This is a genomic window from Segatella oulorum F0390 (assembly GCF_000224615.1).
Classification (GTDB): Bacteria; Bacteroidota; Bacteroidia; order Bacteroidales; family Bacteroidaceae; genus Prevotella; species Prevotella oulorum.
Window position 1 is genome coordinate 176,570 of sequence record NZ_JH114216.1, and the last position, 57,671, is coordinate 234,240.

General features: G+C 45.8%; 40 protein-coding genes (2 of these 40 running past the window's edge). 24 read left to right on the forward strand and 16 right to left on the reverse strand.

Features of this window, described 5'->3' with window-relative positions:
* The 5 genes from HMPREF9431_RS07190 to topA form a co-directional block, all read right to left on the reverse strand.
* Positions 1–111, reverse strand: the 5' end (the start) of a protein-coding gene (locus tag HMPREF9431_RS07190; protein ID WP_004380543.1) for a hypothetical protein. Its footprint begins 372 nt before the window's first position; 111 of the gene's 483 nt are visible here — the first part of the coding sequence; its start codon is at positions 109–111; its stop codon lies off the left edge, out of view.
* Positions 101–613, reverse strand: coding sequence for an RNA polymerase sigma factor (locus tag HMPREF9431_RS07195; protein WP_004380544.1), 513 nt, complete (start codon positions 611–613; stop codon positions 101–103). Before HMPREF9431_RS07195 ends, HMPREF9431_RS07190 begins: the two co-directional genes overlap by 11 nt.
* Positions 614–848: 235 nt before the next feature.
* The gene (gene speA, locus HMPREF9431_RS07200) at positions 849–2,741 is read right to left on the reverse strand and encodes a biosynthetic arginine decarboxylase (RefSeq protein WP_004380545.1); all 1,893 of its coding nucleotides are present in this window, start codon (positions 2,739–2,741) and stop codon (positions 849–851) included.
* 27 nt (positions 2,742–2,768) lie between these two features.
* Entirely contained in the window at positions 2,769–3,326 is a 558-nt protein-coding gene (locus HMPREF9431_RS07205; RefSeq protein ID WP_004380547.1) for a shikimate kinase, read from the reverse strand.
* Positions 3,323–5,653: a type I DNA topoisomerase gene (gene topA / locus HMPREF9431_RS07210; protein ID WP_004380549.1), complete on the reverse strand. Its 2,331-nt coding sequence runs from the start codon at positions 5,651–5,653 to the stop codon at positions 3,323–3,325. Before topA ends, HMPREF9431_RS07205 begins: the two co-directional genes overlap by 4 nt.
* Positions 5,654–5,936: 283 nt before the next feature.
* On the opposite strand from topA, the gene HMPREF9431_RS07215 reads away from it, so the two are divergent.
* The gene (locus HMPREF9431_RS07215) at positions 5,937–6,527 is read left to right on the forward strand and encodes a DUF417 family protein (protein WP_004380552.1); all 591 of its coding nucleotides are present in this window, start codon (positions 5,937–5,939) and stop codon (positions 6,525–6,527) included.
* Between the two features lie 93 nt (positions 6,528–6,620).
* On the opposite strand, the gene HMPREF9431_RS07220 is transcribed toward HMPREF9431_RS07215, so the two are convergent.
* On the reverse strand, positions 6,621–8,060 hold the full coding sequence (locus HMPREF9431_RS07220; RefSeq protein ID WP_004380553.1) for a sialate O-acetylesterase: 1,440 nt from the start codon (positions 8,058–8,060) through the stop codon (positions 6,621–6,623).
* Positions 8,061–8,627: 567 nt separating this feature from the next.
* Between HMPREF9431_RS07220 and HMPREF9431_RS07225 the strand changes: the two genes are divergently transcribed.
* From HMPREF9431_RS07225 to HMPREF9431_RS07235, 3 genes are all read left to right on the forward strand, one after another.
* Positions 8,628–9,986 (forward strand): TlpA family protein disulfide reductase, encoded by a 1,359-nt coding sequence (locus tag HMPREF9431_RS07225; RefSeq protein WP_040561315.1) that lies wholly within the window; start codon positions 8,628–8,630, stop codon positions 9,984–9,986.
* Between the two features lie 251 nt (positions 9,987–10,237).
* Complete coding sequence (locus tag HMPREF9431_RS07230) at positions 10,238–12,124, forward strand: DEAD/DEAH box helicase (RefSeq protein ID WP_040561318.1); 1,887 nt, start codon at positions 10,238–10,240, stop codon at positions 12,122–12,124.
* Between the two features lie 198 nt (positions 12,125–12,322).
* Positions 12,323–13,447: a TlpA disulfide reductase family protein gene (locus HMPREF9431_RS07235; RefSeq protein WP_040561320.1), complete on the forward strand. Its 1,125-nt coding sequence runs from the start codon at positions 12,323–12,325 to the stop codon at positions 13,445–13,447.
* A gap of 101 nt (positions 13,448–13,548) precedes the next feature.
* Here HMPREF9431_RS07235 and dusB read toward each other — a convergent pair whose 3' ends face one another.
* From dusB to HMPREF9431_RS07255, 4 genes are all read right to left on the reverse strand, one after another.
* Complete coding sequence (gene dusB / locus HMPREF9431_RS07240; protein ID WP_004380557.1) at positions 13,549–14,550, reverse strand: tRNA dihydrouridine synthase DusB; 1,002 nt, start codon at positions 14,548–14,550, stop codon at positions 13,549–13,551.
* Positions 14,551–14,618: 68 nt separating this feature from the next.
* Complete coding sequence (dprA, locus tag HMPREF9431_RS07245; protein ID WP_004380558.1) at positions 14,619–15,752, reverse strand: DNA-processing protein DprA; 1,134 nt, start codon at positions 15,750–15,752, stop codon at positions 14,619–14,621.
* 4 nt (positions 15,753–15,756) lie between these two features.
* Positions 15,757–16,176, reverse strand: coding sequence for an acyl-CoA thioesterase (locus tag HMPREF9431_RS07250; RefSeq protein ID WP_004380559.1), 420 nt, complete (start codon positions 16,174–16,176; stop codon positions 15,757–15,759).
* A complete protein-coding gene (locus HMPREF9431_RS07255; RefSeq protein ID WP_004380560.1) occupies positions 16,173–17,528 on the reverse strand; it encodes a DUF2851 family protein in 1,356 nt (451 codons plus the stop codon). The genes HMPREF9431_RS07250 and HMPREF9431_RS07255 overlap by 4 nt, the downstream gene beginning before the upstream one ends.
* Positions 17,529–17,691: 163 nt before the next feature.
* Between HMPREF9431_RS07255 and dapB the strand changes: the two genes are divergently transcribed.
* The 15 genes from dapB to HMPREF9431_RS07325 all read left to right on the forward strand — a co-directional run bounded on the left by dapB (position 17,692) and on the right by HMPREF9431_RS07325 (position 38,406).
* Complete coding sequence (gene dapB, locus HMPREF9431_RS07260) at positions 17,692–18,447, forward strand: 4-hydroxy-tetrahydrodipicolinate reductase (RefSeq protein WP_004380561.1); 756 nt, start codon at positions 17,692–17,694, stop codon at positions 18,445–18,447.
* A 6-nt stretch (positions 18,448–18,453) separates the two neighbouring features.
* Complete coding sequence (lepB, locus tag HMPREF9431_RS07265) at positions 18,454–19,902, forward strand: signal peptidase I (RefSeq protein WP_004380562.1); 1,449 nt, start codon at positions 18,454–18,456, stop codon at positions 19,900–19,902.
* A gap of 56 nt (positions 19,903–19,958) precedes the next feature.
* A complete protein-coding gene (locus HMPREF9431_RS07270; RefSeq protein ID WP_004380563.1) occupies positions 19,959–20,378 on the forward strand; it encodes a S26 family signal peptidase in 420 nt (139 codons plus the stop codon).
* Positions 20,379–20,412: 34 nt separating this feature from the next.
* Positions 20,413–21,075, forward strand: a complete 663-nt coding sequence (locus tag HMPREF9431_RS07275; RefSeq protein ID WP_004380564.1) for a WbqC family protein — start codon at positions 20,413–20,415, stop codon at positions 21,073–21,075.
* Between the two features lie 100 nt (positions 21,076–21,175).
* Positions 21,176–21,310 carry a hypothetical protein gene (locus tag HMPREF9431_RS12955; protein WP_004380565.1) on the forward strand — a complete coding sequence of 45 codons (135 nt, stop codon included), beginning with the start codon at positions 21,176–21,178 and terminating at the stop codon, positions 21,308–21,310.
* Between the two features lie 49 nt (positions 21,311–21,359).
* Complete coding sequence (locus HMPREF9431_RS07280; protein ID WP_004380566.1) at positions 21,360–21,620, forward strand: DUF5053 domain-containing protein; 261 nt, start codon at positions 21,360–21,362, stop codon at positions 21,618–21,620.
* 197 nt (positions 21,621–21,817) lie between these two features.
* Positions 21,818–22,852, forward strand: a complete 1,035-nt coding sequence (ruvB, locus tag HMPREF9431_RS07285; protein WP_040561427.1) for a Holliday junction branch migration DNA helicase RuvB — start codon at positions 21,818–21,820, stop codon at positions 22,850–22,852.
* A 609-nt stretch (positions 22,853–23,461) separates the two neighbouring features.
* Positions 23,462–26,503, forward strand: coding sequence for a SusC/RagA family TonB-linked outer membrane protein (locus HMPREF9431_RS07290; RefSeq protein ID WP_004380569.1), 3,042 nt, complete (start codon positions 23,462–23,464; stop codon positions 26,501–26,503).
* Between the two features lie 12 nt (positions 26,504–26,515).
* Entirely contained in the window at positions 26,516–28,045 is a 1,530-nt protein-coding gene (locus tag HMPREF9431_RS07295; protein ID WP_004380570.1) for a RagB/SusD family nutrient uptake outer membrane protein, read from the forward strand.
* A 198-nt stretch (positions 28,046–28,243) separates the two neighbouring features.
* Positions 28,244–29,785 carry an alpha-L-fucosidase gene (locus tag HMPREF9431_RS07300; protein WP_004380571.1) on the forward strand — a complete coding sequence of 514 codons (1,542 nt, stop codon included), beginning with the start codon at positions 28,244–28,246 and terminating at the stop codon, positions 29,783–29,785.
* Between the two features lie 256 nt (positions 29,786–30,041).
* The gene (locus HMPREF9431_RS07305; protein ID WP_004380572.1) at positions 30,042–33,158 is read left to right on the forward strand and encodes a SusC/RagA family TonB-linked outer membrane protein; all 3,117 of its coding nucleotides are present in this window, start codon (positions 30,042–30,044) and stop codon (positions 33,156–33,158) included.
* A gap of 12 nt (positions 33,159–33,170) precedes the next feature.
* Positions 33,171–34,769: a SusD/RagB family nutrient-binding outer membrane lipoprotein gene (locus HMPREF9431_RS07310; RefSeq protein WP_004380573.1), complete on the forward strand. Its 1,599-nt coding sequence runs from the start codon at positions 33,171–33,173 to the stop codon at positions 34,767–34,769.
* Positions 34,770–34,787: 18 nt separating this feature from the next.
* Positions 34,788–35,891, forward strand: coding sequence for a glycoside hydrolase family 18 (locus tag HMPREF9431_RS07315; protein WP_004380574.1), 1,104 nt, complete (start codon positions 34,788–34,790; stop codon positions 35,889–35,891).
* A 14-nt stretch (positions 35,892–35,905) separates the two neighbouring features.
* Positions 35,906–37,027, forward strand: coding sequence for a DUF1735 and LamG domain-containing protein (locus tag HMPREF9431_RS07320; RefSeq protein ID WP_004380575.1), 1,122 nt, complete (start codon positions 35,906–35,908; stop codon positions 37,025–37,027).
* Positions 37,028–37,050: 23 nt separating this feature from the next.
* The gene (locus HMPREF9431_RS07325) at positions 37,051–38,406 is read left to right on the forward strand and encodes a discoidin domain-containing protein (RefSeq protein ID WP_004380576.1); all 1,356 of its coding nucleotides are present in this window, start codon (positions 37,051–37,053) and stop codon (positions 38,404–38,406) included.
* A gap of 269 nt (positions 38,407–38,675) precedes the next feature.
* On the opposite strand, the gene HMPREF9431_RS07330 is transcribed toward HMPREF9431_RS07325, so the two are convergent.
* The 6 genes from HMPREF9431_RS07330 to HMPREF9431_RS07355 all read right to left on the reverse strand — a co-directional run bounded on the left by HMPREF9431_RS07330 (position 38,676) and on the right by HMPREF9431_RS07355 (position 50,356).
* On the reverse strand, positions 38,676–41,180 hold the full coding sequence (locus HMPREF9431_RS07330) for a glycoside hydrolase family 95 protein (RefSeq protein WP_004380577.1): 2,505 nt from the start codon (positions 41,178–41,180) through the stop codon (positions 38,676–38,678).
* Between the two features lie 111 nt (positions 41,181–41,291).
* Positions 41,292–42,704 carry a Gfo/Idh/MocA family protein gene (locus HMPREF9431_RS07335; protein ID WP_004380578.1) on the reverse strand — a complete coding sequence of 471 codons (1,413 nt, stop codon included), beginning with the start codon at positions 42,702–42,704 and terminating at the stop codon, positions 41,292–41,294.
* A 150-nt stretch (positions 42,705–42,854) separates the two neighbouring features.
* Positions 42,855–44,663, reverse strand: a complete 1,809-nt coding sequence (locus HMPREF9431_RS07340) for a right-handed parallel beta-helix repeat-containing protein (RefSeq protein ID WP_004380579.1) — start codon at positions 44,661–44,663, stop codon at positions 42,855–42,857.
* A gap of 165 nt (positions 44,664–44,828) precedes the next feature.
* The gene (locus tag HMPREF9431_RS07345) at positions 44,829–45,305 is read right to left on the reverse strand and encodes a DUF5018-related domain-containing protein (protein WP_004380580.1); all 477 of its coding nucleotides are present in this window, start codon (positions 45,303–45,305) and stop codon (positions 44,829–44,831) included.
* Between the two features lie 24 nt (positions 45,306–45,329).
* Entirely contained in the window at positions 45,330–47,192 is a 1,863-nt protein-coding gene (locus HMPREF9431_RS07350; protein ID WP_004380581.1) for a RagB/SusD family nutrient uptake outer membrane protein, read from the reverse strand.
* A gap of 29 nt (positions 47,193–47,221) precedes the next feature.
* Entirely contained in the window at positions 47,222–50,356 is a 3,135-nt protein-coding gene (locus HMPREF9431_RS07355) for a SusC/RagA family TonB-linked outer membrane protein (protein ID WP_004380582.1), read from the reverse strand.
* Positions 50,357–50,757: 401 nt separating this feature from the next.
* Here HMPREF9431_RS07355 and ribF point away from each other — a divergent pair, with 401 nt between their 5' ends.
* The 5 genes from ribF to HMPREF9431_RS07380 form a co-directional block, all read left to right on the forward strand.
* Positions 50,758–51,711, forward strand: coding sequence for a riboflavin biosynthesis protein RibF (gene ribF, locus HMPREF9431_RS07360; RefSeq protein WP_004380583.1), 954 nt, complete (start codon positions 50,758–50,760; stop codon positions 51,709–51,711).
* Positions 51,698–52,513, forward strand: coding sequence for a CPBP family intramembrane glutamic endopeptidase (locus tag HMPREF9431_RS07365; RefSeq protein WP_004380584.1), 816 nt, complete (start codon positions 51,698–51,700; stop codon positions 52,511–52,513). Before ribF ends, HMPREF9431_RS07365 begins: the two co-directional genes overlap by 14 nt.
* Before the next feature lie 686 nt (positions 52,514–53,199).
* A complete protein-coding gene (locus HMPREF9431_RS07370; protein ID WP_004380587.1) occupies positions 53,200–54,426 on the forward strand; it encodes a nucleoside recognition domain-containing protein in 1,227 nt (408 codons plus the stop codon).
* A 39-nt stretch (positions 54,427–54,465) separates the two neighbouring features.
* Positions 54,466–55,965: an oligosaccharide flippase family protein gene (locus tag HMPREF9431_RS07375; protein ID WP_004380588.1), complete on the forward strand. Its 1,500-nt coding sequence runs from the start codon at positions 54,466–54,468 to the stop codon at positions 55,963–55,965.
* Between the two features lie 101 nt (positions 55,966–56,066).
* On the forward strand, positions 56,067–57,671 hold the 5' portion of the coding sequence (locus HMPREF9431_RS07380; RefSeq protein ID WP_004380589.1) for a S46 family peptidase. Its footprint extends 507 nt past the window's final position; only the first 1,605 of its 2,112 coding nucleotides appear in the window; the start codon lies at positions 56,067–56,069; the stop codon falls past the right edge of the window.

Here is a 57,671-nt window from a genome sequence, read left to right on the forward strand (position 1 = left end):
AGCGGGAACATTATCCTGTCGGAAGAAAGCCTTCAGGATTTCCTCTTCTTCAAGGGTGGTTTCCGCATTCCAATAGCGTTCCAAAAGTTGTGATATGTATTTATAGTCCATAATTTTCGAGTTCTAAAAATCGTTGTTTCACTGCTTGTCTTGCCCTGTAGATGTTTATTTTTACTTGTTCTTCTGTCAGTTCAAGCAACAGCGATATGTCTTTATATGTCTTGCCTTCGAAGTCACGTAGCTGCATACAACTGCGTTGTTTCTCGGGCAGTTCGTTTACGATTTGCTTCACAAGGTCTAAACGATTTTTGTGAATAATGTCATCGTAAGGGTTGTAATGCTGCGGTGAGGGCACTTGCGTTTGCTCCTCAAGCGGCACATCATGCGCGCTATGTTTCTTAATGCTGTCTAAAGCTTTGTTGCGGCATATCGTGAAACAGAAGGCCTCCATTGACGCGATTTCATCCCATTGTTCACGTTTATTCCACACTTTTATCAGCGTCTCTTGCACAATATCTTCTGCTTCCGCACGATTTGTTGTAATGCGAAGTGCAAGGCGGAAGAGCTGATTCTTCAGCGGAAGAATATCGTTTTTAAAACTGATATGTTTCATCTGCGCGCTATAAAGATGACGATTGGCGGATAAAGATGTTACAATCTGAACTCGCTTTTAACACTAATTAAGGGCTAAAAGCGTTGTAAGGAGCTTTGAAAAGACGGAAAAGGGAGGGGGAATAAAGGGACAAAACACCACGGGGAGCGCCGCCATCAGTCCCTAAGAGTTACTGTTTTAAGGGTGCACACGTGGTGCATCCTTAAAACAGGTGATAGGGATGGCTCCCCATTCCCTATTCAAGATAGGTGTAACCATAGAGCCCCGAACGATAGTTATTGAGGAATTCCTTGCCCTCTTCAAGCGAGATTTTTCCTTGTTTGACGCTCTTGGTCACCCATTGTTCTAATTGTCTGACGAGCTTTTTGGGGTTATATTGCACATAATCGAGCACCTCTTCAACCGTTTCGCCATCGAAAATTTGGTCGATATGATATTTCCCATCCTTCACAGAGATATGTGCTGCGTTGGTATCGCCAAAGAGATTGTGCATATCTCCTAAGATTTCTTGATAAGCACCCACTAAGAAAACACCTAAATAATAAGGTTCGTTTTTCTTCAAAGCATGTAGGGGAAGCACATGACTGACATGGCCATCGGTGACGAAATTGGCAATCTTTCCATCGCTGTCACACGTGATATCTTGCAGCGTTGCTTGTCGGTTGGGGCGTTCTGCAAGCCGTTGTATGGGCATAATCGGGAAAAGTTGGTCGATAGCCCAGCTGTCAGGAAGACTTTGGAAGAGCGAAAAGTTGCAGAAATATTTATCGGCTAAAGTCTTATCTAAGTTGCGAAGCTCCTCGGGAACGTGCTTGATGGTTTTGCAAAGCATGTTCACCTCGTGGCAAACGCTCCAATACATGGCTTCGATTTCGGCACGGGTCTTGAGGTCGACAATGCCATGTGAGAAGAGTTCTAACGCCTCATCGCGTATCTGTTCGGCATCATGCCAGTTCTCAAGCATCGTGCGTGAGTTGAGATTGTCCCATATATCGTAGAGGTCTTTCACCAACTGATGGTCGGTTTCTTTAGGCTCAAACTCTTCTTTCATTTCGGGAAGGCTGGCCGTTTCGAGCACATCTATCACCAAAACAGAATGGTGTGCAGCCAGGCTTCGACCGCTTTCGGTGATGATATTGGGATGTTGTATGCCGTTTTTGTCCGCAGCATCAACAAACGTATACACGCAATCGTTGACATATTCTTGTATGGTATAGTTGACCGAACTCTCGCTGTTTGAGGAGCGTGTTCCGTCATAATCCACGCCCAAACCACCGCCACAATCCACAAATCGCACATCATAACCCATCTTGTGGAGGTTGATATAGAATTGAGCTGCTTCGCGAAGCGCTGTTTGAATGCGGCGGATTTTGGTGATTTGGCTACCAATATGGAAGTGAATGAGCTGCAGACAATTGTGCATTCCCATATCGTCGAGCTTTTGAAGTGCCTCTAACAATTCGGCACTGGTGAGGCCAAATTTCGAAGCATCGCCGCCACTTTCTTCCCATTTTCCTGACCCTGAAGAGGCCAATTTGATGCGCATTCCAAGATTAGGTTTCACCTTTAGCTTCTTAGCGGCTTTGGCAATAACCTCTAATTCATTGAGTTTTTCAACAACAATAAAGATTCTTTTACCCATCTTTTGTGCCAACAAGGCCAACTCTATATAGCTGTCATCCTTATAACCATTGCAGATAATGAGCGAATCGCTTTGGCATTGCACGGCAATAACCGCATGGAGTTCGGGCTTAGAGCCTGCTTCTAACCCTAAATTAAACTTGCGACCGTGTGAGATAATCTCTTCAACAACGGGCTGCATTTGGTTGACTTTGATGGGGTAGATGATGAAGTTCTCGCCCTGGAAGTTATATTCTTTCCGGGCTTTTTGGAAGCAACTGAAGGTCTTTTCAATGCGGTTGTCCAAGATATCAGGAAAGCGTAACAGCACGGGTGATGTGACATCGCGCAGCGATAGCTCATCCATAATGTCGCGAAGATCAATCTGTGTGTTGTCTTTACAAGGAGAAACGTAGACATCTCCCTTGTCGTTAATTCCAAAATACGAGGTACCCCAACCCTTGATGTTGTAGAGTTCCTCAGAGTCTTCAATAGTCCATTTTTTCATTTTCTATCCAAAAAAGTTAATGGGGTGTTATTTATTCTGCCTGTCAATCGGTGATGATTGCAAGTTGAGCAATGCACTTAACTGTGCAACCGAAGCATTTATTTTCTCAAAATTATCTAAAAGATTTACTGAAAGTGTGTGCTTTGCTTGTCGATAATAGGGCTCACGCTCTTGCAAATGTGCTTGGATGGTGGCCAAAACAGCTGCGGGTTCTCTCTGTTTTAACAGTGGACGCTCCTTCTTTCCCATTTGCAAATGGGCATAAAGCACATCGGGTGAAGCCTTTAAGTAAATGGTTTCACCCTGTTGATTCATATAAGTTATGTTGTCGAAATAGCAGGGAGTGCCTCCTCCACAGCTAAGAATTACCCGGTCGAACTCGGCCACTTCGTGGAGCATATTGTACTCCATGCGACGGAAACCCTCTTCGCCTTGCTCGGCAAAGATTTGCGGAATCGTCTTTCGCATGCGCGACTCTATATACCAATCTAAATCATAGAACGGTATGTTGTGGGCTTTAGCTAAAGCTCTTCCGAGTGTGGTTTTGCCGGCACCCATATAGCCAAGGAGGATAATTCGCGTCATGCTTTGCGACGTCTGCTTTTAGGTTCGGGAGCTTGTTTCACAATTTCCATACATTGTTCGTAGGATAATTCGCCCGCTTTCTCATGCAAGTTCTTGGGCAACCGATAGTTCTTGCCATCATAAGCGATATAAGGTCCGTAACGACCATTGAGCACTTCGAGCTTTGTATCTTCCTCAAAGCTTTTCAGATGACGCTGTTTTTCCTGTTCACGCTTGGCGGAAATCAGTTCAATCGCCCGCTCAAGCCCTATCGTTAAGGGGTCTTCTGACTTGGGTAATGACACAAATTTCTTGTTGTGCATAATGTAAGGACCAAACTTTCCGGCACCAATCACCACATCACTATCCTCAAAAGTGCCAATGGTGCGTGGCAGTTTAAAGAGCTCTAAGGCCTCTTCTAACGATAAAGTCTCCATGCTTTTTTGGGCAGGGAGTTGTGCAAACTGTGGCTTTTCGTTGTCATCTGCGGTACCAACCTGCACAACCGGACCGAATCTTCCTATCTTTACGAAGACCGGTTTACCCGTTTTGGGGTCGTTTCCTAAGAGGCGTTCACCCGCTTTATGCTCTGAACGAGCATTCATTACCTTGTCAACGGTAGGTTCAAAATGCTTGTCAAAGTCCTTCATCATCATGCTCCAGCCTTCTTTTCCTTCTGCAATTTGGTCGAATTGCTGCTCCACCCGTGCCGTGAAGTTATAGTCCATGATGTCGGGGAAGTTCTCCATTAAGAAGTCGTTTACCACGATACCGATGTCTGTGGGTAAGAGTTTACCTTTCTCATTACCCGTCATTTCAGTACGTTCGGTGTGTGAAACTTCCTTATTTTGTAGGATATCGACAGCATATTTACGCTCTTCTCCTTTCTTATCTCCTTTTTGTACGTATTGTCTTTGTTGGATAGTAGAGATGGTTGGCGCATAAGTTGATGGGCGTCCGATGCCCAACTCTTCTAACTTATGCACCAAACTGGCCTCCGTATAGCGGGTAGGACCCATGCTAAAGCGCTCTGTTGACGTGATTTCTTGCCGCAAAAGTGGAGCTCCTACAGGCAAAACGGGCAACTGATGCGCGCTTTCTTCGTTGCGATTTTCCTCATCATCGGTCGATTCCCGATACACTTTCAAGAAGCCATCAAAAGTAACTACCTCGCCTGTTGCAACAAATTGTGCGTCAACGGCACTGATATGAATGTTTACAGTGGTCTTGTCAATCTGCGCATCTGCCATTTGTGAAGCAATCGTTCGTTTCCAAATCAGGTCATAAAGCCGCTTCTCTTGTGCCGTTCCTTCTATCTCTTGCACACTCATATAGGTGGGACGAATGGCTTCATGCGCCTCTTGTGCCCCCTTAGCATGGGTGTGATAGTTGCGGGTTTTGCTGTATTTCTCACCCCACAGCTTTGTGATTTCCTCCTTACTCGTGCCTAAAGCCAGCTGAGAAAGGTTGACAGAGTCGGTACGCATGTAGGTGATTCGACCATTTTCATACAAGTGTTGCGCCACCATCATCGTCTGACTCACCGTAAATCCCAATTTCCTTGCCGCCTCTTGTTGCAGGGTTGAAGTGGTGAAAGGTGGGGCAGGCGTGCGCTTTAAAGGTTTTTTGGTGACCTCAGCCACCGTGAATTGAGCCTCTTTACATTGGTTTAAGAAAGCCAAAGCCTCTTCGTGTGTGGCAAAACGGCGGTCGAGTTCGGCTTTAAACGCATTCTTATTGCTTTGCGCATTGTCGACACTAAATGTGGCCGTTACACGGTAATAGGGTTCCGAAACAAAAGCCTGTATCTCGCGTTCGCGTTCAACAATGAGTCTAACTGCTACGCTTTGCACACGTCCTGCACTAAGCGCTGGCTTCACTTTTCGCCACAAAACGGGCGAGAGTTTAAAGCCTACTAAGCGATCAAGTACACGACGTGCTTGTTGTGCATTGACCAAATTCATATCCAAATGACGCGGATGTTGGATGGCATCCAGGATTGCTGACTGCGTAATTTCGTGGAAAACGATGCGGTTAGTCTTTGTTTCGTCCAAGCCAAGAACCTCACAAAGATGCCAAGAGATGGCCTCTCCTTCGCGGTCTTCATCGGAAGCCAACCAAATCTTCTTTGCTTTTTTGGCGTTAGCCTTTAATTCATTGACCAACTTTTTCTTTTCTTCGGGTATCTCATAAGTCGGTTCTAAGGTGGTAGCGTCAATGCTTATCTCTTTCTTTTTGAGGTCTCTTATGTGGCCATAGGATGACATTACCTTGTAATCCTTACCCAGAAATTTCTCTATTGTTTTTGCTTTTGCGGGACTTTCTACAATAACTAAGTTCTCTTGCATGTTGCTTTCCTCTTGTTGTTATCTAAGGGCGCAAAAGTAATGAAAACTTTTTCTCTCACCTTATTATAAAGAAATATTTTCTACTTTTTTAAGATATAGCCCTTAATCCATTGTCTATGACGGGAAAAGAAGTTTAGAAAAGATGTGAATAAAAGTGTTTTTTACATATTTTATTTTCATTTTTGATAATGAGATATTACTTTTGCAACCGCGCATTTCGCCCGTTATCAGGCAATGTTTGCGCATAAAATATCATTATCATAAGATTTAAAAAGAAAAGTTTATGGAGACAATCTCATCACGTTTGCAAGCTGGTTTGCAATTTATCGTGTCCACCAATCAATGGGGTGTACATGCCATTCGTATTGCCATCTTTATTATTTTTATATGGATTGGCGGTTTAAAGTTTTGGAACTATGAAGCAGAAGGCATCGTTCCTTTTGTGGCAAATAGTCCGTTTATGAACTTTTTCTACGAGAAAAAGGCACCCGAATATAAGGATTATAAGTTGAAAGAGGGAGAATTTGATGCCAAGAAGAAGGCTTGGCACACCGAAAACAACACCTATACTTTCTCCCATGGGTTGGGTTTACTCATCATGTCGTTTGGCATTTTGACGCTCTTGGGCATTTGGTTCCCACGTGTTGGCTTTGTAGGAGCAACCTTTGTCATCCTCATGACCATAGGAACACTCTCCTTCTTAATCACAACCCCCGAGTGTTGGGTGCCCGATTTAGGGAGTGGCGAACACGGTTTTCCGCTGCTATCCGGTGCAGGACGCTTAGTAATTAAAGACACTGCCATTCTCGCAGGAGCCTGGATTGTGTTGGTTGATTGCGCAAGACGCGTCTTGAAGCAGCTGCAAAAGGCATAACGCCACTACAAGTTTAGTCAACAAAGCAACATAAAAGGAGCGAAAAGGCAGCATGCCTCTTCGCTCCTTTCTTGATCAATCAAGATGAAAAACCTATTCCCAGTTGTCGGTTCTAAATGGGAATAATGGCAAGAACGCACTGTTTTTCACATTGCCATAGCCCCAGTTTTTGAAAGCATAGCGCACAGCAACGGGCGCTTTCACTTCCTCAGAGATAACCAAAATCGTCTCCTTTCCTTTCTTTCTTGCACTCATGGCCACGGCTGGATGAAACACTTTGTCTGCACCGGCCACTTCAAATCCTTGAAAATCGGTCATGCTGCTAAGCCCCGTATAGACGTTATTGAGCCGAATGAAGCACGAGTCGCCTTTGATTTCCATATCGCGGAAGGATGGACTCTCGCACCAAAGGTTCTCCCTTCCGTAGGTCTTGTGCAGGGCTTGTAAAGCCAATCGCTCACCGATGGCCTGTTTTTGGGCAGGATGAATCTGTTTCTTTTCGTAAGAATACACCAAATCATCCGTGCAAACCAAGCCGCTATGGGGGATGAGTTGCTGCGCGTTGAACTGTTGTTCACGCAACTTTGCACCAGACGTTCCCTGCACATTGTTGTACCAAAAAGGAGTGATTTGCACATAATAGAAAGGCAAATTGGGTTGGCGGAAGCCTTCTCGCCATTGTTTTGCTAAGGCTGCGAGCCGTGTTGCATATTGATTGTCGGGATCGCCCACGTTGGAACATCCCTGATAGTACAACACTCCCTTGACCGTGTAATTAAGGATGGGGGCGAAAGTGCCATATCCCCAAAGCATGGGATAGTAGAATTCAACCCTGAATTTGCTTGCAAAAGTCGCCGAATCCAAAGGCTCTTGCGTGTGCGCAGCAAGATATTCGCGGTTTAACCAGCTCTCAACACGCGAGCCACCTTTATTGGATAGGATGAGCCCTACAGGGACATGGAGCGCTTTTTGCAAGGGCTTTGCAAAGAAATAGCCCACCGCTGAAACATCAGGGAGGCCGTCACGGTTGGCCATTTTCCACTGGCATACAGCATCTTTCAGTGGTTTTGTGCTCATGACGCTGGGAATTTTCACAAAGCGGATGGCACTCATCGTGTCGGCAGCCATCATCTCTTGCATAAAGTTTTCTGTGGGACAGCGGTCAAATCCGCGCATTGGCATCTCCATATTGCTTTGTCCTGCACACACCCACGCTTCGCCAATGGCCACATTTTTAACCTTCACCATCTCGCCATCATCAAACGACAATGTGTAGGTTTGATAGCTTCCGCGCGGCGTTTCCACCTCCACTTCCCATTCTCCTTGCGCATTGGTGCGGGTCGTGTAGCGCTTTTTGTTCCACGAAGGCACAACGACAACTTGCTTTCCCGGCTTATCCCATCCCCATAGCCTGACTTTTTGCTGTTGTTGCAACAGCATATTGTCGCTGATAAGATGGGGTAGTTTCACCTTTGCCCACATCGAAGTCGACACCATACCTAATAAAAGGCATATCAAATAGCGTTTCATCATATCGTTTATTGTTTTAGTTTGTCGTTGCAATATTACTCTTTTTCTGTGAAAACAGCAACTAAAAGGGATAGGAAAATGAAACCTATCCCTCAAAATGCACTTCTCTTTGAAAGATTTCCCCCGCGCCTTTCACCCCATGTTGGTACATCGCATTCATCAACGTGAGGCTATCGGAAACGCAACGCGTGCCGAGTTGCCACCTCATCTCTCCTTGACTCTCTTGCTACTCGGCCAACATCACAAAACAAGGTGATGGAGGTTGCCATCTCATCTCTCTCCTATCATCCTGCCACTTGGGCGGTATCATGCGACAATAGGATGAGGATTGCCGTACTATTTTTCTCTGATGGTTTTACTACTCGGTTGGTATGATGAAACAATGTGTTAGAGATTGTCGCACAATATGGTGTAGATTAGGGCACAATAAGGTGCAGATTACAACACAAAACAGTGCAGATTAGCGGGGCTTCTGTCACACGTTCTGTTTTCATCGGCCGCGTCCTCGTGCAGACTGTGTTTGCTTATGTCATAGGGATTGCGTAATTTTGCACAACGATTATTTTCACAATGAGACAATTTATCATGGCAGCTTTGTTGCTGCTTTCCCTATCTGCAGCCGCGCAGCAGCTTGTTATCGACTGCCCCGACACCCTTTTGCTGCATCAACACCGATTGATGGATGCAACAGGTCGCACAACCAAGTTGTTACTTACACGCGAAGGTTTGGCTTTTTACAATGTGCCACAGTTGAAACAACGCACACCTCTCACCCTACAACTGTCTTCGGGACAGACACTTTGCATGGTGATTGAGCCGGGAAAGATGCAGCAAGTGAAACTCACCCGCGACAAAGCGCAACGCGTGCGGGCTGTTTATAAAGGTGATAATGTGGCGTTAGCCGAACTGCTCACCGCTCAAAATGCTTTCGAAACGGCTACCAATCCACGTTATGGGCTCATCAACGACAAAGAGGCTCGTCATCACTTAGAGCATCAATACATGGCATTAAAGAAGATGATTGAGAAGCAAACCGACTTTTTGCCGAATGAACCCTCGCGGCAGCAACGCTTGATCAGCAACCAACAACGCTACCTCAATGCGGCATTGGCCAGCATTATTGCCGAAGCCTATCAACAACATAAGAACCCATCGCGCAACAGTCTTTATCAAACATTGATTGCACAGGTTGACTTAAACGACACAACGCTGCAAAACAGGCCGCTCATTGACTACTATGTGCGGGGGAAAATGCAGGCCGAAGCAGGTAAAGATACGCCCGTAAGCAACTATGCCGTGGCCTATTTGCAGACCGTAAACAGCCACCTTAAGAACGAAAAGCTGCGACAGGTGCTCACAGATTCCATCCTCAACCGAATGGTAAACGAAAGCACCGAAACACAGTTAGACTCGTTTTGGACGGCTGCCCAACCTCTTGTTGCGCCGCAACTGTTAAAGCGTTATCAAGAAAAAGTGAACACAAAGAAGCTCATGATGAACGGCATTGCTTGTCCCGACCTCACGTTTAGCGACCTAAAAGGCACATTGCACCATCTCAAAACTTTCTTTGGCAGCTATATATTGTTAGAATTATGGACCACATGGAGCGAGCAAAGCATGCGCGAACGCCCCTATATGGCACAGCAAGTGGCACGCTATCAAAACCAACCTCGACTGAAATGTATCAGCATCAGTTTAGATGAAAATCGGCGTGCATGGGAGCAACAGATTGCTCTTGAGAACCCTGCTTGGCCTCAATTTTATGCCGATAAGCAGCAAAACGATGTCATTTCAGATGGTTTGTCGGTGGAAGATGTCCCTCGGTTTGTGCTCGTTCAACCCGATGGAACGATTTATGATGCCAACATGTTGCGACCTTCCGACCCGCTTTTCAGTCGCAAATTAGACCATATTCTATCTACACCATAATCCAATCAAACGCTTGTACTACTGGATGTAAAGGCGTTTGATGATTGATTTATCACAATTTTGTGGTAAATAAAAGACATTTTTAGGGTGAAAACATAGGCCATATCGATGAAAAAGCCGTACCTTTGCCGCCAGCTTTAAGGAAGTTTGAGTGAGTATAAAGATAAATAAACTTCCATCACACCGAAGGATTATCGCCCTATGTTATGGTTAGGAGGGGCGCAAGAACCTTCAACATAACATACAACAATTTGAAAACATTTGAAGAATTGGGCGTGAACGAAAACATTCGACGCGCCATTGAAGAATTAGGTTTCGAACATCCGATGCCTGTTCAGGAAGAAGTCATCCCCTATTTGTTGGGCAACAAGAACGATGTCATTGCTTTAGCGCAAACGGGAACCGGCAAAACAGCAGCCTTTGGCTTACCCGTGTTGCAAAAGATTGACGCTGAAAATAAGGCTATCCAGGCCATCATCCTGAGTCCCACGCGTGAGCTTTGCGTGCAGATTGCCGACGATTTAAAAGATTTCAGCAAGTACATCAATGCACTTCATGTGGTAGCCGTGTATGGAGGCGCCGACATTCGCCCACAGATGAAGGCCATTAAGCATGGTGCACAGATCATTGTTGCTACGCCAGGGCGCTTGGTTGACTTGATTAATCGTGGCGTAATGGTGCTTGATGAAGTGAACAATGTGGTGCTCGACGAGGCCGATGAGATGCTTAACATGGGCTTTTCGGATAGTATCAACGCCATTTTTGAGCAGCTCCCCGACAACCGCAACACGTTGCTTTTCTCTGCAACGATGAGCCGCGACGTAGAGAAAGTGGCGAAAAGCTATTTGCATGACTATAAAGAAATTGTGGTAGGGAGCCGCAATGAAGGAGCCGAACACGTCAATCACATCTATTATTTGGTGCATTCGAAGGACAAATACTTAGCCCTCAAGCGCATTGTTGATTTCTATCCCCGCATTTTCGCCATCATTTTTTGCCGCACAAAGATTGAAACACAAGAGATAGCCGATAAACTTATCAAAGATGGTTATAATGCAGAAGCCTTGCATGGCGACCTAAGTCAGCAACAACGTGACCTCACTATGCAGAAGTTTCGGCAGCATCATGTGCAGTTTCTCGTGGCAACCGATGTGGCAGCACGCGGCTTAGATGTGAACGATTTAACGCATGTCATCAACTATGGTCTGCCCGATGATATAGAAAGCTATACACATCGTAGCGGAAGAACAGGGCGTGCGGGAAAGAAAGGAACATCAATCAGCATCATCCACATTAAGGAAAAGTGGAAAGTGAAGCAGATAGAGAAACAAATTGGAAAGGAGTTTATCGACGGAGAACTGCCAAAGCCCGAGGAAATCTGCAAGAAACAACTTTTCAAAGTGATGGACGATATCATGAAAACCGATGTTGATGAAGACCAGATAGCCCCCTATATGGCCGACATTATGCGCCAATTCGAATATGTTGATAAAGAGGATTTGATTAAGAAAATGGTAACGGTTACTTTCGGACGTTTTCTGGATTACTATGAGCATGCGCCCGAAATCGAGAAGCCTGTGATGGGGAAAAACGCCCGAGGTGAACGCGATGGCCAAAAGATGCGTGGGAAAGTCAGCAACGGACGACGCAAACATGAGGCCGAAGCGGGCTATAAACGGCTGTTTATCAATCTTGGAAAGAGCGATGGTTTCTACCCGGGTGAGATCATGCAATACATCAATAAGCACGTGCATGGGCGCCAAGATGTGGGGCATATTGACCTGCTTCAGAAATTTGCTTATATCGAAGTGCCCGAAGATGATGCCCGAAAGGTGATGAAAGCCCTCAACGGAACGACTTACAAAGGACGGGAAGTGAGATGCAACGATGCCGAAGAAGATGGACACGGGCGTAGCAATCGCAGCACATCGCGCAGCGAACGAGTGGGGAAAGTGGCACGAGGTGGAGGCCGAAAGGGAAAGAGCAACGACCAGAAAGGTGGCCGAACAAAAGCTAAACCCCAAGCCGATGAAACCGATTGGCGTAGTCTCATCAACGGGAAAGACTTCAAACTGAAAGGCGAAGAACCTGACTTTAGCGAAGAAGGATGGGCTCGACGCCGGCCCAAAAAGAAATAACACGGAAGCCTAACAGCGTGTTATGGCTTTCTAAAAGGCCTATAACCAGCGACCCTCCAAACGAAAAAAATATTAAATCGCACGGAAGGTTGCTTGTTATAGGCACTTTATTTTATAAATTTGCTCGCATAGAAACCATGACCTTTTTAATAAGATGTGGTTTCTGCTATCATAAATATCAACCAATATTCATCGATTATGAACAAAATGTTAATGGTTTCTGCCCTGCTCGCAGCCACACAAATGGCTCATGCAGCAAATGGAAACTTCACTATTAAAGCCAATTTAAAGAACTTTGGCGACTCGATTGTGGCCATCATTCCAGAAGGAGACGATTGCAAACGCGACACCATCATTGCAAAGAACGATAAGTTTACGGCAACTTTTGACATCAAAGAGCCTGCCCTAATTTATCTTCTTTCGATGCGAACCCTGCATCGTTTGGAGCGCAAGCAAATAGATTTGATAGCCATTCCCAATGAAACGGCTGAACTAACTGGCGATGCAACAACTCGTTTTGATATTGCAGGAAGTGCTTTTTATAAACAATATCAAGAGCTACACAAGGTGATAGAGCAAGCCGAAACGCCTATAGAGGAGCTTGGAGAATCGCTCAGCAAACGTTTAAAAGAGGGCGAAGACCGCAATAAAGTCATGGACGAATATGAGAAAAAGTCTGTTGAACTCGCTGAGAAGGAGCATGAGATGCTGACGCAATTCATCAAAACACATGCCGATTGGGATGCCAGTGCTGTGGCCATTGCGCACATGAGCGGTGAGAAAATGGAAGATGCTGTGGCGCTTTTGTCTAATCGTGTGAAGGCAGGTCGCATGAAAGCATTCTACGAAAAGCTGGTCAAAACTTACAAAGATGCCTTGGAAACGGAGAAAAAAGCAAAGGCTATACAGGCTTCAGGCGCAGTAGCTCCGGCGTTTACGCTCAACGATATTCATGGCAAACCGCTGTCACTTGCAAGTCTGCAAGGCAAGTATGTCGTGTTGGATTTCTGGGGATCGTGGTGCATTTGGTGCATCCGTGGCATTCCAGAGATGAAGAACTACTATCAGAAGTATGCCGGTAAGTTTGAGATTTTGGGTATCGATTGCAATGATGCCGAAGCAGAATGGAAAGAAGCCGTAAAGAAACATGAGATGCCATGGCTGCATGTTTACAATCCACGCGATAGCAAAGTGCTCTTAAACTATGGCATTCAAGGTTTCCCAACGAAGATTATTGTGGGGCCAGACGGCAAGATTGTGAAGACTTTTGTAGGCGAAGACCAGAGTTTCTATCAATATTTAGACGAGTTATTTGGTAAGTAAGCAACGGCCTTATCAAGCGAATATAAAACAACAGGCGAAGTTCTTGATGGAACTCCGCCTGTTGTTTTTGGTGTGATGACCAGTTATTTCACGTTATGGACTTAACCTTTGGCTTCATGGTTTGCCGACAAACGTGCTCGACACTCCTCTAAAATAGCGATTAAATCGTTGACCTTTGTCGCACGAAGCATCGCAATGCGTGTTTGCTTAAAGTCTGGAATGCCTTTAAAAATAGGGCTGGCTGCCAAATGACGTCGCGTGTGTAGGATGCCTCTTACCTCGTCTATGCGCGCCACATTGATGCGCAGTTGCTCTTCTAAAATATCAATCTTATCATCCATTGTGAGGTGTTTTGCCACCGAAGTTCCATCCAACGCATCGCGCATCTCACTGAAAATCCAGGGACAACCAAATGTTGCGCGCCCCACCATCACAGCATCTACTCCATAATCTTGAAAAGCACGCACCGCATCTGCACCCGAAGTGATGTCGCCATTGCCGATAATTGGAATATGGATGCGTGGATTTTGCTTCACGCGGCCTATCAAAGTCCAGTCGGCTTTGCCTGTATACATCTGTGCACGTGTACGTCCATGAATGGTTAATGCTTGTATGCCACAGTCCTGAAGCTGCTCACAAAGCGTTTCAATCACAAGGTTTTCAGCATCCCAACCTAAGCGAGTCTTCACCGTTACGGGTGTTTTCACGGCCTGAACCACACGCTTTGTAATCTCTAAAAGCAAGGGAATATTCTTCAACATGCCCGATCCGGCGCCCTTACCAGCAACCTTTTTCACCGGACAACCAAAGTTAAGGTCGATTACATCGGGATGGATTTCCTCCACAACACGTGCTGCTTCGACCATCGAATCAACGTCTCGTCCATAAATTTGCACACCAACCGGGCGCTCCTCAGCATTGATTTTCATCTTGTTGAGCGTTGATTGGATGTTGCGAATGATGGCATCTGCCGATACAAATTCGGTATAAACCATTGCCGCACCATAGCGTTTGCACAACATTCTGAAACCAATATCGGTCACATCCTCCATGGGAGCGAGGAAAAGGGGATGCTCACCAAACGTTAAAGAACCAATTTTCATGCGCGCAAAGTTACGATATTTTTCTGAAGTAAGCTGTGCTTAAGCCTGTCAAGCCCATCAAAAGAAGGCTAACACAGCAGGTGATAACACCCTCCGGGCAAGGCTTTTACCACCCCCTTCAGTTCTAATTGGAAAAGCAAACTGATGAGATGTGCCACAGGTTGCCCACTTCTTACGGTCAAAACATTAATTTGTTGGTCGTTATCTTTTGCCAAAAGGGTGACTAATTGCTGCTCTTCGGCCGTTAAATCAGGAAAGAGTTGTCGTTCTATTCCACGCTGTCTGGCATCCTGTATGCGTTGTTCTGTCTCCCAATTCATCGCCTGAACGAAGTCGAAAGCCGAAGTGATAAGTGCAGCTTTATTATCCCTTATTAAGGTGTTACAGCCCATACTATAAGGCATATTCACAGCACCTGGGAAGGCAAACACATCACGAAAATAGTCGTTAGCCAAGCGTGTTGTGATGCGACCACCGCCATATTCGGCACTTTCTACTAAGATACAAGCATCGCAAAGCCCTGCAACAATACGGTTACGACGAACGAAATTTTGCTTATCGGCATTGGTATGTGTGGCATATTCGGTCAGCAAACCGCCCTGATGCAGCATGGCTTGTGCCGTTTCTTGGTGCACACGAGGATAAATTTGGTCTAATCCATGTGCCAGAACGGCAACGGTTTCAAAGTCATTTTGCAGTGCTTGGCGATGCGCTTGGATATCGATTCCATAGGCTAATCCACTCACAACTAACGTATTGGGGCACAAACGACGCAGCTCTGCCATAAAGTTTCGCACCAAATCCTGCCCATAAGTCGTGCAATGCCGTGTGCCAACCATGCTCAAAACATGCGTTTGATTGAGCGAAGCCGTACCTTGATAGAACAACACTAAGGGCGCATCCGGACATTCTGCCAAGCGTTTTGGATAACGTTCATCATGTAAACACAACACTTCTACATGGTTTTTAGCAGCCCAAGCCAATTCATCTTCAGCCCATCGGCGCACAGAATCGCCCCCTCGGAGTAATTCAATGAGCCGTGAAGGCGCATCAGGAAGGATCGAACGAATATCCTTTCGATGCTCCATAATCGCCGTAGCCGTCCCCATACGCCGATATAACTCGAGCATTCCAGCCAGACTATAGAACCCAATGCGTGAGAGAATGAGGGTGTTGAGCACCTCTTGTTGATTGGCTATCATCGTGCTATTCTCCGTCGTTAGCTTGAATAAAAGGGGCAAATGCACGGTCGTAATCCTCGCTTAACCCCAACTTTCCATGAATTAAGCACACCAATTCAACCGTAGCATGGAAGCAAAGTCGCTCGTCACTCGCCCGAAAAATATCATGTGTAAAGACATAACGGATGCCATTCTTTTGCAAATTCATGCGCGAAATGAACTCATCATCGCAACGAAGAGGTGTCTTATAAGCCAAATTCATACGGGCAACAACCGCGTCAACTCCCTTCTCATGCATCTGAACAAAGCTCAGTCCTGCATGTTTTAAAAAGCGATGACGCGTGTGTTCTGTGTAATGTAAGTAGTTGGCATTGTTCACAATCCCTTCGATGTCACACTCATAATCGCGCACTTCCATACGCGTTTCATAAACATATTTCTTCATTTTATTATTGTATGAGATGCTGTTTGCACAGCATTCGTTGTTACATGCTCTGTTAAAGTCGTGCGTTTGAGATACTCATATCCAATGCGACAACGCAGACACTCACGCTTATCGCAATATTCATTCTTTAATTGTATCAACGCTTGTGCGTCACCTGCGTGCTCAATAGCCAATCCACAAGCCCGCCATAACCGCACAATGTGATTGTCTTCGGCCTTTAATTGCTCGAAAAAAGAGAAGCAACGGCCTACATATTCCTCCCTGCCTAAATAGCGACCATAGGCAAAAAGCACGGGAATGGCCGTGTTAATCACCAGCAATAAGAGCGAATGGGGAGAGAGTTTCTTCTCACATTCCTTACTCAACACACCAAAAGTGTAATGTGTTTTCCAGTAAGTTGTCACATCGGTTTGCAACAAATTACCAACCGATTCCACAGTAAGACAATCGGTTAACAGACTCAATTCGGTGCGCCGTTGATAATAAAGATTTGCTAATTGTGCCAATCGAATGTGAGGAAAATTCTGGGGTCTTAGCCGCAGAAAACGCCATAAATGATAGTCAATGGGCACCAAATTAAACTTGTGTTGCAAATAAAGATACTCCTTTTTGAGTCTTAAAAAATAGCCTTCATCAAGCGTTTGCTGACGATAACGATTGGGAATTGCCTCCTCACAAAGCAGTCCAGCTTGCCCTAAAAACAAAGCTTCGAGCTGGAAAAGGTTGTCACGATGGTGGGCAATCTGTTGCAAAGGAAGATGCAATGCCCACGTTTCAAACGTGTCACTATTCACACCAAAGCCAAAATTTCGTGCTAAAGTAGCAAAATAAGCCGCCTCCCATGACCCATTATTTTGTGCTAAACGCTGCAAGATGGCACGCTCTTTTTGAGCCAATCGCTCTACTTGAAGCGCATTCATCCAGCCGTGAATCATCAGACTACTCAGCTGAGGAATCACCCGATAGCAAGGTGGATATTCGGCCGTATGCCGCAGCGTATCATAGGATTGCCGCAACAAGGGAGGAATAGGTAGGACAAATTGCGGAATCAGACGTCCCTGATGGTCATACAATTCTGCATCCGTCATTTCGCAAACATGCAAAATAACATTGTCATAATGCGCATCTTTATCGTGCCCATGAGCATACCAATCGCTCGATTTCACATGCAATTCCACATTTCCCACCCACAAAATGCCATCAATTTTCACTTTAGCGTTGAAGAAATCGGGTCCTGCATGCCGATTATGCAAGCCCACATCAATCACTTCTAACGCCTGTCCTTGATGGGTTTTCAGCGTAGAAAGCGGAAATATCTTATGCTTCCAAGCATAGTGAATCAACTCTTCCATGATGGTTTCTAAGGGTTATTGGTTGTCACAAAAATACAAAAAAAATGATAACATTCATGCTTTTTCAAGAGATTTGCTACAAAAGCCCATAAAAATCAACCAATAAATTCGTAACTTTGCCCCATATATCCTCATAGAAACAACTGATAAAAAGCATTTAAACATGAAGATAGCTTTGATTGGATATGGAAAAATGGGACACATGATTGAAGAGATTGCCTGGCAAAGGGGACATGAAATTGTGTGTATCATTGACGTCAATAATCCCGAAGACTTCGATTCTGAAGCCTTTTCAAGCGCCGATGTAGCCATCGAATTCACCAATCCCACCGCTGCTTATGGTAATTATTTGAAGGCTTTCAAGCATCATGTGAAAGTCGTTAGCGGCTCAACGGGATGGATGAAAGACCACAAAGCCGATGTAGAAGCGCTCACAAAAGATGGTCAGCAAACCCTCTTTTGGGCCAGTAACTTCTCGATTGGAGTCGCCATCTTTGAGGCTGTGAACCGCTATTTGGCAAAAATCATGAATGGATTTCCACAATATGATGTCACCATGGAGGAGGTTCATCATGTCCATAAGCTTGATGCTCCTTCGGGAACGGCCATCACCTTAGCCGAAGAAATCATCGAAAACCTTGATAGAAAGACCGAGTGGGTGAAAGGATTTCAACACCATGCCGACGGAAAAGAAGAGGGAACGAATGCTGTTTCACCTGAAAAGCTGCCGATAGCCAGCATCCGTCGCGACGAAGTTCCGGGCATTCACAGCATTCAATACAACAGCGATGCCGATGCAATTACCATCACTCACGACGCACACAACCGCAAAGGATTTGCTTTGGGCGCTGTGCTCGCGGCCGAATATACAAAAGATCATACTGGATTGCTCACCACAAGCGACCTGTTTAAATTCTAAACTCTCATGATAGATAAAGAAAAAGCAAAGTTAAACCCACGGGTTCAGTGGACAAAATTCGTCATCGCCATCATCGCCTATCTGCTCTTTTTATACTGGGTTGGTAGTTGGTGGGGGCTGCTTGTCGTTCCGTTTATCTTCGATGTGTACATCACTAAGAAGATCAGATGGCAGTGGTGGAAAGACAGTGAAGGCCCCACACGCTTCATTATGAGTTGGGTTGATGCCCTTGTCTTTGCCTTAGTGGCGGTTTATTTCATCAACCTTTTCTTCTTTCAAAACTTCGTTATCCCCTCAAGCTCATTAGAAAAGAGCCTCCTCACGGGCGATTATCTCTTCGTGAGCAAGGTGAGTTATGGACCAAGAATTCCTGAAACGCCACTCACAATGCCACTCACTCAGCACACTTTACCGGTGATTAACACCAAAAGTTATATTGAATGGCCTCATTGGGACTACCGAAGAGTGAAGGGGTTGGGCAACGTAAAGCTTAACGATATTGTCGTGTTCAACTTCCCGGCCGGCGACACTTTAGTTGCAGCTGAGCAGTATCAGCAGAGCGATTACTATACTTTGATTCACAGCATTGGCCGGCAAATTGCCGAATCAAATGGTGCATCAACTCCCGATTTGAAGTTGATGAACCCGGTGGAACAGCGCGATTATCTGCTCCATATCGATGCTTTAGGGCGCCGTTATGTGTCAGCCCATCCCGAAGAATATGGCGAAGTGTTTACCCGTCCCACCGATAGACGCGAGAACTATGTCAAGCGTTGCGTGGGATTGCCTGGACAAACCTTGCAAATCAAAAACCGCATTGTCTACTTAAATGGCAAGGCCAACAAGGAACCCGACAATGTCCAATACACCTATTATGTGAAGTTAAAGCAACCATTACCCACAGAACTGACCGATGAATTGGGCATTTCCAACGAGGATATGGCTTCACTTTCGCAATATGGTTATCTGCCTTTGACGAAAAAAGCCGTGATGGCCTTAGCTAAGCATAAAGACCTCGTGGTAAGCATCAAGCTCAACACCGATGCACAAACGGGCGATTTATATCCACTTGATGGCTATACGGGTTGGACAAGAGATAATTATGGTCCGATATGGATACCGAAAAAAGGTGTCACTGTGGAACTGAACATGAAGAATATCGCGCTCTATGAGCGTCCTATTCGCGCGTATGAGCACAACGATTTAACGATAAAGAATGGACAAATCTACATCAATGGACGACTCGCTCACACCTATAAATTCAAGATGGATTACTATTGGATGATGGGCGATAACCGCCACAACAGTGCCGATTCGCGCTATTGGGGCTTCGTTCCCGAAGATCATATTGTCGGTAAGCCCATCTTCATTTGGTGGAGCAAGAACCCCGACTATTCGGGCTTTAAGGGCGTTCGATGGAGCCGTTTGTTCAATATTGTCGACCACATTAAGTAAAATCATTCATCCCACCACGCTGCATCTCTGTCCTTTCGCCTGCGAACAACGACACGATGCAGCGTGATTTTTTTAATATGCAGCAACTTCGTGCATGGTGTTTCAGTATCGGTGTGGGGCTTGTTCTGTCGCTCTTGGTCAGAGCTTTCGTCTTCCCCATCTACCAAGTGCCTGCCCATGCGCTGTTGAAACAAGGCGATTGCGTCGTCGTCAACAAGCTCGCTCGAAAAGATTTTCAACGTGGACAACTCATTGTTTTCGGGAAAACACCCAACGAAATAGGCCGCATCAAGGCACTACCCGGTGATACTCTCCGCATCAGACAGCAACGTTACGTCATCCCTGCCACCTGCTGCAAACGCTGTTTGTGTACTGATTGCCACACCTTCTTAGTGCAAACGGGCAACGGCTACCGACTCATTCAGCAACATCAAATCATCGGTAAGGCCTATTGGCTTTATCATCTTCCGTTCTAACGCATCACAACCCACCACTTTTCAAACGCAGCCTATGGTTCAGAACGACACCGTTCTCCTCAGTTCTACTTATTTTGGCCCCATTCAATGGTACCAAAAAATCAATCGCTATCCGCAGGTTTGGATAGAACAGCACGAGCATTTCGTCAAACAAACCTACCGTAACCGCTGCATCATTCCCACCACCAACGGCCCACAAGCACTGAGCATTCCCGTAACTTGCCCTGACAACCGGCAGCTTTCCAAAACTCCTTTCCGCGACATTCGCATCGCCGATCATGGGAATTGGCGACACATCCATTGGAATGCCCTATGCTCGGCATACGGTGAAAGCCCGTTTTTTGAATATTATCAAGACGACATCCGCCCATTTTTTGAAAAGAAATGGGACTTTCTCATCGACTTTAATCATGCCATTATGATGTGCATGCTCAACTTGTTGGATATCGAAAGACACCCCCAATACACCGCTTCATTCCAACCTTTACCACCCAAAGAAGCGGCGATGGCACTCGATACCACCCCTGAAAGAACCGATTTCCGTAACAGCATCCGCCCTAAACACCCCGAAAACGACCCTACGTTTGTTGCAAAACCCTACTACCAGGTGTATCAACAAAAAATAGGTTTCCAACCCAACATGAGCATTCTCGACCTGCTTTTCAACGAAGGTAACGAGGCGGTGCTGTGGTTATAGTGAATATTTTTCTCTGCAAAAATCCATAAAAAAGGGGCTATTTCATGTTAGTACGATTTTTTTCACTATCTTTGTAGGGTTCATCTAAAGAAGAAGCTACATGCTAAAAGAAATTACAGAACAGGAAAATGAGCTTATCGAAGCAATTAGAAACTTTCAACGTGCCTACCCAAACGGGGCTAAAGAATTAAAAAGACACGCAAAGAAAGAATTTGATAAGATGATTTACAGATAAGATAGTCTCATCATCCACAGCATGAATCGGGAGAATAAAAGAATTGAATATGGAACAGACAACAACATTTGAAAAGAAACTTACGATGTATCAACAATTAGCTGACATCGATGAAAACATCTCATGGGGTGCACTTGCAAAGGAATATTTCAACAAGTCGGCATCATGGTTTTACCACAAAATGGATGGCGTAGATGGAAATCGAAAGCCAACAGAATTTAATCTCGAGGAGCGTAAGTTGCTTAAAGGGGCACTATGTGACCTTGCTGAACGCATACGTCGTGCGGCTGATCGCATAGAAACCATTTAGACCTGATGCAGTGATGCTTGCTGTTTCATCACAAAGCAAGTTGCAGCCTTCAGGTGTAAGCATTTGAAAGCATGATAAGAGGGTGTGCCATGGAGGCACACCTCTTTGTGTTTTTAGCTTCGAGGGTACCTCGTTTTTTACCCTTTCGTTTGCCTATTCGCCCCTTTTCCGTTACCTTTGCAGAAATTAAAACAGGCATGTCTGAAGATTTCGATATAAGAGAAGAGACGCTTTCCAACGCCGAACGCGACTTTGAAAATGCTTTGCGACCGCTGAAATTTAGCGATTTCAACGGACAAAAGAAGGTGGTTGAGAACTTAGAGATATTTGTTGAGGCCGCCAAATACCGCAGAGAGCCGCTCGACCACACCCTCCTTTATGGGCCACCGGGCTTGGGAAAAACCACGTTGAGCAACATCATTGCCAACGAATTGGGCGTGGGCTTCAAGCTGACCAGTGGTCCGGTGCTTGATAAACCGGGCGATTTGGCCGGCATTCTCACGTCGTTAGAACCCAACGATGTGCTGTTTATCGACGAGATTCATCGCCTTTCGCCCGTCGTAGAGGAATACCTTTATTCGGCGATGGAGGACTATCGCATCGATATTATGATAGACAAAGGCCCTTCGGCACGCTCTATTCAGTTAGACTTAAACCCCTTTACGCTCATCGGAGCCACAACTCGAAGCGGCATGCTCACCGCCCCTTTACGCGCCCGTTTCGGCATCAATATGCACTTAGAATATTATGATCCCGACACGTTGCAGCGCATTATCCAGCGCTCGGCCATGCTCTTGAAAGTGCCGATAGAGAGAGATGCCGCTGTAGAAATCAGCCGAAGGAGCCGCGGAACGCCCCGCATCGCCAACGCTTTGCTGCGCCGTGTGCGCGACTTCGCACAGGTAAAGGGCAACGGAACCATCACCCATGACATCGCACAATTAGGGCTTCAGTCGCTCAACATCGACGAATATGGGCTCGATGAAATCGACAATAAAATTCTTTTAACCATCATCGACAAGTTCAAGGGTGGCCCTGTGGGCGTGAGTACCATTGCTACGGCCATTGGAGAAGATGCAGGAACCGTGGAAGATGTTTACGAACCTTTTCTCATTATGGAAGGCTTTATCAAACGAACACCACGCGGACGCATGGCAACCACCTTGGCTTATGAACACCTTGGACGCAACCGCTACGAAGGAAACCTCATGCATCCCGACCTCTTTGAATAGGCTTCTGATAAGAGAGGCATAGGGGAGAGAAAATAAAAGGGTATAGATGGTTTCAGAATCGCATGCAAATTACCCCGTAAAAGCTATGGAATTACCCCATAAAGTGGCTTACTTTGCGCTGTAATTCCATAGCTTTTATGCTGTATAGCTTTCTTAAAAGGTGCATATTCACCTTTCACATCATCCCAATGGGGCGTTCGTGTCTGTCCCGATTTCGTTTGCTTGTCAAGCAAATGAACTGTCACCTTATCGAAAAAGTAGCAGACTATGCTAAGCGAAGATAACGTGCAAAATGCCGATATGCAAACAAAAGATGAAGAGGAGCCCATGGAAGTGATGTATGATGATGGGGTAGACGGTTCAAAGATGGGGTGGGGTTTAAACTAATAAAATAACATTCAAAGCTCCATTTTGTTTACGAAAGTGCTTACTTTAGGGTTGTTTCTTTGTTAAAATGATAGTTTTTTGCCAAAATGTTTGGTGGTTTTTTATACATTCATTAACTTTGCACGCCGGATAACAAAACTATCATGAAATAAGATTGTAGCATTACTTTTTTTAAAAGTGATTTTTGTTCATTCCTAAGTTAAATTTTAAAAGAGAAAGATTATGGGAAAAAGACTCTGTCTGTTTCTGGCAGTGCTATTCGTAAGTGTAGGGATAGCGTTCGCGCAAACACAGGTAAACGGAACCGTTATCTCGTCAGAAGACGGTGAACCCGTTGTGGGTGCATCGGTGGTTGTGGTGGGAACAAAGACGGGAACCGTGACCGATGTCGATGGAAAATTCAGCCTCAATGTGCCTACCGGCAGTAAGATTACAGTGAACTACATTGGTATGCAATCGCAGACTGTTGTGGCAAAAGCCAACATGAAGATAACGATGAAGGCTGAGGCTAAAGCGTTAGAAGAAGTCATTGTAACAGGTTATGGCAACGTAAAGAAATCGTCTTTTACGGGTTCCGCAGCGACAATGAACACCAAAGGACTTGAAGATGTCCCCGTTGTATCGGTAGAAGACAAATTAGCCGGTGGTGTTTCGGGTGTAACGATTACGTCAAAATCGAGTTCTCCCGGCGGAACAAGCAGCATTCGCATTCGCGGAATGGGTTCTATCAATGCGGGAAACGATCCGCTTATCGTGATTGATGGTACACCCGTAAACTCAGGTAACCTCAGTGAATTTGACTATTCTTCTGCAGGAACAAACATTCTTTCGACCATCAATAGTAATGATATTGAGAGCATGACCGTCATTAAAGATGCTGCAGCTGCTTCACTTTATGGGTCGCGTGCAGCCAATGGCGTTATCGTTATCACGACCAAAAGCGGAAAAACCGGTAAGACTCAGGTTGACTTCCGCAGCGATTGGGGCTTCTCCAACATGGCTATCAACTATCGTCCTCAGCTCAATGGCGATGACCGCCGCGCAGTATTGCTCAAAGGTTTAGAGAATTATTACCGCTACAACCAAGGGCAAACGGCTGCACAAGCTGCTGCTTCGGCTGCCGGTGACATTGATGACTATGCGCCACTTCCTGGCAAAGGACAGACCTGGACCGATTGGAAAAAGTTGCTTTTCCGCACAGGTCATCACCAAAACTATCAGGCAAGTGTCTCGGGAGGTAGTGAAAGCACGCGCTTTTATGCTTCATTGGCCTACACCAATCAAGATGGTATCGTGGCTAATACGGGGTTAAAACGTTATACAGGTAATGCCAACCTCACCCATAAGTTTGGGCATTTCAATGTAGATGTGACCACTTTGTTCTCAAAGATGAAACAAAGCTTAGCCAATGAAGGTAACTCTTACATTGCACCTACCATTAACTATGCTTTCCTTCAGAACCCATCTACACGCCCATTTGACAACAAAGGCGGTTATAATATGAAGATTGGGCGTGTGCAACGCAACCCGCTTTACGAGCAATTACACAACAGCGACGTGAACAATGTCATTCGTTCGTTGAACACTTTAAAACTGACTTGGCACATTTGGGATGGGCTTAGCGCCAGTGGTAAATTGGCTTATGACTATACAGCTGGTACAGAAGATGTGCTTTGGGATCGCTATTCGGGCGATGGTGGCAGCGTGAACGGTTCGTTACAACGCTTGAAGAACGAAATCAGGCAGCTGAATTCGCAATTCCAATTGAACTACATCAAGTCGTTTGGCTTGCACAATGTGGATGCTTTAGTAGGCTATGAGACCGAGAATTTCCAGTATGGTTATGATTTTATAAAGGCACAAGACTACCCGGGTGAGCTTTATGAGATAGGCAATGCGGGTACAACGAATGCAAGTTCTAACAAATCGCAGTCCAAATTGCTGTCTTACTTAGGACGTGTGAATTACAACTATAACAACCGTTACTATGCAAGTGTCAGCTATCGCCGCGATGGTAGTTCGCGATTGAGTAAAGATAACCGCTGGGGTGACTTTTGGTCGTTATCGGGTTCATGGCGTTTTGGCGAAGAAAAGTTCATGGAACCGGTGAATGGTGTAGTCACTGATGGGAAACTTCGCTTGTCGTATGGTGTGAATGGTACGCAACCTTCCTCATACTATGGTTATTTAAACACCTATAGCTATGGCGAATTCTACAATGGTGTGTCGGGTATTGGTATCGTAGGTGTAGCCAACCCTGATTTGAAATGGGAGAAAAATGAGACTTTCAACGTAGGGTTAGACTTGACATTCTTGGAGAAATATAACCTGACGTTTGACTATTACACGCGCACGACATCAGATTTGATTTACAACATGCCTATCTCTTCTGTCCCAGGCTATTATGGTACGTCTTATCAAACCGTTATGCCTACCAACATAGGTTCGCTGAGAAACAACGGTTTTGAGCTTACCTTGTCGGCGAATTGGCTGAACAAGAAAGATTTTTCTTGGACATCTACGCTCAATATGGCGCACAACAGTAACAAAGTGGTTAAGCTCAACGGTTCGGACAGGGTGATGGACAATGCTAACACCGTGTTGGTTCACCAGGTAGGTTCACCTTATTATTCTTATTATGGTTATGAATATGCAGGCGTTGATCCACAAACCGGTAAGGAACTTTATTATATAAATGATGGCACAGCCAATGCCCGCAACACGACAACGGATGTAAACAAGGCGCAAAGAGTGGTTATTGGTAACAACCAAGCGGCTTTACAAGGTGGTATTTCGAACACCATGCGCTGGAAATTCATCGACTTTGGCTTTACTTTCACCTATCAACTTGGGGGTGATGCCTTTGACTATACCCATTGGCAAGAGTCAAACGGTGGTTCAGACCTGTATTTAGGAACGGTTCCGGCCTACTATAAGTTGAGCGATATGTGGACCGGTCCCGGAGACACACGTGCAAAATTGCCTAAGTTTCAATATGGAAGCGTATATCAATATTCATCGCGTTGGTTGATGCCTTTGGACTATTTACGGTTGAAGAATCTATCATTAGGCTTCTCGGCTCCACAGCAATATCTCCGCCCATTGGGCCTCAATAAGGCACGTATTTATTTCTCTGCATCCAACCTTCTCACGTTTAAATCAGAGAAGTTGCGGGTTGATCCGGAAGTACCTGTTAATGGTATTGCAATTTTCGAAACACCAAACTTGCGTACATTCACCTTTGGTGTAGAACTTGGTTTTTAAAAAAGAATGGTTATGAAGATTAGAACATTAATATATAATATAGGTATTGGTGCAGTTCTTACAACAGGATTGACCGCTTGTGGTAGTGACTGGTTAGACGTATCTCCCAGCGATGGTGTGCCGGCCGATGGTGCATTAAAGAATAGTGCCACATTAGAAAGTGCGCGTGTGGGGTTGTATAAAGCGCTCAAAGGCACTTCGGACATGTCTGACTATTATGGAAGAAACATGTTTGTTTATGGTGAAGTGCGTGGTGAAGACATGCAACACAGCATCTATGGCAGTAACAGAGCCGACTTTTATTACAAGATGGAATATAGCACAGCGAATGACTTCTCGCGCGGAAATTCTGTGTGGCAGTCTCCTTATGTCGTTGTAAGCCGTGCCAACCGCATTATAGAAGCCAACAATTTGATCGATGCTTCATCAAATGCTGCCACCATTAATCGCATCAAGGCAGAGGCTCGTGTGTTGCGTGCCTTAGCTATTTTCGATGTTACCCGCGTCTATGGCAAACCCTATTTGCAGGATAACGGTGCATCGTGGGGCGCAGCTTTATCCACGCAAACACTAAATCCTGCGGCAAAGGTGAAGCGTAGTACCGTTGCAGAATGTTATACGTTCGTGGAAAATGAATTAAAGGCTGTCATTGCATCGGGCGCTTTATCGACCGAAAAGACTGAGGGTTATGTGAATCAATGGTTTGCAAAGGGACTGTTGTCACGTGTCTATTTAACAAAGGGAGACTATGCCAATGCATTGACATTAGCGAAAGATGTTATTGACAACTCGCCCTATCAGCTTTGGACTCGTGACCAATATGTGCATGCTTGGTATAAAGATGATGCGGCACATGGCAACGAAATGCTGTTTGAAATTGCCGTTACCGGGTTTAATGACTGGAATGATCGTGAAGGTTATCCTTACTTAGTGACCGAAGATACAGACAAAGGACCTTCGGGTTATGGTGACATGGTTATCACAAAAGCCTTTTCAGATGCATTGCTTTCAGATGCTAACGACATCAGAAATAACATCGTTTCGGCTCCCACGTCACAGAAAGTTGTTGATGCGAACACATTCCTTGGCCGTAAAGTCTATTTGCGTAAATTCATAGGTTCGACCACACAAACCGATCCTCGCTATTCAAATGTTCCCTTGATGCGGCTGTCTGAGGTGTATTTAAATGCTGCTGAGGCTGCTTTTAAATTAGGTAATACGACAGATGCTGCAACCTATTTGAATGCCATTATTAGTCATAGGACGACCAGCGCAACAACGGTTACAGCAAGTTCTATCACGGCTGACCGCATTTATATGGAGCGCCGAAAGGAATTAGTGGGCGAAGGACACCGCTATTTCGATGCATTACGCAGAGGAGAGACCATCACTCGCTATACCAATGCAACAAATCAAGGATGGCACCAAGTATTAAATGCCGACGTACAATCTTTTAATACGTGGACATTTAAAAAGGAACTTCCTTTAATTCCTTCTATGGAACTGAATGGAAATGATATTCAACAGAATCCGTCCTATTGATTTTTTTGTGCACGGATAGGCTGTGCATGTGAGGGAAATATGATAAAAAGGCCGTCCTTTGTGGGCGGTCTTTTTATGGTTTTATGGGGCGTTTATGCACTAAGCGTAAAAGATTTTTCGTAAAGTATTGCATTTTTTCTGAATAAATACTTAATTTTGCAGCCAACAACTAAATACGAAGATAAGAACAAAGAGACTATGGAGCAGGAACAAGCTATGCACCACTATACAGTAAAGCGATGGATAGGAATGTTGTGTTTGGGTAGTTTGTACACCTTGATGTCGGCACAGGTGAGCAACAGTGTTGCTATTTTGCCTACCGATACACCCGAAAAGATTATTGAAAAGGCGGCCAACGTGCGCCCTTCTGACCGACAATTCCGCTGGCAACGGCAAGAATTGACGGCTTTTCTGCATTTCGGCATGAACACTTTCACAGGAAAGGAATGGGGAGATGGCAAGACTCCCGCTGCAACCTTTAATCCTTCGGGGCTTGATGCCGACCAATGGATTAAAGAGTTAAAAGCAGCTGGGTTTAAAAGTGCTATTCTCACGTGTAAGCATCACGATGGGTTTTGCTTGTGGCCATCAGCCTATACCGACTACAGTGTGAAGCAATCGCCTTGGGAAAACGGGCAAGGTGACGTGGTGAAAGCTGTGAGTGATGCCTGCAAAAAATATGGAATGGGCTTTGGAGTGTATCTCTCTCCATGGGACAGGAACTCTGCTTTATATGGGACAGACGCTTACAATGATTACTTTGTAAACCAACTCACCGAATTGTTGACGCACTATGGTGCTGTGAACGAGGTGTGGTTTGATGGTGCCTGCGGTGAAGGTCCGAACGGAAAGAAACAAACTTATGACTTTGTTCGTTGGTATCGGCTCATTCGAAAGCTGCAACCCGAGGCCGTTATTGCTGTGATGGGGCCTGATGTGCGTTGGGTTGGTACTGAAACAGGGCGTGGAAGAGACACCGAATGGAGTGTGGTTCCGATGAATAACCTTGACCAAACGGCGATTATGGCCAACTCACAACAGGAGCAATTACATCAACCTGCGGGGGACATGCGTGGGCAAGATTTGGGCAGTCGGCACGTGATTATGGATGCCAAGGCATTGGTTTGGTATCCTGCAGAGACCGATGTGTCGATTCGTCCGGGCTGGTTTTACCATCCAGATCAAGATAACAAGGTGAAGACACCTAAAGAATTGATGGATATTTACTTTACTTCGGTGGGGAAAAACGGCGTATTGTTGCTCAATGTTCCACCCAATAAGGCGGGGCGATTTGCTGAAGCCGACGTGAACAGTCTGCGTGGATTTGCACAACTCCAACAACAGATTTTCGGACACAACCTGCTGAAACATGCTGCGGTAATGTGTAAGACGATTGCAGGAAAAGGTGCTACTGTCGTGGATAACAACTATGATACGAGTTGTGAACCGAAAGCCATTCAAGGTAAGGCTACCTTTATATTTACCACACCCCAACCGATTTCTTTTAATGTGTTGTCGGTGCAAGAGGATATTCGCAAAGGACAACGTGTGGAGAAATTCAGCTTATCTTACCTGGATGTGCAGGGAAAATGGCAAAAGATTGCTACAGGAACAACCGTTGGACATAAGCGATTGCTGTCGTTCCCGGAGGTAAAGGCGAAGAAAATAAAGCTCACGATTGACGAAAGTCGTGGCATACCGACCATAGCCGAGATAGGACTTTATCGGCAGTCACCATAAAGACGTGCCTCCACATGCGATGAAAGCCCGCTGAAAAATCTATGAAAAGAGGTTTTGGCGGCTATTGATGTTGGGCAACATCAGCAGGGAATGTAGGATATAGGAATAAATTGTTTTCAAGGATGAGATGAATATCGAAACAAAAAATATAGCTTATTAGATTATAAAATCAGATGGAGTAAATAGTATTTCACCATGCGTGACAAAGTATCTATTTAGGATAAGGATTACAACAAAAATAAAAATCAACATTAGAATGAAAAAGGGAAAACTCTTTCCGTTGAGCGTTCTCTTCCTAACCTGTTGCAGTTTGCAAGCTGCCGCAGGAGGGAATCTGACAACAAATCCGGCGCCTGCTACTGCTTTATCAGCGATGCAGAGCGTGAGAGCGCAACAAGCAAGTGGTAATGTTAAGATTACCGGAACCATTGTTGACAACACAGGAGAACCTGCTATTGGTGCAACTGTGCGTGTAAAGAATGGGCAACATGGCATAGTGTCTGACATTGATGGTAAGTTTATGATTGATGTCCCGAAGGGAAGTACACTCGTTGTGAGTTATATTGGTATGCAAACGCAAGAGGTGAAGGTTGAAAATGCACGCGACCTTCACATCACCATGCAGCCTACTGCACGCCAAATTGATGAGGTTGTGGTAACCGCTTTGGGTATTAAACGCTCGGAAAAAGCATTGAGTTACAATGTGCAAAAGGTTGGAAGCGACCAGCTTACCAACGTGAAGAACGTGAACTTTGTGAACAGTTTGAATGGTGCTGTGGCCGGAGTGAATATCAATGCGTCGACAGCTGGTGTAGGAGGACCGACCCGTGTAGTTATGCGTGGTACGAAATCTATCACTGGTGGCAACAATGTTCTTTATGTGATTGATGGTGTTCCCATGCTCAATAAGAGTGGTGGTGATATTGGTGGCGGCCGTTATTCGAGCCAACCCAGTGGCGAAGGTATTGCGGATATTAACCCCGACGACATCGAAAGCATCAGCGTTTTGACAGGTCCTTCTTCGGCAGCTCTCTATGGTTCGGCCGCCGCTAATGGTGTTATCATGATCAATACGAAACGCGGTACGGAAGGAAAGGTGAGAGTTGCTGTGTCAAGCAGTATGGAGTTTTCAAATCCTTTTATCTTGCCTAAGTTCCAAAACACCTATGGTAACAAGGCAGGATCATTCTATAGCTGGGGCGACCGGTTGGCAACTCCGTCTTCATATAACCCAAAAGATTTCTTCAACACGGGGCATAACTACATCAATTCGGTGACGTTGACAACGGGAACCAAGACCAACAAGACCTATATCTCGGTTGCAACAACGAATGCTACGGGTATATTGCCCAACAATAAATATAACCGTTATAACTTCACCGCACGCAATACGAGTGATTTTCTCAACAACAAACTGCACTTAGATGTTAGCGGAAGCTATATTATCCAGAACACACAGAACATGTATCGCCCTGGAGAATACTACAATCCACTAACAGCTGCCTATCTGTTCCCACGTGGAGAGGACTGGTCTGCGGTAGCGTTGTATAAGCGTTATGATGCTTCTCGAAAGCTGGCTACGCAGTATTGGCCCTATGGTGACCAAGGAATGCAGCTGCAAAATCCTTATTTCATCGTGAATGATATGATGACACCAACGAACCGTAAGCGCTACATGTTTATGAGTAGCTTGAAATATGACATTCTTTCTTGGTTGAATGTAACGGGACGTGTGCGTGTTGATAACACCAATACCGAGTCAGAAAGCCGTTTCCATGCATCTGGACAGGGACTCCTTTACGCAGGAACTCATGGCAATGGTATATACAATCATTCCATGGGTAGTGACCAACAAACCTACTTAGACTTTATGTTTAACCTCGACAAGAGCTTCGGAAAAGACTATCGTTTGACGGCAAACTTTGGTGCAAGTTTGGAAGATTATCGTTCGAGCAGCGTTGGCTTTGGTGGCCCGATATTGAAGGTTCCCAACCTTTTCTCATCGGCTGCACTCGATCCTGCTAACACACGTGCGAACGATTCAGAATTCCGTAAACGCGGAACAGCTATCTTTGCCAGTGCAGAGTTGTCGTGGAAGGATATGCTTTACTTGTCTTTGACGGGGCGTAATGACTGGAGTTCGCTCTTAGTGAATGCGAAAGAACCCTCGTTCTTCTATCCATCTGTGGGCTTATCGGCCATCGTTAGCAAAATGGTTAAATTGCCAGAGGCTATCTCTTTCATGAAGGTGAGAAGCTCATTTACCGAAGTAGGCTCTCCTATTCCTGATCGTTATCGTGGTGTGACACGCGGAACCATCACCTATCCTATCGTAGATGGCATTCCTTCTATTCGCACCATTCTGCCTTTCTATGACTTTAAAGCAGAGCGTACCCGCTCATACGAGTTGGGTTTAGACTTGAGAATGTTCAATAGTAAGCTCAATTTTGACCTCACATGGTATCATTCAAATACTTATAATCAGACTTTCTTGGCAGAGCTTTCTGCAACATCTCCTTACACGGGTATGTATATTCAAGCAGGTGATATTGCGAACTCTGGTGTGGAAATGTCGTTGGCTTACAACGATCATATCGGCGGTGTTGACTTTGAATCACGCCTCATCTATAGCCGTAATGTGAACAAAGTGAAGAAGTTAGTGCACAACTATAACACGGGAATTGACGGTAAGATTATCAACTTTACAGAGACATCGGCCGGCGGAGGCTATATTCGTGAAGGCGATCGCATGGGAGATGTGTATATAACGAAAGTGTTGAAGCGTGATGCAACAGGCAAGATTGCCGTTGGTGCTGATGGTAGTCTCTCGTCAATGGATTTGCCAAATGGTGAGCGTTTGCGCATAGGTAATACCAATCCCGACTTCAATATGGGCTGGAGAAACAGCATTTCGTGGAAGGGAGTGAACCTTTCGTTCCTCATTAATGCACGTGTTGGTGGCATTGTTACTTCTGCAACGCAGGCCGTTCTCGACCAATTCGGTGTGTCACAAGCATCTGCTGAAGCACGTGATCGTGGTTATGTTGAGTTGGCTGGCGGCTTAAAAGTTGACCCACAGAAATATTATGAGGTGGTTGCCAATCAGCAATTATTGGGCTATTACTATTATAATGCAACCAATGTGCGTTTGCAAAATATCAGTCTTAGCTACACCTTACCGCGCACTTTGCTGGGACAAGATTGGCCAAGTGTCACGGTTGGTTTCATTGCCAACAATCTTTGGATGATTTATAACAAGGCTCCTTTCGACCCAGAGATTGCTGCTTCAACAGGAACATACGGTCAAGGAAGCGACTATTTCAGTGCACCAAGCTTAAGAAACATTGGTTTCAGCTTGAAACTCAACTTCTAAAAAATGACGATTATGAAACAAAAAATTTATTCAATACTGTGTGTGTCGGCATTAGCTACGACACTCTTCACTGCTTGTCAAGCTGACTTTGAGGACATAAACCGTGACCATCGTCAGCCCACGGAAGCACAATTAGAGCAAGACAACCTTAATGTTGGCGGCTTTGTAACGGCATTCGAGGAGAATATCTTCCCTGTAGGAGCCTCCGGTACAGGCTATGTGAACGACTATCAGATACCTTATACCCTCGGAGGTGCATGTTGGATTGGTTACATGGCGCCCGCAGCTAACAAGTGGGTTGGACGTGGCTTCCCCAGTTTTGCTTTGAAACCCTGGAGCCAATATACTTATAATGTGATGGCCGGAAAAGCTTTTCGTAATTGGTTTGACGTGAAAAAGCGCACAACAAACGATCCCGAAGGCTTTGCTGTTGCACAGATTATCAAGATTGCTGCTGTGCATAAGGCCACAGATACCTTCGGTCCTATTCCTTATACCAAGGCAGGTCAAGAAGGATCCACCGAGGCAGAATATGACGCTCAAGAGGATATTTACAAGGCAATGCTGAAAGAGTTGGATGAATCGGTGCAGGCTTTGGCCAACGGTGGACATGATGTTTTCCCGAAATATGATATTATCTACGAAGGGAACTACACCAAATGGTGCAAATTTGCAAACTCTTTGATGCTGCGTTTAGCGATGCGTGTGGTCTATGCTAATCCCACATTGGCACAGCAATATGCAGAGAAAGCCATCAATAATCCATACGGAGTGATAGAATCTACACGCGATGCAGCTCAGTTATCCAAAGGAGCAGGCGTGTCTTTGCGCAATCCTTTGGTTATCATCAATGGCAGTTATAATGATGTTCGCATGGGTGCTGAGATCTCATCTTACCTCAAAGGCTACAACGATCCACGTATTGCCAGCTACTTTGTGAAAGCAAAAAACAATGGCATTGAGGGATATTATGCCGTTCGAACAAATATTCCGACAACCGATGACTATTTGGATAAAGCCAAATCATCCTCACTTAACGTGCAAGATGGCACACCTATCTACATCATGAAGGCATCAGAAGTCTATTTCCTTCGTGCTGAAGGTGCCCTCCGTGGCTGGAATATGGGTGGCGGAACGGCCCAATCTTATTATGAGAAGGGTATTGCAACTTCTTTCGAAGAGAATGATTTGAGTGCATCACAAGCAGCAGCCTATGCGGCAAACAGCACGGCTACTCCAGCAAATTTCGTTGATGCCTTGCACTCAGAATACGATACTCCTGCCACATCTACCATCACCATCAAATGGGAAACAGGAGCAACAAACTTCGAACGCAACTTAGAACGTATCATCACGCAGAAGTATCTTGCCATCTATCCCGATGGACAAGAAGCATGGTCAGAGTATCGTCGCACGGGTTATCCCCGCATTTTCCCCGCCGTACTGACGGCTACAGATTGCGATGTTGATGGCGATCTTCGCCCAACGCGCATTCCTTATTCAAATGATGAGTACATTAAGAATCTGGCGAATGTGAAGAAAGCTGTTCAATTACTCCATGGAGCAGACAACGGTGCAACCCGTCTTTGGTGGGATAAAAAGGTTAAATAACAATTAAAGATTACGTCAATGAAGAAATATTTTATTTTCAGTTGTCTCGTATTGCTCTTCACTGCAACCGCTTGTAGTGATTGGACCGAGACCGAAGGCAAGAATATTGATAAGCTATTAGCTGGTGCCGATGCTGCACAAGCTAAGGCTTATGAAGCCTATTTAGAGAACTTACGCGCTTATAAGAAAACCGATCATCCCGTCACCTTCGGATGGTTTGGTGGATGGAATGGCGAAAGTCCTGCATCACGTTGCCTCTATAACCTTCCCGATAGCACCGACTTCGTGTCACTATGGGATGGCTTTTCAAACTTAACAGCTGCACAACAAGCCGATTTGAAGCGTGCAAAAGAGGTGAAAGGCATTCGTGCTTTGGCTTGTGCTTTGCTCTTTGATATCGGCAAAGGCGTAACACCTGCGCAACCGGAAGCATCAAAAAAGGCAGGCGAATCGTGGGAAACCTACAATAAAAAGTATTGGGGTTGGGTCGATGGTGATGAGGCAAAGATTACCATTGCTATCCAAAAATATGCCAATGCCATTTGCGATACCATCTATAAGTACGACTTGGATGGCTTCGATCTCGATGCAGAACCCAACTATGCACAGCCGTTCCACACGAACAAAGAGATGTGGCAAGGCGACCGCATGAATATTTTTATCCGCACAATGGGCAAGCGTATCGGTCCGAAAGCCGAAACTCCTGAAGGTAGAAAGAAACTGTTGGTTGTCGATGGTGAACCCTATTGGTTCTCTGCCGATATGGCTTTATATTTCAACTACTACATCCTTCAGGCCTACGACTGCCGTTCTTATGCCGACTTAGATAACCGCTTGGGGGGGCTTGTTGCACAATTTTCTTCGAAACAAAGCGAAGAAGAAATTGCCAAGAAACTCATTGTGACCGAGAATTTCGAAGCTCATTCAGGCACAGGCGGTGTGACTTTCACCACACGTGATGGCAAGAAAGTGCCCTCTTACATTGGTATGGCTACCTGGCAACCGCTGAAAGGACGCAAAGGTGGTATCGGAAGTTACCACATGGAGAAGGACTATGCAGCCAATCCTGTTTACAAATACTTGCGTCAAGGCATTCAATTAATGAACCCTGCTGTTAAATAATAAAAATAACGAATATGAAATATATCATTAAAGTCTTTGGTATCGCTTCTTTAGCGTGTCTCACATGGGCATGTTCCAGTGTTGATTATGACGACGTAGGCGATGAAAGCAAGTTGCCCAATGCGGTTTATATCGACGGAGCGGATGTGGCTCCACTGACAAAACTCACAGTTGATGGCACCGGTGGAAAAGCTTCTTTCACCGCACGTGCAGCCAATAAGTTGAGCGGTTCCGCCACCTTGAAGTTTGCTATTGACGAGAAAGCGTTGGCAGAATATAATGCAGCCAATGGCACCAACTACAAGTTGTTGCCCGCAAACTATTATAGCTTGTCGGCAGAAAATCTCACTATTGCAGCCAATAGCGTATCGAATGGGGCTATTGATGTCAATGTTCGTCCATTAGGAACCGATTTAGATGCCTCTACCAAATATGCTATCCCTGTAAAATTGGTATCAGCTGAAGGTGCAACCCTCTTAGGGTCGAGTGCAACAAAGATATTTGCTATCGACCGAGTGCTTTATACAACTTCTATGCGTCAGCAGGGTTTCTACCTCAAAACAACATTTGCGACACCTTATACAGGCTTGCAAGAGTGGACGATGTCGTATGCTATCAAGCTCGATCGTAACAAAGACAACCAGGCAGTGCTCTCACCTGACTTCTATTCTCGCGTCACTGCTGATGGTGCTTTGCAAATGAAGGTGGGCGAAACGGACGATCCTAAGGCATTTGCTAAAACCAAACTCCAGCCCGGTAAGTGGTATTACATCGCATGGGTTTATAACCGTCAACACGTGAAATGCTATCTCAATGGTGTGCTCGATAACGAGTTTGACGTGCCAAAGGTGGAGACTTTCACGAAGATGAATATGAGTTGGGGTGCATTTGTAGGTTATGTTCGTGAGATACGTCTCTACAACAAGGCACTCACCGCATTCCAAGTAATGGATAATCTCTATATTGAAACGCCCGAAAATCCTAATTTGTTGTTCTACGCACCGCTCAATCAGCAGACAGGTGTGAAGGATGTTTCCAAGAACCATCATGCCATTAAGGTGTATGTTGCAGGTTCTAACACGAACGAATACGATCAAAATTCGATTACTTGGCACAACGAACAGTTCCCCGAATAATCCATATTTTTAAATAAAACAAAATGAAAACAAACATATATATCATCGCATTTGCATGCGTAGCTACAGCCTTTACGGGCTGTAGCCCCGACTATAACTACGATGGCGAATATGATGTTGCTGGTTATTTCAGTGGTTCTGACCCACGCAACAACCTCATCAGTTTCCCATCCAATGTGCAAGAATACAATAATGCCTTTACAGCGGGCATTCCTGTTGGGCAAGATAGCCACACCTTTACTTTCACCGCACGCATTAGCCGCAACCTAACTGCGCCCACAAAGGTGCAAGTTGTCTATGCCGTCGATGCGCCTTTGCTCACCACTACCTATAAAGACTATCAGGTGGTTGCAGCTAAGCAGTTGGCCATTCCCAACAATGGTGCTTTCGAATGGAACAAAGATAGCATACAGCAACAAGTTGCTTTAACGGTAAATAGCCTTGGCACTTTAACGAAGCCTTCAGTAGTTCCTGTTCGCATCACGCCTACTACCGACGCCCTGTCAAGCCCTTCTACGGCGAAACAGGACTATGCTTACATTCTCATCCAGCCCAAAGAGATGTGGTCTGCAGAACTCGATGGCGATGGATCAACCGTGAGAATGACGGGCTTGGGCAATAGTTACACGGGCTCTACAGCACTCAATGTGATGTTTGCTACCGAAAAAGTTGTGCGTGAGAACTGCAAGGTGGGACTCGAGCGCGACAATACGCTCTTCAAAAGCAATAGCGGTAAGGAGTTGGCTCCCGAGGGAATCTCTACCACTACGCAAGTAGATGCCACCAATCAAGAGTATGTTCAGGCTACCGTACACTTGCAACATGCTGAGAAATTCACTGTAGCGGGTGAATATGTACTTCCCATGCGTGCCGTGTTCTACGACAAAGATGGCAACAAACACAACATTGCAGGTGGCGAGGTGCTCATTCCTATCAATGTAGTTGACATTGCTTTTGCAAACGCTGCAGCCACACCATCGGGCACAATGATACCCGGTAGCAACTATCAGCTCTCACTTTCTACTCCGTTGCAGTATGGAACGATTGAAAATCTGACCGATGGTGATACCGAACAATATGGCTATCTGCCTCATGGGACATCGACGTTGACGATTGATTTAAACCAAACGACAACGGTTAAAGGCATCAGAATCGGCATGTATATCCTCACAGGATTTGAATACTACACCGATAAAGTGCGCGTGTATGGCAGCACCGATGGCACCAAATGGTTGCCACTGTCCGAAGATATTCGTTTGCATGAGACCACATGGAACAACATCAACGCCACAAAGTCTGTCAATGTGCGCTATTTGAAGTTAGAGTTTAGCGTCTCAGATTCTTATGGTTCATTGTCCGAAATCGAGGTCTTTAAATAAACAGTGCTCGTTGTAGCAGCAAAAACAAGGCGAGCTGCATCAAGGATGAAATCCATCCAAGATGCAGCTCGCTTTTTGTTTTTAGCTCCCTACAAGATCTTTTTCGTGGGCTATACGTGTCTATGCGATGCCCTTGTACGGCAACTATTTTTGTCTTTCGTAACACTTAAAAAGAACCTCTGCAAAGCTTTTGGGGAAAAGCTTTGCAGAGGTTGGGTCAATAAGTGCCCTGCACACGTGCTATGCACAGGCACTTTCTCTCATGAAGGCTATTGTTTCCACCGGCCTTGTTGCCATGAAAGCCTGTAGGTTTGGCCTTTCTTTGTGCCAAAATGCAACGCTTTTCCGTGGTAGCTGAGCGTGCAAGGTTCGCCGGCCAGCGACTTAACCACTACCGATTGCAACATGCCCTGCTGCCATTTCAGCCCCACTTCAAAGCCACCGCGGGCACAAAGCCCACGCACTTCGCCTTGTTTCCAACTATCAGGCAGTGCAGGAAGCACGTCGATGAAGCCGGCATGGCTTTGCAATAACATCTCGGTGATGCCGGCAGTGCCACCAAAATTACCATCAATTTGGAAGGGAGGATGCGTGTCCCAAAGGTTGTTGAGCGTGCCATCTTTCAACAGGTTGCGCACCAAAAGATAAGCATGATTGCCGTCGTGCAGGCGTGCCCACTGGTTAATTTTCCATCCCATGCTCCAACCTGTAGCACCATCTCCTCGATGTTCTAACACCACTCGTGCGGCTTTTGCTAAGGCTGGTGTGGTGGAAGGCGTAATGGTGTGGCCGGGATGCAAACCAAAGAGGTGGTTCACATGGCGGTGATGGTCGTTGGGATCGTCGATATCTTCCGACCATTCTTGCAACTGACCATAGCGTCCTATGCGATAAGGTGGCAGATGAAGGAGCACCATTTGCCACTGCTTGCGAGCTGTTTCGTCTACTTGAAGCACCTTGCTGGCAGCAATAGCATCAAGCAAAATCTCGCGAATAACGGCGTGTACAAAGGTCACTCCCTCGTCAATAGGCCCATGTTCGGGCGAAGTTGAAGGTGCCGCAGTATAGGTTCCATCGGGCTTATGCCACAGATAATCCACCGCAAAGTTGGCACTCTGCTTGATGATGTCGTAGAGTGTGGAGCGCAAAAACCGCTTGTCACGGGTGAAATCATAATATTCCCACAAGTGCGTAGCAAGCCAAGGACCACCCATTGGACAAAGATTCCACGACATATCTTCACTCGCAAGAGGGGCTGTGAAGCCGAAGATGTTGCTCGAAACCGAAGTGGTCCAGCCGCGTGCACCATAATAAGCCTTCGCAGTTACTGCACCGGGCTTCACCAATGTGCGCACAAAGTCGACCAAAGGCAACGCACACTCATTGAGGTTTGTAGTGTGCACGGGCCAATAATTCATTTGCACATTGATGTTATTATGGTAGTCTACGCGCCACGGACCATCGACATTATTGTGCCAAAGGCCTTGCAGATTGGCCGGTAAATTGCCGGGACGCGAGCTGGCAATGAGCAGATAACGGCCAAACTGATAGTAGAGTTCCTCCAAATAATTATCGGTAGCGCCGTTGCGATAGGCTGCCAAACGCTGTGCAGTAGGCACATCTTTATCGTTCGTTTGCGCCGCATTGAGTTGCAACTTCACCCGCTGAAAGAGAGGCGAATAATCCTTGAAATGGCGCTGAAACAGCTGTGCATAGCCCCTTTCCGCGGCTTGTTGCATCCATTTTTCGGTAGTCACTTCGGGCTGAACGCCCACATAAGTCTTGGGATTATGGAAGTCAGGATCGAAATTGATGCGGTAATCGGTGTCGGCCGTGATGAGGAAAACCACCTCATCAGCTCCTTTTATCGTCAGCGTTTGTCCTGAGTTTTCGAGCGTTCCACTATGCGTTACCGCCTGAATGCGCACCACATACTGCATGCCATTGCTGTCTAAAGCACCGCGATACACCAACCCATTGGCACCATCGGCCTGCATCTTGCCCGTTGAAACAGGGTTGGGTGCATAGTGAAAACACAGGTTTTGCATGCCTTTAGCATTGGCCTTGAAGCGCAACACCATTACGTTGTCGGGATAAGAGATAAAGGCCGTGCGCGCATAACGCACACCATCGTGCACGAATTGCACCAATGTGCGCGCCGAGTCTAACGACAATTCGCGTCGATAGTCACTGAACTGTGCATCGTTGAGCCCCGTTTCGATGGTCAATTCGCCCATGGTGGTGAAGTTTCCAAAGCGGAAAGGCTTCTCAGCATACGATTCATAGGCTGCCAAACCGTTGAAGTTTTTACGCGTTAGGCTGTCGGCTTTGGCCTTATCGCCCGCCAAAAAAGCTGCCCGAATGGCCTTAAGCACAGGCGCAGCATGCTTGTTGACGTTCCAATAATAGCTTGCATCGCTACTCACTCCGGGGCCTCCGCGCCACAAACTCTTTTCATTTAAGGTGATACGTTCTGCGGCAATCGACCCCAAAATGTTTGCTCCTAAGCTGCCATTGCCGATGGGTAGCGAGGCCGACTCCCACTCTTCATCGGGATTTTTGGCCGTGTCACCCGCCGATTCGGGTTTGTTTTCTCCTTTCCACATCTCTGGTCGCCCTCCATACCACACGGCTTTACCTTTTAATGTGCACGGCGTGTCAAACCAAATGTGCAGTGGTCGCTGTGTGACAGCACTGCCGGCATGCCCCGAAAGGACACTGAAAAACAGGAAAAACAGGGCGGAAACACGAACAGGACATCCTATTTTCGTCATCGCTTTCATCTGATTTTAAACTTAAAAAACTGCTGAAGCAAGCTTAAAAGCACTTGCTATCAGCAGTCCAAACTAATACTATATGAAAAATTAAATTCTAAATAAAATGATTTATTCGGCCATAGCATGGTGGAAACCATTGAGCTTTTTCCAGCCACCGCGCGTGAAATCGGGCACAGCTACAGGCGCATTGCCATTTTCAATCGACAATCTTGTGAGTTCAGCCATGCAACACCACTCTGCCAAGTCATAGACATCCATGTCCAAAGGCAGACCATTGTGCAAGCAATAAACCAAGCGATAGTCCATGATGTAGTCCATACCGCCGTGGCCACCCACCTTTTTAGCCTCTTCTTCCAACATCTTTGTGATGGGATGCTTATATTGTTTCATCAAGGCTTCCTTCACATTCTCGGGCACAGCAGCGTGCATATTCAAGTTCTCTAAGTTGGGAACTTCGCTGTTTTTGAGCTGTTTGGGGCGGAAACAATATTGCTCAATAGGATATTTATTCGCGAAACCATCGGTTCCGGTGAGCTGATACATACGGCTATAGGGGCGAGGATTCATCACATCATGCTGAATTTGAATGGTCTTTCCATTCTCTGTTCGAATGAAAGTCATCGTGTGATCGCCGTTCTGGAAAGGCTTACTGTGGTCGTCAACACCATATTTCTTCGCCAATTCAGGGCCTGTAACGGCCTTCGTATCCATGGCAACAAGTGTCTTTAAACGGTCACCTCGGTGGATATTCAGCAACTGACAAGCCGGACCTAAGCCATGTGTAGCATACACATCGCCACGATATTCGTTGTTATAATTCAAGCGCCAGTTGTTATAATAATAAGGCCAAAATTCCTCAAGGTTGTGGATATACGAACCTTCTACATGCAGAATGTCACCAAACAAACCGTGTTGCGCCATGTTGAGTGTGGTCATTTCAAAGAAGTCATACACGCAATTCTCCAACTGCATGCAATGCTTACGGGTTCGTTCTGACGTGTTGATGAGCTGCCAAATCTCATCTAAAGTCATGGCAGCAGGCACTTCTATCGCAGCATGTTTACCGTGTTCCATTGCGTAAACACCCATCTGTGCATGGTGTTTCCAATCGGTTGCAATGTAAACCAAGTCAATATCCTTGCGCTCACACAGCTTTTTCCAGGCATCTTCACTACCGGTATAAACGGCAGCTTTAGGGAACTTTCCCTTTACAAGTTCGTTTTGTGCGCGCTCAATATTCTTAGGAACCAAGTCGCAAATGGCCTTGATTTCGACACCGGGCAGGTGCACCCAGCGCTCAATGACGCCGATGCCACGCATACCTAAACCGATAACACCGATGCGAACGGTTTTCAATTTGGGAGCGGTGAGGCCTATAACGTCTTGTTGTCCGGCAGGACGTGCGGGAGTTACTACTTCAATTGGCGCATACTTCTTGTCCAATTGCTGAGCTGTTACAGCTGAGGCCGCAAAGCTAAAGAGTGCAAATGCGGCACAAATGAATGATAATCTTTTTTTCATAAGCCATTAAAAGGAACGGTCTTTTAGTTATAAACAACCAACCAATCCATATTACGTATTCTACCTTTATTTATTTTCTGTCTTTTAATGTATAATAACATTTCGGGATAAGCACTGTGTGAAGCCACCAATGGTTGCCCCTACATTGCCTCATTTTGCAAGTCTTGGTTTCATGTTGGCAAACTGAATGGTGCGAAGTGTGAAAGGAACCGGAAAGCGATTGCCTTTGATAACGACATCACTACATCCATCAAGGATGAACCATTTGCCGCCGGTCTCCGAGGCAGACGGATTGACTTCAACCCTATTCCCCTTAAAAACTAAGTCCGAAGTGCTCTTGGCATAGAGCAGAGGATTGCCGAAAGTGACGAAATGATTGTTGATGATGCGCACATTTTGATGCACGGGATGGCGCGCATCAACCACTGTATTCGAGGGATTTAAAGCAATCACGGCATGAGAAGGGTGTCCGTTATAGGCACAACCCACGAAGCGATTGTCCTCGATGAGCACATCTTTCACCGGGCCAGATTCATACCATCCCGAGGCATCTCCCTCTATCAGTATGGCACTCATGCCTGTATAATCATAGGTGTTGTTGCGGATAATCACGCGTCGTGGCGTGGTGACAAGGGTCCCGCGCGTGCTGGTTCGTGAGAAATAGCAATAGCTAATTTCCACTTCGGGCGTGCAAGTGAGGTTCTCCACGCAATCACTTTGTAATTGAAGGGTCTTGGGAATGGGGCGCAAAAACGTTACTTCCATGATGCGCGGCGACAACAATCGTACCGTTTTCACCACATTTTCAGCATACCGAAGCATGGTTGATGCCTGCACGAAGGCCAAGGTGTCGCCGGCAAAGAACGCTTGGAAACCATAGCTTTGCGGATGCATAAAACGCAGATGCAGCGTGTAATCGTCCACACGTTCCACCGCCCGTAGGTTCGTTCCATGCACATTAATGGGGTCATCTTGTGCCCCAACAAACCGGCAACTGTCAATGCTTATCTTACCACTACAACCCGAAAAGTGCATAAAGTCGGCCGAAGAGGCCAACAAACGTGTGCTCCCTTCGCGTGGAGCACACTGCACTTGGTGCATAGTGACGTTGCGACAATACTGACTTACAATGCCTAAGCCGTTCATATAGTGCACACCGATGTTGCGAATGGTGATGTTTTGACTCTCAAACAAAAACATTCCCACTTGGTCGCGAATAATATCGCGCACCGTTATCGTATGATTTGGTTGAAAATCTCTACCATATTGTGTGGTAAAGTGCACCACATTTGGCGACAATTCTGTAGCTTTTGCTTGCGAAAGAATTTCCCACCCTTTGCTATATTCAAAATGATGGGTCTCGGGATTGTACTCAATGCAATGCGGATAGTTTGTGCGCCAGCCTTCACCTACCCATGACATTCGACCGTTAACAATGATGTATCGGCTATCAGGATGCACGCGTGCAGTCACTCCTTGCGCATCAACTTTGAGATAAGTGAGTTCAGAACCGCCTGGTCTTTCGAAGTCAAAATGAATGTTTTGCAACCGCATGTTGCGGCAATGTGCCAAAGTGAGCATCGTCATCTTGCCATGAAACATGAGCATTGCATCGTTTCCTTCAATGGTTAAGCCCTCCATGTCCTCCAGAAACAGCCCAATGGTTTTTATTTTTGAGGGGCATTCGGTCTCCGAAGACGTGTTCGAAATATAATATTCCTTGCGCGTTGCCTCGGTAGGCCACAGGTCATAGCGACCCGATTGAAATGCAATTACGCGGCTTTTCCATCGCTTGGCATCGGTAATCACTTGTTGCAAACGCGCCGTTTGGTCTTCACGTGTGTCGGGATACACGCCATAATCGGCCACAAACAAGGTGTCATGAGGTGCTGCTTGTGTGGGTAGGGCATACGATAAGAGGCACAACCATAATCCTAAACCTAATTTTATCTGTTTCATAAAACAATTTTTTCTATGCTGTCTGTCTACATCTGCCCGAAGGGTTTGCAACGGATTGCTTGTGCTTTAAAGAAAGAACGTAGGGCGGCTCACATACCATTTGTAGAAAAATCAGCATGTTACAGCCACCCTTTTGCACTTTCTAAAGATAGAACCAAGTAAGAACTATCTTGTGAACTGAACAATCTTAATCTTCCAAATCTTGGTGTTCCCGTTGGCAGCTTTCACACTAAACTTACGTTCTTGGCTCCAATCATCGGGTGTTCCCAAGGCTGCCGCACCATCAACTGGCGTGATGCGTGCAGCCGTTGACACCGTTACCTGTGCCCAAAGCGGGTGCTGTGACACTTGATTGCGCACGGCTGTTGTGAAATCGCCCGATGCTGCGGGAACCGTTACCGTAGCTTCTATCGTGCCGGCATCGGCATTTACCACCGAAGTGGTGTTTAAACGCACTTCTTTAACGATAGGCTCTTGCGTGATAGGATCTTTCACATCGCTGGCCCAACGATAGTAGAATTGCACGGCACTGATATTGGCTTCTTCATAAGAAGGGAGGTCTTCCCAACTGCATGCGTTCAACGCAAAGGTACAAAATAATAGACTCAGAAGAAGGAAAAGGTGTGATTTTATTTGTTTCATATCCTAAAAATTTGAATGATGTGATTATTCCCAACCAGGATTTTGGTCGGTATCTTTGATGGCTGAATTGGCTTGTATCACAGATTTTGTGATGGGGAAGAGATAAGAACGGGTGTCAAACGTGCGCTGGTCGTTGGATAATTGCACATTACCCACGTAAGCTGCCGTGCGATCGGTTTTGATTTCGATAAACGTTGCAGGCGCAGTGAGTTCGTCAATCACGCTTCCCGGTGCCTTACCATCATTGGCTTCGTGTCCATATTTGCCCCAACGAAGCAGGCTAAAATACCAGTCTCCTTCCCAAAAGAGTTCCACACGGCGTTCCGTTTTATAGTCTTTCCAAGCATCAGCCAGCGTGGTTGCGGTGGAAGCGGGCAAGCCACCATGCACCGTTCTCGTTTGGTTGAAGGTGGTAACCGCATCGGCAACTCTTCCTAAACGCAACAATGCTTCGGCCTTATTGAGCAGACAACGCCCATAACGGAAAATCACTTTATGATAATCGGTCATCACATTGTAGAACGGACGAGGGTTCCATTCGGTGTAAATATACTTGCGCATGCTGTAATTTGTCAATGGAACGTGGCTCGCAGCATAGCGTTGTGTGGCCCAACGGCTCATGTTTCCGTGAGAATAGGTGGTGATATTTTCACCTAAGAACACAGAACCATCGTGTATGATAGAGGCGTCAAAACGTTTGTCTCTGTGCTGATACATGAGGTCACTGATGCTCATTCCCGGTGTTGTTACTTCAAAAGCTTTGAAGAAAGCACCACCGTTAAACTCCGCTTCTTCCTTATGTTCAATCTTCGTTATCGCCTCAGCGCGTGACAAAGGACGCGTGTTGTTCACAAACTGTGAGCTCTGATCCCAACGAACGGCCTTGCCTGTTGCTTGGTCTATGACTAAATAAGCATCAACAAGGTTTTGACTTGGCGTGTAATCCAACCAGCATTCGAAGATGTCTGCGCGATGAAACAGCGGACCACATCCCGTAATACTGAGGTTACTATTGAGCAAGTTGGGGAGCAAATGTATCATGTCCGTCTGCGAAACATTGGTCACATCTTTGCTCCAATACTGCGCTAAAATAATCTCAGGTGAGCTGTATGCACCCTTCTCATTGAACATATTTTCATAGTTTGCATCGAGAGATATGTTGGTAATAGCGTCCACAGCATCAACCGATTCCTGATACAAGCTCTTGCCATTCACCTGCAAAGCGGCAGCATCATTGGTATAAGCTGCGGCCGTAAGGCACACCTCTGAGAGGAAAGCATAGGCGGCATTCTTCGTCAAACGACCGCTAACTGCCTGCGTAGGAAGCGCAGGAATAGCCTCGCGAATATCGGTTAATACGTGCTGATAGCTTTCAACAATATCGCGCGTTAGTGGGAGATTAAACTCGTCGGAAGGCTTTAATACACGGTCAACCCAAATAAATCGCCCACCTTTGCGTGCCAAATCATAGTAAATCATGGCACGCATCATCTTTGCTTCTGCCGTGTATTGGTCACGATAAGTCTGCGGAATAGACGATGAAGCCATCTTCTCTATGATGAGATTGCAACTGCGAATGTCATCAAAGCGCGTGTTTAAACCCCATCCATAGTTGTTCTCCATCAAGCCACGTGCCTCACCTGGGCAAGCAGCACGGCAGTTAATCATGTTGTTACTGAATGTGTTATCCCAGGTAGCAAAGGCTTCATAGGGAGAATAAGCATAGGCATAGTTGCCTGCAACAAAAGCATCTACGGTGCTTTGTGTTTGCCAAACGGTTGTTTCGGGAAAGCCTTCAGTGGGCTTTGTATCTAAAAAGTCGTTACAACTTTGCAGACTTAATCCACCAAGTAACAAGGCAGAAAGAATCAATTTATAGTTTGTCATAAATTCAATGTCGTAAAATAAATGAATAATTAGAAGCCGATGTTGAGGCTAATCGTATAAACGCGTGAGATAGGATAGCCATAACCATTGCCGTTAGAGCCCGACTCTGGATCGAAACCCCATTTCTTTGCAGGGCTAAACGTCAACAGATTATACCCACTAAGCGAGAGGTTACACTTCGTCATCCAGCCTACATGCTTCAACAGTTTATGCTTCAAATCATAACCTATCGACATGCTCTTGAGACGAAGATAATAGGCATCGACAAGCCAAAAATCGGTCCCCACAAAGTTGTTGCTGCCATTAAAGCCGGGAGAAGCATGCTGACGGGGATACAATGCATTGCGATTTTCGGGCGACCAGATATCTTTTTGGAAATCATAAATCACAGGAAGATAGTTGCTATTGCCGCCCATTAAGATGTTGTCAACATAGATATTGTAGTTGGTTGCGCCCTGCCAAAGCATGCTAAACGACCAACCTTTATAACTTGCATCAGCGTTTAAGCCAAAGTTTGCACGAGGACTTGTCCCCGAACCCATGCGCGTTTGGTCGTCACCATCAATCTTTCCGTCGCCATTAAAGTCGTAATATTTCAAATCACCAGCCATCAAATTGGTCGAACCATTACGCTTAGGACTGTTCAACACGTCTCGATAATCTTGGTAATAACCTAAGTTCCGATAGTAAACACCCGTATAAGCACCTGCTTGTGTGCTGCGCTTATAAGGATTTTTCAAATTTGTTTCTGCTTCATTGGGGTTCACATTCCATCGGTCATCATAATAAGTCATGTTGCCAGAGATGCCATAATTGAATTCACCAATATGGTCTCTCCATTGCAAAATGAATTCAAATCCGCGACGAATGCTTTCGCCATTCGATTTTACAACGGGCAGGTTTTTACCCAAAGGTGCTGTGTAACCCACATTAGAAGGTGTAGCAAGATAGCCCGTTGTCACCTTAGCAAAGTAATCTAATGAGCCTGATAACCGCCCTTTCAAGCTGGTAAAGTCAACACCAATATTGAAATCTTTTGTGGTATACCAGGTCATATCGGGGCTAATCAATGCACCTTCATAGAACGTTGGACGCCATTTCCCACCCAAAAAGGCACCGCGTGTGTAGAGCGTATAGGATGAAACGTAGGCAAAACGATCGGCAGATCCGTCACCATTCAAGTCTAAAAAGTCTTGTCCTATCTCACCATACGAAGCACGAAGTTTAAAGTGTTCGAGCACTTTATCCATCTTAAACTTCTTCCAAAAAGCCTCTTCTGAGATAGCCCATGCGGCAGATCCCGAGAAGAAAGCACCCCAACGTTGCCCTTTAGGGAAGAAATCACTGCCATCATAACGCAGGTTTGCCTCTACCATATAGCGTGAAGCGTAGTCGTATTTCAAACGACCAATCACGGCAGCACGACGATAACCCACACCTTCTGACGACCAGTTTTCCATTGTTTCGGCCGGACCGGCGCTCATTTGGTCTACATCAAAGATATATTCTTTGCGCGAACCGCCCAAATTGTCGTAGTCTTGTCCGCTGGCTTCAATACCAAGCGTAGCCCCAAGGGTGTGCAACTCTTTAAAAGTATGGGTGTAATCGGCAAAAAGTTGCTGGTTGAAGTTCTGATGAGCATACACATTTTTCGATAGATTGGGCTTGTTTGCCGTCAACGGATTGCCGTCCCAATCATAGGCTTGTGCCGATTTATTCCACGACTTATTCCGATCGTTGGCAAGCGTATAGCTTGATAGCGACCTTACACTCAAACCTTTAATATAAGGTATAGCCCATGTTAAATTGAGATGACCACGCACAGATGACTGCGATTGTTTGAAGTAACCACCCTGATTACTGATATCAATAAGCGCATTATCTGTTGTCCCTCCATAGATTTGTCCAAATTGATTATAGGCCGGTTCCCACGGCTTTTTGTTCTGAATGTGCGACCAAGTGGTGTAATATCCGCGCCCATTTGCCGTCGAAGGTTCCTTGAAATCCACGATATAAGCATCTACTCCCGCATCCACTTTTAAGCCAATCTTCTTGAGGTTTGCTTCCAAATTTGTGCGGAAATTATAACGGTTCATGTGGTGAGAATCTACCTTATAGATGGATTGTTGATGATAATATCCCAAACCGGTATAAATCTTTATGGCTTCACTTCCACCTGAAAGAATGAGGTTATGTCGCATCTCTGGCGCAACATTCCGCATGGTAACCTTCTGCCAGTCCACGTTAGCATGTCCTTGAGGATCGCTGCCATTGCGGAACAATTCCAAGTCATGCTCGGTGTATTGTGGCACTCTTCCATCATATTGTAAGCCGCGATTGACGAATGATGCCGCCGTGAAAGCATCAACCTTTTTCTGCAAATCGGCCGGCTGACTCATCGTATAGTTGAAGCTGTAATCAATGTTTAGTTTCCCTGCTTCACCGCTTTTGGTGGTAATCATGATAATACCATTGGCCGCACGTGCACCATAAACGGCCGTAGCCGAGGCATCTTTCAAAATCGACATTTGTGCAATGTCTTCAGGATTGAGGTTTTGAAAGTCGCGTTGTTCGCAGATAACATTGTCAATCACATACAAAGGTGTGCCGCCACCACGAATAGAAACCGAGGCTTTCGCATTCACACCGCCTCCCGATTGCGTGACAATCAAGCCCGGAGCACGACCCGCTAAGCTCTGCGTAATGTTGGGAACGGGAACCTTTGCAATATCTTCTGCCTTCACTTGTGAGATGGCTGAGGTTGTTTTTCGCTTGGAAGTAGTACCATAACCCACGACAACCACCTCGTCTAAGGCTTTGGAATCCTCCTCTAAAACAATCTTCATGGCTTTGCCATTCCACACTTTTTCTTGGCTCACATAGCCAATATAAGAGATGACAATCGTGGCACCTTTTGAAGCATTTGCAATACTAAACTCACCATCTAAACCTGTTACCGAGCCCTTTGTCGTACCTTTTATGACGACAGAAGCACCGATAATGGGTTCACCATGCTGGTCGGTTACCAGACCATTACATACATTACTTTGCTGTTGTGCATGCACTTCAGCAACACTTGCCTGCGCCATCAGCGGGAAACTCCACGGAGTGAGTCCTGCAAAAAGGAGCAACGCACTTACCACTTTAAAAGGGTCTTTGTTCATAGACTTAATATTAGAAGTATATTTAAATTGTTTTATGAATAGCATTTAATAAAAGATGTAAGCCTTTTTCTTTTTAGAAGGTGGCACGACATCGTCGGTTTTTTGTTGGCAACCCATAAAATAGCATGCCTCAAAGGTTCTCCTTTATGGCGAACACCCTATGCCTCTAATGCGTAATTCCTGGGGTTTCATCAATAATTGTTTATAGTTAGTAATCTTTATTAACTGTTGGCAAAGCTATTTTTTTTTTTGAATGGCCAAATTTTTCATCAAAAAAAAGATAAAAGAAATATGTTTTTGCGCATTTTCCTGTAAATCTGTGGAATGGAAATAGATATATTGTGTCTCGAGTCACGTTGATATGAGAAAAATTGCGTAAGTTTGCAAGTGTAAAAATGAATATGGATTGCATTCTATGGAATAAAAATAGGGGCGCGAGTGCTCCTTGTGTTGCTACAATAGGCTTCTTTGATGGTGTGCATTTGGGACATCGTTTCTTGCTCAGGCAGTTGGTTCTTGCTGCGCAGAAGCGCCAATTAAGGGCAGTAGCCATCACATTTGACCAACATCCACGCCGTGTTTTGCAACGCGATTACATCCCCGAACTGCTGACAACGCTTGATGAAAAGCTGCAATTACTGGCTGAAACGGGAATTGATGGCGTGGCCGTTTTGCCATTTAATGCCACAATGGCGCAACTTTCGGCTCACGATTTCATGCAACAAGTGCTGCAGAAACAATTACAGGTCAAGGCTCTTCTCATGGGCTATGACAACCATTTTGGCCGGAAAAACAATGAGTGTTTTGACGACTATGCACGTTATGGTCAAGATTTAGGAATTGAAGTGTTGCCCACCCAGCCCTATATATATAAAGGTATCAAGATTAGTTCATCGGTCATTCGCAGCTTTTTGCACGAAGGCGAAGCAGCACTTGCCAATGAATGCTTAGGTTATCCTTACACCCTTACCGGGAAAGTGGGGCATGGTTTCCAGCAAGGTCGCGCCATAGGTTACCCTACTGCCAACCTTATTCCGGCGAGTATAGAGCAGCTTCTGCCAGCTAATGGCGTTTATGCTGTGCGCGTGAAATGCCCCGATTCAACTACTTGGCATGACGGAATGATGAATATCGGCTATCGTCCCACGTTTGATGGGACAGCAAAGAGCATCGAGGTCAACATCTTTAACTATGCAAATGACCTGTATGACAAACCGTTAAGCGTGGCTTTTTATGAGCGTATCCGCACCGAAAAAAAGTTCAGAAATGCGCCAGAATTGGCTAAACAGCTCACAAAAGATCGTGAAATGATTATCAATTTCTTTGCAAATCAATCCCAATATGAATCCATATAAGAAATTAGTGCTCGACATTGCACTCTACATCGTGTTGTTTGTTGCGATTCAGCTTGTTGTAACTATCGCGCTAGCCATTGGCTTTTTACTCTACAAAGGGCTTCCTTTCACACAAATACAAACACTCATGGCGACGGATCTCACGCTCACCATAGCAGCAAACATTGTGGGTAATGCCCTGCTTGCCGTGCTGTTTTGTTGGCGAAAGTGGACACCTGTCTCCCGACATTATGTGCAATCACGTCCTTGGGGCGTGTTGTTCTGGGTGCTATGCATTGCCCTTGGCGCGATTATTCCTACCATGGCTTTCGAAAATTTGCTGCCGTTCGAGTTGCCAATCCCACTACAAGTGATGCTTACACGCATGATGCATCACCCTTTAGGCTATGTAGCCATCGGCATCTTTGCTCCACTTGCAGAAGAAATTGTATTCAGAGGTGCCATTCTTCGCCGCCTCTTAGCGGTAGGTTCTGCTGCCAATCCTTGGATAGCAATCACCATTTCGGCCTTGCTTTTTGGTCTCATTCATCTGAATTTTGCACAAGGCGTGCATGCTTTTCTCATGGGGTTACTCTTAGGTTGGCTGTATGTGCGCACGCGAAGCATCATTCCCGGCATTGCATTTCATTGGGTAAACAATTCGGTTGTCTACCTATTAGCCCTTCTTATGCCGGGGTATGAGAATGCTTCACTGCGTGAATTGGCCAACGGAAGCACCACAACCATGCTGCTCTACATCTTCTTTTCGCTTTGCATTCTCATTCCTTCGCTGCTGCAAGTGTATAACAGAACGAGGCAATAGCCGCGACCTGCTCGATGATAACCCACGCCAACAGGCACAAAGAACCGTTTCATTGCACCGAGACCACCATGCGTTTCAGTGTAATGAAAATGCGTTTTCACTTCCTTTCCCACATGAAGACACACGAAAAAGAGGAGGGATTGAACTATAAATCGGGATGTAAATAAAGGTAAAGGCACACGATGCACACACAAAGGCATAGGATAAAAGCTATCCAAAACAAAATATTGGCTAACTTCTTTCTACGCTTACGATTCTTCATTTCCACTCGAAACAAATGTCGTGCATCGTTAGAGGAACGTCTACTCATTCTATATGATCTTGTGCTATCGCACTTTTTATGTGCCATTTAGGTCTGCTCCATGTCATGTTTTAATGAGAATTTCCTAAAAAAGCAGTAAAACAATGGGGCTCTTAGCCAGCTGTTGCACGCATGCTTTTGCTGTTTAAAACAAGAGAAGCCTCGTTGCAAAGGTAGAAATTCCACCTGAGATGGCAAAGAAAACAAGGGCTATTTTGAAGTTATCGGGTGATAAACAGGAGAAAAAGCCATCGAAAAGGCCATGTTTTTGTTGCTTTATTTTGTGCCAAAGGCACTTGACATGCAGGCTAATGGCATCGAAAAGCATAGGTTTTTAATGTTTTTTTTCCTTATATAGTCGATTTCATTTATCTTTGCAGACGATATGGTTTTAAATTATATTTGGGTAGCTTTTTTCGTGATTGCGTTCATTTTTGCAATCATCGGGTTATGTATGGGCGATGCAACGCTCTTTCAAAAGATAGTAGAAGCTACCTTTGATTCCTCCAAAAACGCATTTGAAATTTCGTTAGGTCTCACGGGAATTCTATCCTTGTGGTTGGGAATTATGCGCATTGGCGAACGGGCTGGCGCGGTAAATGTGCTGGCTCGCATGCTTAGTCCCGTGTTTTCAAAGCTCTTTCCCGGCATTCCTAAGAACCATCCCGCCATGGGAAGCATCTTCATGAATATTGCTTCGAACATGCTTGGACTCGACAATGCTGCCACACCAACGGGTCTTCAGGCCATGAAGCAGATGCAAACGCTCAACGAAAAGAAAGATACTGCGACCAATGCCATGATTATGTTCTTGGTATTGAACACCAGTGGACTCACCATCATCCCCACAACTATCTTAGGATTTCGCGCTGCATACGGGGCACATAACCCCACAGACGTGTTTGTTCCCATCCTTTTGGCGACGACAATCGCCACACTTGCAGGCATCATCATCACGGCTATATGGCAGAAAATCAACCTCCTTCAACCCGTGTTATTGGCGTTCTTAGGGGCAATGGTTGCCTTTGTGGGCTTTGTTATCTGGGGTTTTAGCCACATGGATCAGCAGATGATGGAGATAGTTGCCAATGTAGGGGGCAGCATCATCTTGCTGACCATCATCCTTATCTTTATTCTTGCAGGCGTAGTGAAACGTGTAAATGTCTACGATAGCTTTATCGAAGGAGCGAAAGAAGGGTTCACTACGGCCGTTAAAATCATTCCTTATTTGGTAGCTATTCTTGTGGCTATTGGCGTATTTCGCGCTTCGGGTGCCATGGATATGCTGCTCTCGGGCTTGGCATGGTGCATCCATGCCTGCGGACTGCCCACCGATTTTGTCAATGCTTTGCCCACCGCTTTCATGAAACCCCTTAGCGGAAGCGGCGCAAGAGGGCTGATGTTGGAAGCCATGAAGACCTATGGAGCTGACAGTTTTGTGGGACGTTTGAGTTGCATCTTCCAAGGATCAACCGACACCACCTTCTATATTCTCGCCGTTTATTTCGGCAGTATCAACATCAAATACACCCGACATGCGGTGGCTTGCGGCTTGTTGGCCGACTTGGTTGGTGTGCTTGCTGCGATAAGCATTGCCTACATGATGTTTTGAAACGGCCTAATTCTTCCTTCCATTAATTGAGATTTACGCATGGCAAATTTAAAATCATTAGCAAAAGACACCGCCATTTATGGTTTGAGCAGCATTGCTGCCCGCTTCATAGGCTATTTGTTGGTGCCCATAGAGACCGTAAAGTTTAACGCAGCCGGCGGACAATATGGCATCATCACCAACATTTATGCCTACGTGGCCTTGCTCATCATCCTCCTAACCTATGGTATGGAGACCACTTTCTTCCGCTTTATGAACCGCCAAGGCGAAGATGCCGAGAAGGTTTATGCCACCACCTTGCGCTTAGTGGCCACCACTTCGGTGCTCTTTATCGCACTTGTGGCGCTGTTTCTGCATCCTATTGCCGACGGCATTGGCTATCCCGACCACCCCGAATTCATTATGATTATGGGCGCATGTGTGGCGATTGATGCCTTTATCAACATCCCTTTGGCCTATTTGCGCTATGCACATCGCCCCGTGAAGTTTGTGAGTATCCGCCTCATCAGCATCGTGGTGAACATCGTAGGTGTGCTGCTTTATTTGGTTGTCTTTCCCTATTTCAAAATCAATTTCCTTGGGCTTTATGACGAGAACTTCAGCCTTCATGTGGTCTATGTGTTTTGGATTGAGCTGGCAGGCAGCGTCATCACCCTGTTTTTCTTGGGCAAAGAGCTGAAAGGTTTCCGCTTTCCTTTCGACAAAGCCACCTGCAAACGCATGCTCAACTACACCTGGCCGCTGCTCATTATGGGCTTAGCCGGACAGCTGAATCAAACGGCTTCGCAGATCATCTTCCCATGGATGTACAACGGCAATGCACAGGAAGCACGCATGGAATTGGGCATTTATGGTGCCTGTATCAAATTAGCCATGATTATGGTCATCATCACTCAGGCCTTTAGATATGCTTATGAACCCTTTGTTTTCGGCAAAACCAAAGACAAAGACAACAAGGAGACCTATGCCAAAGCGATGAAATTCTACATCATTTTCACCCTGCTGGCCTTCCTCTCTGTGATGGCCTACATGGACATTCTGCGCTACATTGTGGGCAAAAGCTATTGGGAAGGGCTGCAGATTGTGCCGATTGTGATGGCCGCCGAGATTATGTTTGGCATTTTTTTCAACCTCAGTTTTTGGTATAAACTCATCGATCGAACCATTTGGGGAGCCTATTTCTCGGGCATCGGTGCTGTGATTCTCATCGGAGTCGACCTGTTGCTCATCCCTTATTTCAGCTATTGGGCTTGCGCTTGGGCGGGATTTGCATCGTATGGTGTGAGCATGTTGCTGAGCTATGCGTTCGGACAAAAGTACTATCCCATTCGCTATCCGCTCAAAGACATTGCTTTCTATACGCTCATCGCCGCGGTTTTGTTTGCACTCATCAGCCTGAGCAACGCCCGTTTGCCGATGCTCGGTGCCTTGACTGTCAACACTTTGCTCGTCGGTTGCTTTGTGGTGATTATCGTGAAGCGCAACTTTTCGTCTGAAAGTTTCGTCAAAATTAAAAATAAATTCAAATCCAAGGGCTGACAATATGGCCCATATTGTGCCGCAATATCGCATAGATTGTGGCACAATATCGCGCAAATTATTCAGCAATATCGTACAAATCATTTAATAAAATCATAGATATGAAGAAAAAAAGATGGTGGCACTTGCTACCCGCATTGCTGCTTTTAGCAGCTCCTTTGCATGCCGACGAAGGCATGTGGACGCTCTATAATCTTCCACAGGCTGTGTATCAACAGATGCAAGCCGAGGGCTTTCAACTGCCCTACGGCGACCTCTATGCAAACAAAGACGCCATTAAGAACAGCGTTGTCGATTTCTCGGGGCATTGTTCGGGCGTGGTTGTGAGCCCCGACGGTCTCGTTTTCACCAACCATCACTGTGGCTTTGAGGCCATTCGCTCGCATTCTACCGTTGAACACGACTACCTGTTGAATGGTTTTGTGGCCAAGAGTTTCGCCGAAGAGCTGCCCAACGAGCGCACCTTTGTGAACTTCATGGTGAGTCAAAAGGACATCACGGCTGAGGTGATGAAAACAGGTTTTGCCACGATGAGCAAGCTATCACAGGCACGTGTGCTCGACTCGTTGGAGAATGCCTACACAAAAGCGGCACGAAAGCAAGACTCTACACTCTATGTAAACGTTGATGCGTTCTACGAAGGCAACCAATATTATGCCACCACCTATCGCAATTTCCCCGACGTGCGCTTGGTGTTCACCATCCCAAAGTCGATGGGAAAGTTTGGCGGAGAGACCGATAACTGGATGTGGCCGCGTCAAACTTGCGACTTCAGTGTGTTCAGAATCTACGCCAATAAGGACAACAAACCGGCGCCTTACAGCAAGGACAACGTGCCCTATCATCCCGAACACTGGGCGCAAGTGAGCTTAGAAGGCTACAAAGAGGGTAGCTTTGCCATGACCATGGGCTATCCCGGCAGCACCAGTCGCTACCTTTCAAGCTATGGCATTCGCGAAAGAAGAGATGCCATTAACGCCCCAAGAGCGCAGGTAAGAGGTGTGAAACAGGAGGTGATGACACGCTATATGCGCGCCGATGAGGCTGTGCGTATCAAGTATGACAGCAAGTTTGCGCAGAGTGCTAACTATTGGAAAAACTCCATTGGCATGAACAAATGTATTGATTCTATCGGTATCATCGACCAAAAAGCACACTATGAAGCGACGTTGCAGCGGTGGCAAGACTCGACAAAATACCTGCAAGGGAAGCTCGATTTCAATGCCTTGAAAGCGCTTTATGCCAAGCGTTTCAATGCACGTCGCGCGGCAACGCTCTTCAACGAAACCTTTATGCGCACCAATGAACTGAGTGACCGTGCGCTGAAGGCATTCAAAAAGGAGAGGCAAGGCACGGCCAAAGCGCCCTATGTGACCTTTGATGACAACAGCAACACGTGGGATGCGGCACTCGATCGCGAAGTGCAAGCCACGCTGTTGAAGAACTATCGCGCGCAAATCGCTGCCGAATATCTGCCCGCTTTCTACAAAACCATCGACCAAAAATTTGGTGGTAACTACCAAAAATATGTCGATTATTTGTGGAACACCTCGGCCTTGATGAAGAAGGGGGCTAAGGTTTACCTCACAAAAGCCAACATTGCCAAGGATGCAGGCTTGCAATATGGTCAAGAACTCAACGCCTTGCGCAACCGCATCAACCGCGAATTGGCCGCACCAACCGACAGCATCGAGCTGCAAGAACAG

Excerpts from the sequence above, each read along its gene's own strand:
- HMPREF9431_RS07195 (WP_004380544.1), bottom strand. The coding sequence starts at position 613 with ATGAAACATATCAGTTTTAAAAACGATATTCTTCCGCTGAAGAATCAG.
- speA (WP_004380545.1), bottom strand. The coding sequence starts at position 2,741 with ATGAAAAAATGGACTATTGAAGACTCTGAGGAACTCTACAACATCAAG.
- HMPREF9431_RS07205 (WP_004380547.1), bottom strand. The coding sequence starts at position 3,326 with ATGACGCGAATTATCCTCCTTGGCTATATGGGTGCCGGCAAAACCACA.
- topA (WP_004380549.1), bottom strand. The coding sequence starts at position 5,653 with ATGCAAGAGAACTTAGTTATTGTAGAAAGTCCCGCAAAAGCAAAAACA.
- HMPREF9431_RS07215 (WP_004380552.1), top strand. The coding sequence starts at position 5,937 with ATGGAGACAATCTCATCACGTTTGCAAGCTGGTTTGCAATTTATCGTG.
- HMPREF9431_RS07220 (WP_004380553.1), bottom strand. The coding sequence starts at position 8,060 with ATGATGAAACGCTATTTGATATGCCTTTTATTAGGTATGGTGTCGACT.
- HMPREF9431_RS07225 (WP_040561315.1), top strand. The coding sequence starts at position 8,628 with ATGAGACAATTTATCATGGCAGCTTTGTTGCTGCTTTCCCTATCTGCA.
- HMPREF9431_RS07235 (WP_040561320.1), top strand. The coding sequence starts at position 12,323 with ATGAACAAAATGTTAATGGTTTCTGCCCTGCTCGCAGCCACACAAATG.
- dusB (WP_004380557.1), bottom strand. The coding sequence starts at position 14,550 with ATGAAAATTGGTTCTTTAACGTTTGGTGAGCATCCCCTTTTCCTCGCT.
- dprA (WP_004380558.1), bottom strand. The coding sequence starts at position 15,752 with ATGATAGCCAATCAACAAGAGGTGCTCAACACCCTCATTCTCTCACGC.
- HMPREF9431_RS07250 (WP_004380559.1), bottom strand. The coding sequence starts at position 16,176 with ATGAAGAAATATGTTTATGAAACGCGTATGGAAGTGCGCGATTATGAG.
- HMPREF9431_RS07255 (WP_004380560.1), bottom strand. The coding sequence starts at position 17,528 with ATGGAAGAGTTGATTCACTATGCTTGGAAGCATAAGATATTTCCGCTT.
- dapB (WP_004380561.1), top strand. The coding sequence starts at position 17,692 with ATGAAGATAGCTTTGATTGGATATGGAAAAATGGGACACATGATTGAA.
- lepB (WP_004380562.1), top strand. The coding sequence starts at position 18,454 with ATGATAGATAAAGAAAAAGCAAAGTTAAACCCACGGGTTCAGTGGACA.
- HMPREF9431_RS07270 (WP_004380563.1), top strand. The coding sequence starts at position 19,959 with ATGCAGCGTGATTTTTTTAATATGCAGCAACTTCGTGCATGGTGTTTC.
- HMPREF9431_RS07275 (WP_004380564.1), top strand. The coding sequence starts at position 20,413 with ATGGTTCAGAACGACACCGTTCTCCTCAGTTCTACTTATTTTGGCCCC.
- HMPREF9431_RS12955 (WP_004380565.1), top strand. The coding sequence starts at position 21,176 with ATGCTAAAAGAAATTACAGAACAGGAAAATGAGCTTATCGAAGCAATT.
- HMPREF9431_RS07280 (WP_004380566.1), top strand. The coding sequence starts at position 21,360 with ATGGAACAGACAACAACATTTGAAAAGAAACTTACGATGTATCAACAA.
- ruvB (WP_040561427.1), top strand. The coding sequence starts at position 21,818 with ATGTCTGAAGATTTCGATATAAGAGAAGAGACGCTTTCCAACGCCGAA.
- HMPREF9431_RS07290 (WP_004380569.1), top strand. The coding sequence starts at position 23,462 with ATGGGAAAAAGACTCTGTCTGTTTCTGGCAGTGCTATTCGTAAGTGTA.
- HMPREF9431_RS07295 (WP_004380570.1), top strand. The coding sequence starts at position 26,516 with ATGAAGATTAGAACATTAATATATAATATAGGTATTGGTGCAGTTCTT.
- HMPREF9431_RS07300 (WP_004380571.1), top strand. The coding sequence starts at position 28,244 with ATGGAGCAGGAACAAGCTATGCACCACTATACAGTAAAGCGATGGATA.
- HMPREF9431_RS07305 (WP_004380572.1), top strand. The coding sequence starts at position 30,042 with ATGAAAAAGGGAAAACTCTTTCCGTTGAGCGTTCTCTTCCTAACCTGT.
- HMPREF9431_RS07310 (WP_004380573.1), top strand. The coding sequence starts at position 33,171 with ATGAAACAAAAAATTTATTCAATACTGTGTGTGTCGGCATTAGCTACG.
- HMPREF9431_RS07315 (WP_004380574.1), top strand. The coding sequence starts at position 34,788 with ATGAAGAAATATTTTATTTTCAGTTGTCTCGTATTGCTCTTCACTGCA.
- HMPREF9431_RS07320 (WP_004380575.1), top strand. The coding sequence starts at position 35,906 with ATGAAATATATCATTAAAGTCTTTGGTATCGCTTCTTTAGCGTGTCTC.
- HMPREF9431_RS07325 (WP_004380576.1), top strand. The coding sequence starts at position 37,051 with ATGAAAACAAACATATATATCATCGCATTTGCATGCGTAGCTACAGCC.
- HMPREF9431_RS07330 (WP_004380577.1), bottom strand. The coding sequence starts at position 41,180 with ATGACGAAAATAGGATGTCCTGTTCGTGTTTCCGCCCTGTTTTTCCTG.
- HMPREF9431_RS07335 (WP_004380578.1), bottom strand. The coding sequence starts at position 42,704 with ATGAAAAAAAGATTATCATTCATTTGTGCCGCATTTGCACTCTTTAGC.
- HMPREF9431_RS07340 (WP_004380579.1), bottom strand. The coding sequence starts at position 44,663 with ATGAAACAGATAAAATTAGGTTTAGGATTATGGTTGTGCCTCTTATCG.
- HMPREF9431_RS07345 (WP_004380580.1), bottom strand. The coding sequence starts at position 45,305 with ATGAAACAAATAAAATCACACCTTTTCCTTCTTCTGAGTCTATTATTT.
- HMPREF9431_RS07350 (WP_004380581.1), bottom strand. The coding sequence starts at position 47,192 with ATGACAAACTATAAATTGATTCTTTCTGCCTTGTTACTTGGTGGATTA.
- HMPREF9431_RS07355 (WP_004380582.1), bottom strand. The coding sequence starts at position 50,356 with ATGAACAAAGACCCTTTTAAAGTGGTAAGTGCGTTGCTCCTTTTTGCA.
- ribF (WP_004380583.1), top strand. The coding sequence starts at position 50,758 with ATGGATTGCATTCTATGGAATAAAAATAGGGGCGCGAGTGCTCCTTGT.
- HMPREF9431_RS07365 (WP_004380584.1), top strand. The coding sequence starts at position 51,698 with ATGAATCCATATAAGAAATTAGTGCTCGACATTGCACTCTACATCGTG.
- HMPREF9431_RS07370 (WP_004380587.1), top strand. The coding sequence starts at position 53,200 with ATGGTTTTAAATTATATTTGGGTAGCTTTTTTCGTGATTGCGTTCATT.
- HMPREF9431_RS07375 (WP_004380588.1), top strand. The coding sequence starts at position 54,466 with ATGGCAAATTTAAAATCATTAGCAAAAGACACCGCCATTTATGGTTTG.